The sequence below is a fragment of the Kitasatospora cystarginea genome, assembly GCF_039533515.1.
Lineage (GTDB): Bacteria > Actinomycetota > Actinomycetes > Streptomycetales > Streptomycetaceae > Kitasatospora > Kitasatospora cystarginea.
Genome location: NZ_BAAATR010000005.1, coordinates 114,172 through 171,842, shown reverse-complemented (window position 1 = coordinate 171,842; position 57,671 = coordinate 114,172). Strand labels below are relative to the sequence as shown.

Below are 57,671 nucleotides of genomic sequence, written 5' to 3'. Positions count from 1 at the left end.
CAGGATCAGCAGGATCTCGAACATCGAGTGGCTGATCCCGGCCTCGCGCTGGATCGCGGTGCCGAGCTGGTGCTCCAGCAGGGCGGACGCGCTCAGCAGGACCCCGACCGCCCGGATGCGGGGGTCGGCGGCGGCCTGCGCCCCGCTGCTGATCTGCTGCTCCGCCACCGCGAGCCCTCCCTGGTTGATCGAACTGGTGCCCGGACCAATCGTCCCGGGCGGCCGCACCGGCCGTCCAATCGCGTAGGACCGACCAGCGATGCGGCCGGCACAACGACGCCGCGGGCCCTGTCGCCGGTCGGTCCAAGTACCGACGGACCGGGCGGGGCCGGCCTCAGGGCCGCATCGCGGCAAGCACCTCCGCGGTGTCCACGAACTGCTCGAACCGGACGATCAGACCGCCCCGGACCACGAAGTGGTGCGCGACCCGGACGTCGAGCGGCTTGCCGGCGGTGGAGAGTACGGCGGTCGCGGTCGAGTCCACGGTCAGCCCCACGCCATCTCGCCCTTGGCGACCTTCGGGCCGATCTGGGCCGCGATCAGCATGCCCGCGCCCGGGTAGCGCTCGACCAGTTCCTCGGTGACGGTGGCGCCGTCGGCGGCCGCGGGGAGCATCGCCTCGAAGGTCAGCAGGTAGTCGCGGGTCCAGGCGACGGCGCTGGGGTCGGCCGGCGAGCCGGGCAGCCGGTGACCGGGGACGACCAGGCGCGGGTCCAGCTCCTCGATCTCGTTCAGCTGCTCGATCCAGGCGGTGCGCTGCTCCGCCCGAGGCGTGTCCGCCGTCCAGACGTGCTCCCGCTGGAAGACCAGGACGCCGCCGAGCACCGCGCGGTGCTCCGCCTGCCAGAGGTAGTGGCGGTCGGGCAGCGCCGGGGCCCCGCCCATCAGCTGGAAGCGGTGCCCCTCCAGGTGGAGGTCGCCGGCCAGCGGCTCCAGGTCGACCAGCCGGGTCGGCCGGTTGGCGCCGACCGCCTCCCAGGCCTTCAGCTTGCCCTCGAACTTGGCCCGGATGTGGCTGATCACCGGTGCGGTGGCGACCAGCCGGGCGGTGGGGAAGGCGTCGGCGAGGACCTCGGCGCCCCAGTAGTAGTCGGGGTCGCCATGGCTGACGAAGACCGTCGTCAGCTCCTTGCCCGAGTCGAGTACCTCGGCCACCAGGCGGTGGCCGTCGGCCCGGGTGAAGCCGGTGTCGACCAGCAGCGCCTCGCTCTCGCCGGTGACCAGGGTGGCGGTCTTGTTCTTGCTGCCGACCGGGAAGTCCAGGTCGATGACCTTGAAGTCGAGGGTGCTCATCGGGATCTCCTGAGGATGGTGGTGGTCGACTCGTGGGCCGAAGCGGACGCTCAGAGCGCCGCGAGGCGGCGGTCCACCTCGGCGGCGGTGGCGTGGCCGACGGCCAGGACGGTGGCGCGGCGGCCGTCCACCGCGAGCAGGGTGGGGAAGCCTTCGACGCCGAGCCGCGCTGCCCGGCGGAAGTCGGCGGCGGCGTCGGCCGCGGCGGCGGGGGACTCGAAGTAGCGGACGACCGCGCCGGCGTCCAGGCCCGCGTCGGCGGCGACCTTCCGGTAGGTGTCCGGGTCGGAGAGGCTCAGGCCGTCCCGGTAGAAGGCCTGCTGCAGGTCGGCGGCAAGCTCGACGGCCCGGGCCGGTGCCGCCGAGCGCAGGGCGGCGAGAGCGCGCGCGGCGTCGTCGGAGTCCATCACGAACGAGCCGTCGGCGATCAGCCGTTCGTACGCCGGGCCGAACTCGACGCCGGTCAGCTCGGATATCCGGGCGTTCGCGCCCCGGACGTAGCCGAACTCCCGGATCGGCACCCGGCGGGCACCGGTGAACAGGCCGCCGGAGACCGCCTCGACCGGAAGCCCGGGGTGGCGGTCGGCGACGGTGGCCATGGTGCGGGCGAAGCCGTAGGACCAGCCGCAGTAGGCGTCGAGGACGTAGACGAGCTGCACGGGAAACCTGCCTCGAGAAGGGGGTGTGGGCGATTCACCTGACACAACAGTAACTGACTCGTCAGATATTTCCAGAGGGGAGAACTCGAAGTTCACCGCTGTCTACCGGCGGGCCCGCGAGCTCGGCCTGCGCGCGGTCGCGCACGCGGGCGAGGAGGGCCCCGCCGGCTACGTCGGGGAAGCGCTGGACCTGCTGGGGGTGGAACGGTTCGACCACGGGCTGCGGGCGATGGAGGGCCCGGAGTTGGTGGAGCGCCTGGTCCGGGAGCGGATTCCGCTGACCCTCCGCCCGTACGGCCCTCGCGGCAGTCGCCCGCCGCTCACGCCGCCCGCACCACGGCGGTGGCCGCGTGGAACTCCGTGTTCTCCTCGCGGTGGGGGCTGCCGAAGGAGGTGGCGAGGTCTCCGATCAGCCCGAGCACCAGGAACAGGGCGACCAGGAACCTGGCCGGGCCGCCCAGCAGCAGGGGGCGGGTGGCGGAGTGCGGGCCCGTCGGGGGAGCCTCGGGCGGCTCGTCGCCGAACAGCCGCTTGGGGTAGGCGGAGGTCAGCAGCAGGAAGTAGGCGTTCACCCGCATCTCGTAGCGCAGGGTCGCGGCGGTCGCCTCGAACAGCGGGCGCGGCATGCGCCCGAGGACCAGCACCAGCAGCCAGAAGAAGACCGCCAGGAGGTACCAGCCGGAGACGGCCAGGCTCGCCACGACGACCGCCGGGATGATCAACGGCAGTCGGAAGAACACGGCCAGGCGGTTGAGCCGCCCGGCCCGCAGCTCCAGCTGGACCGGGTAGTCCGGGGGCGCGTCCAGGGTGAACGGCGGGTACCGGTCGACCAGCAGCATGGTGGCGGCGTTCACCCGGGTGGCGTAGCCGAGGTACTCGGCCAGGAACCGGTGCACCGCCCTCGGCAGCCTGCCGAGGGCGAGGGCGGCGAACCAGCCGATCACCACCGTGACCAGGGCCGCGATCTTCAGCAGGAAGACCACGATGTACTGGGGGATCAGCAGCAGCAGTCGCAGCAGCACGGTGAGCCGGCGCTGCCGGTCGGGCCCGGAGATGTCGAGGGCGGGCAGCCACTCCACGGGGGCGCTGCTCGGCAGGGTCCATCCGGTGCTGGTCACGGCAGACCTCCTCCAGATCGCGTCCTGCGGCGCTGCCTCCATGATGTCGGCCCCGCGACCGGGCGGCATCCGTACGGCGCAGCGTGCCCGTCCCCCGTCGAGCTGCTAGAACAGCGCGTCCTGGGTGGTCGGCGCCTCGGGGCGGCGGCGCGGGCGGAGGCCCAGGCCGGGGCCCGCCGGGCGGTCGGTGGCGGAGAGCGTCCAGCCGGCCAGGCGGCGGGTGTCCAGCAGCAGGGGCACGCCGTCGGACTGGTCGAGGAAGAGGTGGCGGCCGATCGGGCGGCGCAGTGTCCCGGCCAGTACGGCACCGTCGGACAGGCCGGCGACCTCGCGGTACTCGGCGGGGGCGCCGTCCGTGAGTCCGAACAGCTCGACGTGGTCGGTGATCTCGCCGTCCGGGAAGCACTCGATGCGGTGGCCGGCCAGCAGCCGCAGCGCCTCGCCGCGCGCTTCGGCCAGGTCGCCGTGCCGCCGGGCGGGGCCGGGCAGATGCCACCAGCCCTCGGTCTTCGCCAGGCTGCGGTACCGCTCGCGTGCCAGACCCGCGCCGGAGAGCGTCAGTTCGGCGCGGCGGATGCCGGGCAGCGGGCCGCGGGCCAGGAAGGTGAAGGCGAGTGCGCCCTGTTCCAACAGGCGGCTGGTGCCGCGCTGTTCGGCGGTCAGACCGACCTTGAGCAGGCCGGTGCCGAGCCAGGCGAGGTAGAGCCGGTAGGTGCGGCCGTCGTCCAGGATCTGGTCGCGGGCGAGTGCGAGACCCCGGTCCGCGCTCTGGCAGGCCGGGCACTGGACGGCGGCGCCGTCCGGGTCGATGGTCGCGCCGTGCGGGCAGGGGCGGCGCTGCGGCTCGCCGGGGAGCCAGACGCCGGTGCAGCGGCGGGGGCCGGTGAGCAGCCAGCCGATCCGGTCGCCCGGAGCCACCGCGCGCTCGTGCTCCCGCTCGCCGTTGCGCGCGCTCAGATACGGGCGGCCACCGTGCCAGTGCAGCCCGTTGGCGGTCCAGCCTGCTCGCTCCCTCACCCTCACCACGCTACCCGCAGGCACCGACAGCCCCGGGGCGCGGGGCGGTCCCGGGAGGTGGGGCGGTGCCAGGGACTACCGGACGGCCCCAACTCACCCACGACGACATGGTGTTGATCCAGCGATGCGATGCCCGGCCCGGCGGCGCAAGGGCCCTCACAGGCGGCCGGCGGACGGGGAGTCGGAGGTGAGCCGCTGGGCCAGGTAGACCGGGACGACGGAGAGCAGGACCAGCACGGCGGCGACCACGTTCACCACGGGGGCCTGGTTGGGGCGGGCCAGGTTGGAGAAGATCCAGATCGGCAGGGTCCGCACCCCGGCGCCGGCGGTGAAGGTGGTCACCACGATCTCGTCGAAGGAGAGCGCGAAGGCCAGCAGGCCGCCCGCCACCAGGGCGCTGCGCACCAGCGGGAAGGTGACCAGCCGGAAGGTCTGGAAGCTGTCGGCGCCGAGGTCCATCGAGGCCTCCTCCAGCGAGCCCTGGCCGCGCCGCAGCCGGGCGACCACGTTGTTGAAGACCACCACGATGCAGAAGGTGGCATGCCCGATGATCACCGTCACCATACCGAGCCCGACCCCGAGCGGCCCGAGCACCGTACGGAAGGCCGTGTTGAGAGCGATGCCGGTGACGATGCCCGGCAGCGCGATGGGCAGCGCCACCAGGAAGGAGACCGCCTCCCGGCCGAAGAACCGGTGCCGGTGCACGGCGAACGCCGCCAGGGTGCCCAGCACCAGTGCGATCGCGGTGGCACCGAGCCCGGCCCGGACCGAGGTCCACAGCGCCTGCCGCGCACCGGAGTCGTCCCATGCATCGGCCCACCAGCGCAGCGTGAGACCGCTCGGCGGCCAGCCGAAGGTGCGGTCCGCGTTCACGGAGTCGACCAGGACCAGCAGCAGCGGTACGTAGATCACCACGAGCCCTGCGAACGCGGCCGTACGCACCGCGATCCGGGCGGCTCGGGACAGGTGCACGGTGGACTCCTCGGCGGTCAGAGGGAGTTGAGCGCGCCGCTGCGCCGGACGGCGAGCAGGTAGAGCACGATGACCAGCACCGGCACGGTGGCGAGCGCCGCCGCGAGGGGCAGGTTGAGGGTGATGTTCGCGTAGACCAGGTTGCCGATCAGCTGGGTCTTGCCGCCGACGATCTGCACGGCGATGTAGTCGCCCAGGCTGAGCGAGAAGGTGAACACCGAGCCCGCCGCCACCGAGGGCAGCACCAGCGGCAGCACCACCGAGCGGAGGGTCCGCCAGGGCCCGGCTCCGAGATCGGCGGAAGCGTCCAGCAGCGCGGGCGGCAGCCGCTCAAGACCCGTGTAGACCGGCAGGATCATGTACGGCAGCCACAGGTACGCCAGTACCGCGACGGTCGCGCCGAGCCCGAACCCGGGGGAGTGCAGGCCGAGCGGCCCGCCCGCCCAGTCCAGCAGCCCGCCCTCGGCCAGGATGCCGCGCCAGGCGTACGCCTTGACCAGGTAGCTCGCCCAGAGCGGGGTGAGCACGGCGACCACCAGCAGTGGACGTATCCGCGGCCGGGCGACGTGGGCCATGTAGAAGGCGATCGGGAAGGCGATCACCGCGTCCAGCACGGTGACGGCGACCGCCGTGCCGAGGCTGCGCAGGGCGACCTGCCGGTAGACGCCGGTGGTGAACAGCTGCTGGAAGTTGTCCAGGTTCCACACCCTGACCACGTCCGAGGTGAACGGGTCGGTGGTCCACAGCGCCGAGCAGAACAGCACCGCGAGCGAACCGAGGTACGCCACCAGCAGCCAGGCCGCCGGGGCGCCGAGCAGCAGGGTGAGCCGCAGCCAGGGCCGGCGGTGCAGACCGCCGGCCAGCCGCTGTGCGGAGGTCGGTGAGCTCACCGGTCAGCCCTTGATCGCCGTCCAGGCCTGCACCCACTGCGCGTACGGGACGCACGTGGTGTCGGTGCGGCCGTCCAGGCACTGCGGGACGGGGGTGGCCCAGAAGTGCACCCTGCTCCAGTACGCGGTGTCACCGGCGTGGTAGGTGGTGCAGAAGTTCTTGTCGGTGGTCTGTTGGCAGGCGAGCTGGTTGGCGGGGGCCTCGCCGAAGTACTCGGCGACCTGGGCGTTGACCTTGGGGGAGGTGATCCAGTTCAGCCACTGGTAGGCGCAGTTGGGGTGCTGGGCCTTGGCGTAGACCATCCAGGTGTCGGCCCAGCCGGTGGCGCCCTCGGTCGGGAGTGCGGTGGCCACCGGTGCGCCCTCGCCGACGGCGGTGTTCACCACCACCTGCCAGGAGCTGCCGATCACGGTGTTTCCGGACTTGAGCGCGGAGGCGGCCTTGAGGTAGTCGCTCCAGTACTCGCCGATGTTCCGGTTCTGCTGCTTCAGCAACGCCACGGCGGCGTCGAACTGCTTCTGGTCCAGTGCGTACGGGTCCTTGATGCCGAGCTCGGGCTTGGCGGACATCAGGTAGACGGCGGCATCGGCCAGGTAGATCGGCGAGTCGTACGCCGAGATGTGCTTGGCGTAGGGGGAGTCGACCGCGAAGACCGAACTCCACGAGGTGGGCGCGGGATTGACCTTGTCGGTGCGGTAGGCGAGCAGGTTGGCGCCGTAGCCGTGCGGGATGCCGTAGGCGACGCCGTTCACCGAGTTCCACTTCTGCATCTTCTGGGACGGCGAGATGTCCCGGTAGTTGGTCAGCAGCCCGGTGTTGACCGGCGCCGCGTCACCGGAGGCGATCAGCCGCAGGGAGGCGTCGCCGGAGGCGGAGACCGCGTCGTACTCGCCGGTCTTGATCAGGCTGACCATCTCGTCGGAGGTGCCGGCGGTCTTCGCGTTGACCTGGCAGCCGGTCTGCTTCTGGAAGGGGGTGACCCAGTCCACCTTGGGGTCGTTGGAGCCGTTCTCGGCGTAGCCGGCCCAGGCGATCAGGTTGAGTCTGCCCTCGCCAGGGCCGATGGCCTTCTGCGCCTCCAGCTTGGGCGGGTTGAACCCGCTACGGCTGCCGCTACCGCCGCCGGTCGAGCCGGAGCAGGCGACGGCGAGGGCCAGGGCGCCCAGGGCCGTGACTGTTCGGATGGTCCGCGTGATGCTCCGCATGGTCGGGTTCCGTTCGGTTCCGTGGGGTCAGTCGGACGGGGATACCTGGTAGTCGTGGGTGCGCTGCCAGAGCAGGGTGATCCGGGAGCCGGGTTCGGCGGGGGCGGCGTCCTGGGGCTGGAGGACGGTGAGCCGTCCGCCGCCGTCGAGGTCGACCAGCAGCCGGGTGCTGTGGCCGAGGTAGCCGCGTTCGGTGACGGTGCCCTCCACGGCGTGCTGGCCGGCGCCGGGCGTGGTGCCGGCGGGCGCGACGAGGATCCGCTCGGGGCGGATGCTGTGGGTGCCGCCGACCCCCAGCAGCCGCCGGGACTCCTGCTCGCCGAGCAGGTTGGAGGTGCCGACGAAGGAGGCGACGAAGGCGGTGGCGGGCCGCTCGTACACCTCGGCCGGGGAGGCGACCTGTTCGATCCTGCCCCGGTGGAACACCGCGATCCGGTCGCTGAGTGCCAGCGCCTCGCCCTGGTCGTGGGTGACCAGGACGAAGGTGATCCCCACCGACCGCTGGATCTGCCGCAGTTCGACCTGCATCTGCTCGCGCAGCTTGAGGTCGAGCGCGCCCAGCGGCTCGTCCAGCAGCAGCACCTTGGGCCGGACCACCAGCGCCCGCGCCAGCGCCACCCGCTGGCGCTGGCCGCCGGAGAGCTCGCTCGGACGGCGGTCCTGGTAGCCGTCCAAGCGGACCTGGTGCAGGGCCTGCCCGGCCCGATCGGCGCGCTCGGCCCGGGGCACTCGACGGACCCGCAGCCCGTACTCGATGTTCTGACGAACCGTCAGGTGCGGGAACAGCGCGTAGTCCTGGAAGACCGTGGTGACGTCGCGCTCGAACGGTGCGAGGCGGGTGACGTCGGTGCCGCCGAGGTGGACGGTGCCGGCGCTCGGGCTCTCGAAGCCCGCGATCAGCCGCAGCACGGTGGTCTTGCCGGAACCGGACGGGCCGAGCATCGAGAAGAACTCGCCGTCGGGGATCTCCAGATCGACTCCGGCCACCGCCTCCGTGTGACCGAAGGACTTCCGTAGGCCGGAGAGGCGGATGGCCGGAGCGGTGACAGCCTGCTGACTGCTCGTCATGCTCGGTTAACTTATGGAGTCACAGGTCAAATGGCAATGATCCGGAGGCACATGAGTCACCTGTGCCCCGGCCGAGTGAACCGATCCGGTCACGGGCCCGGCATTCTCGCCAACACCCTTGCCCGGTAGGTGCGGTGATCACCGCCCGTGCGCGCGGCGCGACGGCCGTCACCCGTGCTCGGGCGGTGCGGTGACCGTCACCTGGGCAGGGCGCAGCAGATGGCCGCCGACCCGGTAGCCCGGCCGGTGGACGGCGGTGCAGACGGGGGTGGCCGCCTGCGGGGAGTGGAGGTAGGTCAGGGCCTCGTGCCGGGTGGGGTCGAAGCGCTCGCCCACCTCGCCGAACGGGAGCAGGCCGAGTGCGGCGAGGTGCTCGGTCAGCTCGTCCGCGACGGCCTGGAACCCGCCGGTCACCTCGCCGAACTCGCGGGCCCGGTCGAGGGCGTCCAGCACCGGCAGCAGGCCGAGCAGGACGTTCGCCACCGCGATCTCCCGGACGGCCAGCCGGTCCCGCCGCACCCGCTTGCGGTAGTTCTCGAAGTCGGCCTGCACCCGCTGGAGATCGGCGGTCCGCTCGGCCAGCAGGGCCGTCAGCTCCTCGGGGGTCGTCGGCACCTCCTCATCGGCGCGAGACCGGACGGGCGTGAAGTCGGGCTCGGCACGGTGCCGGGCGCCGCAGAGCACCAGTTCGCCGGAGCGCTCGCCCTCGTGGGAGTCGTTCATGGGGACGTCCCCTTCGGCCGGTCCTCGTCGACGATCTCGGCGTCCACCACCTCGTCCTCCCTGGCCCCGCCGGCGCCGCCCTCGCCCGCCTGGCCGCCTGGAGCCTGAGCCTGGGACTGCGCGTACATCGCCGCGCCGATCCGCTGCGCCGCCGTGCTCGCCCGCTCCAGTGCGGTGCGGATCGCGGCGTCGTCGGTGCCCTTCAGGGCCTCCTTGAGCTCGGCCATGGGCTGCTCGACCTCGCTCTTCACATCCTGGGGGATCTTGTCCGGGTTCTCCCGGATCAGCTTCTCGGTGGTGTAGACCAGCTGCTCGCCCTGGTTGCGGGTCTCGGCCGCCTCGCGCCTGCGGCGGTCCTCCTCGGCGTGCTGCTCCGCGTCCCGCATCATCCGGTTGATGTCGTCCTTCGGCAGCGCGGACCCGCCGGTGACGGTCATCCGCTGCTCCTTGCCGGTGCCGAGGTCCTTCGCGGCCACGTGCATGATGCCGTTGGCGTCGATGTCGAAGGTGACCTCGATCTGCGGCAGGCCGCGCGGCGCGGGCGGCAGGCCGGTCAGCTCGAACATGCCGAGCTTCTTGTTGTAGGCCGCGATCTCGCGCTCGCCCTGGTAGACCTGGATCTGCACGGACGGCTGGTTGTCCTCGGCCGTGGTGAAGATCTCCGAGCGCTTGGTCGGGATCGTGGTGTTGCGCTCGATCAGCCTGGTCATGATGCCGCCCTTGGTCTCGATGCCGAGGGACAGCGGGGTGACGTCCAGCAGCAGGACGTCCTTGACCTCACCCTTGAGCACGCCCGCCTGCAGCGCGGCGCCGATCGCGACGACCTCGTCCGGGTTGACGCCCTTGTGCGGGTCGCGTCCGGTGAGCTCCTTCACCAGCTCGGTGACGGCCGGCATCCTGGTGGAGCCGCCCACCAGGATCACGTGGTCGATGTCCTTGACCGTGATCCGTGCGTCCTCGATCGCGTGGTGGAACGGCGTCTTGCAGCGTTCCAGCAGGTCGGCGGTGAGCTGCTGGAACTCCGCCCGGCTGAGCCGCTGTTCCAGGTGCAGCGGGCCCTCGGGCGAGGCGCTGATGTAGGGCAGGTTGATGGTGGTCTCGGTGGCCGAGGACAGTTCGATCTTGGCCTTCTCAGCGGCCTCGCGCAGGCGCTGCGAGGCCATCTTGTCCTTGGACAGGTCCACGCCGTAGCCGTTCTTGAACTCCTTGACCAGGTGGTCGACGATGCGCTGGTCCCAGTCGTCCCCGCCGAGGTGGGTGTCGCCGTTGGTGGACTTCACCTCCACCACACCCTCGCCGATCTCCAGCAGCGAGACGTCGAAGGTGCCACCACCGAGGTCGAATACCAGGATCGTCTGCTCGTTCTCCTTGTCCAGCCCGTACGCCAGCGCGGCCGCGGTCGGCTCGTTGACGATCCGCAGCACCCGCAGACCGGCGATCTCGCCCGCCTCCTTGGTGGCCGTCCGCTGGGCGTCGTTGAAGTAAGCCGGGACGGTGACCACGGCGTCGGTGACCTCCTCGCCGAGGTACGCGGAGGCGTCCCGCTTCAGCTTCTGCAGCACCCGGGCGGAGATCTCCTGCGCGGTGTACCGCTTGCCGTCGATGTCGCCGGACTCCGGGAAGTGCCAGTCGGGTTCGCCCATGTGGCGTTTGACCGAGCGGGCGGTGCGGTCCACGTTGGTGACCGCCTGGCGCTTGGCGACCTCGCCGACCAGCACCTCGCCGGTCTTGCTGAAGGCCACCACGGACGGTGTCGTCCTGGCACCCTCGGCGTTCGGGATCACCGAGGGCTCGCCGCCCTCCAGGATGCAGACGACGGAGTTGGTGGTACCGAGGTCGATACCGACTGAGCGGGCCATGTCCGCGCTCCCTCCCTGGGAGGTCACCTCACCCCATTCTCGCGCGCACCGCGGGTACGGTCACGCCGTGAGTGGCGAACGGGTCGGCGGGTTCCGGAGGAGGTACGGCCGGGCAGCGCGAGTTGTGGAACCCGGAAGAGTGGGGGAGGCCGTGTCCGGTGGGAGGTGACGACCTGGATCTGTTCCTGCACCGGCTGGGGGGCCCGCGGCCCTGACCGCCGCTGTGGAGGCCCGGACGGACGCACGGGGAGCCGCGCGGACCGGTCTGCGGCCTTGCGGCCGTCCTGTCCGCGCGGCTCCCCGTGCCCCGACGGTCTCCCCGGCCGCCGGGGCGTGGGGCTCAGGCCGCCGGTGGGCGGAGGAGGTCGTGCAGGATCCGGCGGCCCGCACCGACGACCGGGTGGGCACGGGTCGGGGTGGCGTTGGCCAGCACTGCGACGCCCGCCCCGGCGTCCGGGCTGACTGCGAGGTAGCCGGTGAAGCCGCCGGTGGCGCCGGCGTGCGAGAGGACGGTCCGGCCGCGGCGGGTGATCCGGTGGTTCCAGCCGAGGCAGACCGGTCCGGCACCGTCCGGCAGCGAGTGGCGGGGCCGCTGGGTGGCACGCAGTGCCTCGGCCAACGGAGTCTGCCCGGGGTGGAGTTGGGCGCGCAGGAAGGTGAGCAGGTCGGCCCCGCAGGAGTGCAGGGCGCCCGCCGGGGCGAGCGCCTGGAAGTGCCAGTCCGGCACCGTCCGGCCGCGGCGGTGGCCGCTCGCCCGGTTGGCCATGGTGGCGTCGAAGTCGCCGGTACCGGTGCCGGTGAGGCCGAGCGGCCGCAGGACCCGCTCGGCGAGCAGCTCGCCGTACTCGGCCTGGGCGGCCCGGGCGAGCAGCAGGCCCAGCAGCCCCATCCCGAAGGTGGAGTACCGGACGGCGGGCGGTGAGCGGCGGGGCCGCAGCCTGGCGGTGGCACGGTACAACTCAGCCTCCCCGTACCTTGCGTACGGGTCGGAGACGATCCGGGCCGCCGCGCTGCGGTAGAGCCCCCGGGGGAGCCGGGGGAGTCCGGAGGTGTGGGTGGCCAGGTCGAACAGGGTGATCGGCGGCTCGGATCGGCGGCGCGGGGCGGCCCCGACCGGGAGGTAGGTCTCGATCGGGTCGGCCTCGGCGACCTCGCCGCGGGCGACCAGTTCGGCGAACAGCAGGGTCGTGAACGCCTTGGTGAGCGAGCCGACCTGGAAGCGGGTGGCGGGGTCGGGGGTGGTGCTGCCGCCCAGGGTGAGGACGCCCGTGCAGTACACGGCGGCCGCGCCCGGGCGGATCGCCGAGATCACCACTGCCGGGACCAGGGGATCGGCGGTCACCACCGCGGCCTGTGCGGCGAGCAGTTCGCGCAGCTCGCCCTCGGAGGGGTTGCACGCCGGTGCCGGGCGCGGCGGGCCGGGCAGGGCGAACGAGTCGGCAGCGGTGGTGAGTTCGGCGCTTCGGGCCGCCTGACCGGCTGGTGGGAGGGGGTGTGTCCCGGGGCTTCGCTCGCTCAACTAGCCACCCCCGCCGCTCGGGGACTGCCGATCGCCCGGGAGAGCGCCAGGGTTCCGGCGACTGCAGCGGTGATCGTCGGGTGGTGGCTGCGGAAGGCCCGCTCGGGGCCGGAGGGCGGCCGGGTGGCGCCACCCGGCAGCATGCCGTCCGCCTGCTGCGCCTGGGCGAGGGCCGCCCACGCCTCGGCGTGGAACAGCGGCTGCTCCAGGCAGGCGCCGACGGCGAGGAGTTCGCCGAGCAGGTCCCAGCTGCGGGCCTCGGTGAAGGCCTGCAGCCAGGCCGGGAGCCACTGGTGCAGATAGCGCTGGAGGTGTGCGGGCAGGCCGGCCGGGTCGGCGCCCCGGTCGGTGAGGTGGAAGACGGTGCGGGTGACCCCGTGGGCGCCCCGGCCGTCCAGCATCCAGGGCTCGGGGACGCCGCCGAGCCAGGTGCGGCGGGTCAGCTCGGCCAGGTCGTGGTGGCCGGGCAGCCCGATCCGGCGGGCGGCGGCGGCCACGGCGAGTCGGCGGCCCGGTGAGTGCTCCGGCACCTGGGCGGCCCTGGTGGCGGACAGGTGGGCGAGCAGCCGGTCCAGGGCGCGGTGGCGGTAGCCGAGTGCGGCGAGCGGCGAGTAGATCTCCATCGGGTAAGTGGCCGCGGGCGTCTGCCGCTGGAGCTCGTACAGCAGCTCGCCCTCGTGGAACTGTCGCCAGCTGAAGGCCAGCAGCCGGTCGGCGGTCCGGGCGGTCTCCGGGCTGCCCACCGACTCCCGCCGGACCGTCGCGGCGGCCAGCGCCAGTTCGGCCAGCGCCCCGAGGGAGGGCTCGTCGATCTCGTACCAGGGCACGGCCGGGTCCAGCGCGAGGGAGCCGTGGCAGCGGTCCAGCCACTCAAGGGCGCGGGCGCCCACCTGGCGGGGCAGGTGCAGGTCGAGCGGGTCCATCAGCGCGCCCCCATCCAGTACCGGTCGGTGTCGGCGGTCCGGCGGGCCAGGGTGGTCTCCAGCAGCGTCCTGGGCTGGTCGGCGGCGAGCACCTCGATGTGGGCCAGTGCGGTGCTCAGCAGCGGTTCGGGACGGGTGGCGCTGTCCAGGGCGAGCCAGCGGGCCAGCCGGGCGGCGCGCAGCAGGTCGCGGCGGAGCAGCGCGTGGGTGAGGCCCCGGCCGAGGTCCAGCCGGCGGCGCCTGGCCTGGTCACGCTGCGGGCAGTGCAGTCCGGGCAGGGCCAGCGAGGACAGCTGGGCCAGGCCGGCCGTCCAGGTGGGCCACGGCTCGTCGGCGAGCCGGGGCTCGATCCGTTGGACCGGATCGACGGGCGCGGGTGCGGGTGCGGCGAGGCCGTACCGGTGGATGTCGGCGAGCCCGTCCCAGCCGTCCGGGTCGACGCCGAGGGCGGTCAGGGTGCGGCACAGGGCCCAGTCGCGCAGGCCCCAGAGCCGGTCGGTGACGGGGTCGAGCGGCCGTGGGGCGGGGACGGCGCGGACGGCCTCGGTGAGCAGGGCGACGTCGCCGGGGCCCAGGGTGTGCGGGCCGACGACGAAGGGGGCCAGCGCGTCGGCTCCGAGCGCCCGTACGGCACCGAGGTGGGCGGCCTCGGCGCCCTGCGGGTGCTGCTCCAGCCGGAACGCGGCGTCGCCCGCACCCCTCAGGGCGCAGGCGACGTCACTCGCGAGCCTGAGGGTGGCCGTCTCGACCGTCTCGGGCTTCGAAGGGTGTGGGGTGGGCAAGGCCGGGACGCCCTCAGTCGCCGGTGCGGCGGGAGTCGGCGGGCCGGATCCCGGCTGCGCGGTCCTGGACGGTGACAGGCTCATGCGGGGACATGCGGATCACCTCGCGGATAAATAGGGACATAAGGGTCCCAAACATAACCATTCGTTCTCAAGTGGCCGCTCCGGCACACGTGGACTGATCGGGTGGTGGGGCATCCTGACGGTCGGTCAGCGCGCGGCGCCCGGGCGGCGGACGGGGCCCGGGCGGCCGTGCCTTGCAGGCGGCGGGGGCGGGGCGCACGCTTGGGGTAGCGACGGCAGCAGGGGGTTTGGGAGGTCGCCATGCAGAACCAGTGGGATGTGCAGCTGAGCTTCTCCGAGGACGGGGTGCACACCGTCTGCGAGGCGTCCCTGGTCGGACCCCGGGCACCGGGGCTGCGCGGGCACGGCGAGGCGACCCGCAGCGTGGAGGACCGCCCGCTGGCGCGGATCGGGGAGGAACTGGCGGCCTCACGCGCGCTGGAGGACCTGTCGCACCGGCTGAAGGCCCAGGCGAACGGCGAGATCGCCGACGAGGGGCACCGGCCGGGCTACCTGATCTACTGAGCTGCGGCGGCAGCGGCTTCCGGGGGACGGCGGCAGCGGCTACCGGGCTACGGCAGCAGCGCGGGGGAGAAGCCGCCGTGCAGCAGCAGGGCGGGGCTGCCGGTGCCGTCGGCCGGTACGGTCCACAGGTCGGAGCCGGTGCCGCCGGCGGCCGGGAGGGCGTAGGCGAGGGTGGTGTCGTCGAGCCAGGCGGCCTGGTCGTCGACGCTGCGCGTCTCGGCGAGTTCGGTCTCCCTGCCGCTCGCCAGGTCCAGCACGTACAGCCGCCAGGGGCGGACCGGATCGCTGGAGACGCGCTTCTTGAAGCCGATCCTGGTGTTGTCGGGGGAGAGCGAGGGGCACTCGACGTTCTCCCGCAGCACGGTCATCCGGCGTGCCGCCAGGTCTCCCCTGACCAGGTACGTCTTCCCGGTGCTCACCGGGGACATGGTGGCGTAGAAGGTGTTGTCGTCCGAGGTGAAGGTGACGCCCCAGAAGTTGCGGTCCGCCGGCAGGTAGGACTCGCCGTCCTTGCTGACGGAGAAGTCCTCCAGGGTGGCGGTCAGGGCTCCGGTGCGCACGTCCAGGACGGAGGTGCGGGTGGAGAAGGAGTTGGCGGCGTAGGAGTCGCCGGAGGTGAAGACCGTCCAGGAGGCCATCCGGCCGGAGGCGGAGATCCGGGCGCGGTTGGGGGCGCCCGCGCCGAGGTCGATCCGGCGCCGCTCGCGCAGGGCGGCGTCCAGGATCCTGACGTGGTGGCTGGGGATCGCGCCGTACTCGGTGGTGAGGCAGACGACCGTGCCGGCAGCGGAGTAGGCGCGCTCGCAGGCGGTGTGGCCGACGGTGCGCGGGCCGGTGGGGTCGGCGCGGTCGACGGTGGCCAGCAGGCCGAAGCCGGGGCCCGGTTCGGTGTCGCGGAACAGCAGCTCGCCGTGTGCGCCGGTGAGGTCGAGCTCCCCGGCGGCGGGGGCCGTGCCGGACCCCTGGTGCATGCCGCGGTCGGCGCGGTGAGCGGCGTGCAGGCCGTAGCCGATGCCGAGGCCGGCTAGCAGCACCAGGGCCACGGCGAAGACGGCGAGGCGACCCCTGGTGAACAGCGGCCCGTCCTGGTCGGCCTCGGACGGGACTCGGCGGGTCAAGGTCACTTCGCCTCTTTCGCGGTCGGCGCGTTCACGGGGCGGGGCAGGACGGCGCGGACCAGTACGGCCGACGCCACCAGGCAGAGCAGCAGGCCGAGGCCGAAGGCGTACAGGGTCGGATGCGGCCCCAGGTAGCGGTACGCCAGGCCGAACAGCAGCGAGGAGGCGAACATCCCCAGCGCCTGGAGGCTCTGCAGCACTGCGAAGCCCGAGGTGCGGGAGTGCGCGGGCAGCAGGGCGGCGGCATGGGCCATCAGCGGGGCGTCGGTGGCCGCGTAGAAGACGCCGTGCAGCACGAGCACTGCGACCAGCACCACCGGCCCGCCCCGGGAGGAGGCGAGCAGCGCGAGGACGGTGAGGAAGCAGACGTGTCCGGCGAGGAAGAGCCGCCAGGGCCCGAGCCGGTCGGACAGCGAACCGAGCGGCAGCGAGAGCAGCAGGTACGGCGCGGCGGTGCCGAGGGCCAGCAGCGGGAACCAGCGGGCGGCCAGGTCGTCCTGGCGCTGGAGGGACAGGTAGACGAAGGCGTCGCTGATGGTCGCGGTCTCCAGCAGCATCACGCACAGGCAGGTGCGGCCGAAGGCCCCCTCGCGCAGCAGGCCGAAGGCGGCGCCGAGGGTGACCGGCCGGCGTTCGGGGCGGGGGCCGCACCGCTCGCGGACGAAGAGCAGCAGCACCAGGACGCCCACGGCGGCCACGCAGAAGCTCGCCATGAACACCGCGTCGTAGGCGGTGGCCACGGCCGAGAGGACTGCGAAGGCGATCAGCGGACCGCCGAAGGCGCCCGCGGTGTCCAGGGTGCGGTGCACACCGAAGGCCCGGCCCTGTGCCCCGGGGGTGCTGGAGAGCGAGATCAGTGCGTCGCGCGGGGCGGTGCGCAGGCCCTTGCCGCTGCGGTCCACGGCCAGCACGGTGCTGATGCCCGGGAGCGAGGCGCCCGCCGCCGGCAGGCCGAGCTTGCACACGGCGGAGAGCGCGTAACCGGCCACCGCGACCGGCTTGCGGGCGTGGAACCGGTCGGCGAGGTGGGCGCCGGCCAGTCGCAGGAAGACCGATGCCCCGTTGAACAGCCCGTCCAGGAAGCCGGTTTGGAGCATCGTCAGACCGAGCACCGAGGTGTAGTACAGCGGCAGCACCGAGCTGACCATCTCGGAGGAGACGTCGGTGAGGAAGCTGACCACCCCGAGCACCAGCACATTGGCTGCGACCCGGCGCCCGGCGCGGGAGCGGGGAGATCCGGTGCCGGTCCCGGCCGCGGAGTCGGCGGCCCGACTGGAGGAGAGGTACACCGGTCAGACCAGGTTGTCCGCGGTCGGCCGGGTGCGCAGCCTGGCGGGACTGAGCAGGGCCGCGGCGGCCCGCCGGCTGCGCTCCTGGCCGAGCAGTGCCCGGGAGCCCTCGCGCAGCAGCATCGCCGCCCAGAACACGGCGCTGGCCGCGGCGGAGTTGCGGCGGTGGAACAGCCGGACCTTGTTGAGGGTGAGCAGAGTCCACAGCCGGGGCGAGACCTCGGAGTCGCCCTCCAGGTGCACGGCGTGGGCGTCGGGGGCGAGCCGGGTGCGGTGGCCGAGGTCACGGGCGCGCAGCGCGTACTCGGTCTCCTCGGAGTAGAGGAAGAACGATTCGTCCCAGGGGCCGCAGTCCCGCAGACAGTCCCAGGAGATCAGCAGGGCCGCACCGGTGGCCCAGTCGACGGTGGTGGCGGCGCGGTAGGCGGCCCCGGCGGTGATGGTCTCGCCGAGCAGCGACCAGCGCCCGGCCCGGCGGTTGCCCAGCACGGCCTCGCCGATCGCCCGCAGCACGGCGGGTTCGCGGCGCAGCGAGTGGGTGAGGGCGCCGCTCTCGCCGTGCAGCCGGGGCACCACGATGCCGGTGCCGGGGCGGTCGAGGTGCGGCAGCATGGCGGCGACGCAGCCGGGGGAGAGGCGGATGTCCGGGTTGAGCACCAGGACGGCGGTGCGGGGTTCGAGACCGGCGAGTGCGGCGTTGATCGCCGCCGCGTACCCGGCGTTGTAGCCGGTCCGGACGATCCTGGCCCCGGGTATCCGCTCCTGGAGGAGCGTCAGAGTTCCGTCCGCCGAGGCGTTGTCGGCCACCGTCAGCCGCCACTGGACTCCCTGGAGCCCCTGTTCCAGGGAGTCCAGCAGTCCGGGCAGGACCTCGGCACTGTTCCAGGTGACCACGATCACCTCGACCGTCGCAGGCTTCATCATTCCCCTCCAGCTGGCGCGAGCCCAGTATGCGACGGATTGCGGACCTCGGTCAGGGATTCGCCTCAACATCATCTCCACGGTACGGCTACATAGTTGAAGAGATTGTTTGCGGTTTGTCCTCGCGGGAGGTGATCGGGCCGCTACCTTGCTCGGTGGGGATCGCATGGTGCTACGCGAGCGACACGGCCTTCGGTGGGGGATGTCGGTGTCCGGCGCTCGTATTCGCAGTTCGGGGCAACCTTTGTCGGACGCACCAGGGGGGAAGTATGGCCGTCGAGTCGGCCGCACGTTCGGAGAGTATTCGTGATGTCATCACACCCCGGGAGCCGCAACGGCGGTGGGAGTACGACCATCTTGTGAAGCTCGTCGCCCTCGACCTGGGGGCCGCGGCCGCCACCGCCGTGGCCGCCCAGTTCTGCGGTGCGCGGCGGGAGGTCGTCCTGCTGCTGCCGCTGCTGTGGCCGCTCGCGCTGCTGGCCGTCCGTGCCTACGGGCAGCGGCAGTTGACCGGGGGGCTGGAGGAGTACCGCCGAATAACCAGGGCCGCCCTGGTGCTCGGCGCCATCGCCGTCCTGGGCTCCGGACTCGCCCTCGGCCGCGACGAACTGGTCTACGACGCGGTGCTCGCGCTGGCCGGCGCGGCCGCCCTGACCCTGGCGCTGCGCCGGGTCCTGCAGTGGCGGCTGGCGGCCGCCTGGTCGGCCGGACGCAACCTGCGCCGGGTGCTGGTGCTCGGCCACCCCGGCGGGGTGGCCGAGCTGGCCGGGTCTCTGGCGAGGCAGTCGCCGCACGGCCTGCGGCTGGTCGGCGCCTGCCTCACCGCGGCACCCGCGCCGGACCGGCGGCCCGACCCGCAACTGCCCGTACTGGGCGGCCGGGAGAACGTGGTCTCGGTGGTCCGCCGCACCGGCTGCGAGATGGTCATCGTGCTGCCGGACGCGGCCCTGGACCAGATGGCGCTGCGCCGGCTCGGCTGGGACCTGGCCGCTGAGGGCGTCCAGCTGCTGATCAGCCCGCAGTTGGCCGATGTCGCCGCAGCCCGGCTCAGCGTCCGCAGCATCGGCGGCCTGCCGCTGCTGCACCTGCGGGCCCCCGTCGGCTCGGCCCTGGCCCGGCTGCCGAAGGAGATCCTCGACCGGCTGATCGCCGCCGTCGGACTGTTACTGCTCACCCCGCTGCTGCTGGTGGTCGCGGCCGCCGTGCGCAGCACCAGCCCCGGGCCCGCGCTGTTCCAGCAGCGCCGGGCGGGCCTGGGCGGCGAGCAGTTCACCATGCTCAAGTTCCGCACCATGGTGCAGAACGCCGAGGAGCTCAGGGACGAGCTCGCGGAGCTCAACGTCAACAGCGACGGTCCGCTGTTCAAGCTGCCAGGGGACCCGAGGACCACCGGCGTCGGCCGGTTCCTGCGCCGCTACTCGCTGGACGAACTCCCGCAGCTGATCAACGTGTTGGCCGGGCACATGTCCCTGGTCGGGCCCAGGCCCCCACTGCCCGAGGAGACCCTCGACTACGACGAGGTCACCCGCCGCCGGCTGCTGGTCAAGCCGGGACTGACCGGGCTCTGGCAGGTCAGCGGACGTTCCGACCTGCCCTGGAAGGAAGCCGTCCGGCTCGACCTCAGCTACGTCGACAACTGGTCCCACGCGCTGGACGCGCGGATCCTGCTGCGCACCACGGGCGCCGTGGCCCGCGGCAAGGGCGCCTACTGACACACCTGCCGGATGGGCGGGAATGATTGACGACGCGTCAGATCACTTCGAAAGGAACCGTCACGTGACAGCCACTGCGCCGACCGCCCGGACGCAAGCCCCTCCGCTGGGCCTGGCCGTGGTCGGGGCCGGCTACTGGGGCCCGAACCTGGTGCGCAACTTCCAGGCCTCACCGGAGTTCCGGCTGCGCTGGCTCTGCGACCTGGACCTTCTCCGGGCGCGGCGGGTGCTGGGCGAGTACTCGACGGTGGCCGCCACCGACGACTACGCCGAGGTTCTCGCCGACCCCGGGGTGGCGGCCGTCGCCGTCGCCACCCCGGCCGGCACCCACCTGGAGGTGGCGCTGGCCGCGCTGCGCGCGGGCAAGCACGTGCTGGTGGAGAAGCCGCTCGCGGCCACCGGCGAGGAGGGCCGGCTGCTGGTCGCCGAGGCCGAGCGGCGCGGCCTGGTGCTGATGTGCGACCACACCTACTGCTACACACCGGCGGTCGGCCGGATCCGTGAGCTGGTCGGCTCCGGGGAGCTCGGCGACATCCAGTACGTGGACTCGGTCCGGATCAACCTCGGCCTGGTCCAGAAGGACGTGGACGTGCTCTGGGACCTCGCCCCGCACGACCTGTCGATCCTGGACGCGGTACTGCCCGAGGCCGACCGACCGGTCGCGGTGGCCGCGCAGGGCGCCGACCCGCTCGGCGTCGGCCGGGCCTGCGTGGCGTACCTGACGCTGCAGCTGGCCTCCGGGGCGATCGCCCACGTGCACGTCAACTGGCTCTCCCCGACCAAGGTGCGCACCACCATGGTCGGCGGCTCCAAGCGCACCGTGATCTGGGACGACCTCAACCCGCAGCAGCGGATCGCCCTGTTCGACCGGGGCGTCGACCTCGCCACCCCCGAGCAGCTCGGCGACGGGGAGCGCCGGGAGCGGCAGGTCAACTACCGCTCCGGCGACATGGTCGCGCCCGCGCTCGGTGAGAAGGAGGCGCTGCGCGGGGTGGTGGAGGAGTTCGCCGCCGCCATCCGACAGGGTCGCGCCCCGCTCACCGACGGCCGGTCGGGGCTGCGGGTGCTGGAGATCCTGGAGGCGGCCGAGCTGAGCCTGGAGCGCGACGGCGCGCTGGTGCCGCTCGCCTCGGCTGAAGGGCGCGCCGACGCCGAGAGCGACGAACGGCAAGTGAGCGGACCGGGCGTAGGAGCTGGGGGCACCTCCCAGCCGCCAAGGCTGGGGGCGAGCGTCGGCGTCGACCCCGCCGATCAGCGGCTCCGCCGCGGGGAGCGCCCGGAGGCGAGCGGGCGAGTAGCGGCCCGAGCGGGGGAGGCCGCGTGCTGAGGCGGGACCTGGTGATCGTCGGCGCCGGGGGCTTCGGCCGGGAGGCCGCCGAGGCGGCCCGGGCGGCCGGCGACAGCTGGCGGCTGCGCGGCTTCCTGGACGACAACGAGGCACTGCACGGCAGCGAGGTGGACGGTGTCCCGGTGCTCGGCCCGGCCGAGGCGGTGCACGACCTGCCCGACGCGCAGGTGGTGCTGTGCACGGTCAACCCCCGGGTGTACAACAGCCGTTCGGATCTGCTGGAGCGGCTGAAGCTGCCCGAGGACCGGTACGCCACCCTGGTGCACCCGAGCGCACAGATCGCCCACGCCGCCGAACTCGGGCCGGGCAGCGTGCTGCTGGCGAACGTGGTGATCACCGCCCGGGCGACGGTGGGCGCGCACGTCGCCGTGATGCCGCAGACGGTACTCACCCATGACACCGAGGTCGCCGACCTGGTCACGCTGGCCACCGGGGTCCGCCTCGGCGGCGGGGTGCGGCTGGAGCGCGGCTGCTACCTCGGCGCGGGCGCGATGGTCCGCGAGTACACCACGGTCGGCCGGTGGTCACTGGTCGGCATGGGGTCGGTGGTACTGCACGACGTGCCTCCGCACCAGGTCTGGGCCGGCAGTCCGGCCCGGTTCCTGCGCGCGGCGGCTGGGGCACCCGAAGGGGCGAATCCCCCGCCGGTGCCCGGGAGTTCATAGGCACATCAGGGGAGCAACGGCAATGAAGAACGGCAGCACGATGAACATATCCCCACCCCGTCCGGCCATCCGGCGCGGCGGACACGGCACGGCGGGGTTCCTGCGAGCCCTGCTGGCCGCCGTGCTGCTGCTCGCGGCCACCGGCCTCGCGGCGGCGCCGGCGGCGCACGCGGCGGGCGACCCGTGTGCCCCGCCCGTCACCAACAAGGTCGCCTGCGAGAACACCAAGCCCGGTGACCCGATGTCGGACTGGTACTCCCCGAACGCCTGGGGCGCCATCCAGGGCTTCACCACCCACGAGAGCGTCAAGGCCGGCGACACCCTCCAGTTCAAGGTGAACTCGCCCACCCCGTACACCATCGACATCTACCGGCTGGGCTGGTACCAGGGCAACCGGGCCCGGCGGATGCCGACCTCGCCCACCGCGACCTTCCCGGCCAAGAGCCAGCCCAACTGCCTCTCCGACAGCTCCACCGGGCTGGTCGACTGCGGCAACTGGAGCGTCACCGCCAGCTGGACGGTCCCCGGCGACGCGGTCTCCGGCCTGTACATCGCCAACATCTCGCAGGCGGACGGCACCGGGCTGATGCCCTACCCGTTCGTGGTCCGGGACGAGGGGAGCCACAGCGACCTCGTGGTGCAGACCAGCGACGAGACCTGGCAGGCGTACAACACCTGGGGCGGTCAGAACCTCTACCTCGGCTCCGGCCCGGCGCCCGACGGCCGCGCCTACAAGGTGAGTTACAACCGCCCCCTGGACATCGGCGCCGACAACGGCGTCTACGGCTCCGAGTACGCGATGATCGGCTGGCTGGAGCGCAACGGGTACGACGTCAGCTACCTCTCCGGCATCGACGTCACCACCAAGGGGCTGCTGCTGCAGAACCACAAGGTCTTCATGTCCAACGGCCATGACGAGTACTGGAACCAGGCCCAGCGCGACAACGTGACCGCCGCCCGGGCCGCCGGCGTCAACCTGGCCTTCTTCTCCGCCAACGAGATGTTCTGGCGCACCCGGTTCGAGAACTCCATCGACGGCACGGCCACCCCGTACCGGACCATGGTCAGCTACAAGGAGACCAAGCTCCAGATCCCCGGAGTGGACGGCGTGCCCGACCCCAGCGGCCAGTGGACCGGCACCTGGATGGACCCGGTCGGCGCCGGACGCGGCGGCGGCAAACCGCAGAACGCGGTGACCGGCCAGCTGTTCCGGGTCAACGGCTACCGCAACGACGCGATGACCGTCCCCGCCGCCTACGGCAAGCTGCGGATCTGGCGCAACACCTCGATCGCCGACCTGCAGCCCGGACAGGTCGCCACCTTCCCGACCGGCACCCTCGGCTACGAGTGGGACGTGGACGAGGACAACGGCTTCCGGCCGCCGGGCGCCGTCGACCTCTCCTCCACCACCGTCAGCATCACCGACGGCACCTACCTGCTGGACAACGGCAACACCTACGGCAACGGCGTCGCCACCCACAGCCCGACCATCTACCGCGACCCGGTCTCCAAGGCACTGGTCTTCGGGTCCGGCACGGTCCAGTGGTCCTGGGGCCTGGACACCCTGCACGTGGGCAACGCCACCAACGAGGATCCCAGGATGCAGCAGGCGACCGTCAACCTGCTGGCCGACATGGGCGTCCAGCCGACCACCCTGCAGTCCGGCCTGGTCAGGGCCAGTGCCTCCACCGAACTCACCGGCCCCACCGTCACGGTGAACACCCCGGCCGCCGGCGTCACCGTCCCCGTGCTCAAGCCCGTCACCGTCAGCGGCACCGCCGCCGACCTCGGCGGAGGCCAGGTCGCCCGGGTCGAGGTCTCGGTCGACGGCGGCACCACCTGGAAGGGTGCCACCGGCCTGGCCAACTGGAGCTACACCTGGACCCCGCTCACCCAGGGCGCGGCCTCGATCCAAGTCCGCGGCGTCAACGACTCCGTCAACACCGGGCCGGTCGCAACCGTCAACCTGACCGTCGGCCCGCAGCAGTGCCCCTGCACCATCTGGCCCAGTTCCGCCGTGCCGGCCCACACCGACTCCGGTGACGCCGGGGCGATCGAGCTCGGTACCAAGTTCCGCACCACCGTCAACGGCGCCGTCACCGGCATCCGCTTCTACAAGTCCGCGCTGAACACCGGCACCCACACCGGCAGCCTGTGGAGCACCGACGGCACCCGCCTGGCGACCGGCACCTTCACCGGCGAGAGCGCCAGCGGCTGGCAGCAGCTGACCTTCGCCACGCCCGTCCCGGTCAAGGCCAACACCACCTACATCGCCTCCTACTACGCCCCCAACGGCCACTACTCCTACGACGACGGCTACTTCACCAGCCAGGGCGCCGGAATCGACCCGATCAAGGCCCTGATGGCCGGAGCCGACGGAGACAACGCCCTCTACCGCTACAACACCGGCGGCGGGTTCCCGAACTCCAGCTACCACAGCTCCAACTACTGGGTGGACGCCGTCCTCGACACCTCGGTGGACACCATCACCCCGCCCGCCGTCACCGGGACCACACCCGCCACCGGCAGCACAGGCGTCGCCATCACCGCGACCCCGACCGCCACCTTCAACCACACCATCGACACCGGCACCCTCAAGTTCACCCTGACCGGCCCCGGCGGCACCCCGGTCACCGCGAGCACGAGCTACGACTCGGCGACCGCCACCGCCACGCTGCGCCCCAACGGGCAGCTGGCGCTGAACACCGCCTACACCGCCACCGTCCAGGCCGCCGACCCGTGGGGCAACCCGATGGGCGGCTCCAGGAGCTGGACCTTCACCACCAGCGCCACCCCGCCCGCGGTCAACTGCCCCTGCTCGCTGTGGGACTCCACCGCCGCACCGGCCAGCATCGACTCGGGCGACGCCGGCGCGGTCGAGCTGGGCACCCGGTTCACCTCCACCCTGGACGGCTGGATCACCGGCGTGCGGTTCTACAAGTCGGTCGCCAACACCGGCACCCACACCGCCACGCTGTGGAGCAACACCGGCACCCAGCTGGCGAGTGGCACCTTCACGGGCGAGAGCGCCAGCGGCTGGCAGCAGCTCAACTTCACCACCCCGGTGGCGATCACCGCGGGCACCAGCTACGTCGTCTCCTACCACGCGCCGAACGGGCACTACTCCGCCAGCAACGGCTACCTCGCCGCGGGCTACTCGGCGTACCCGCTGCGGGCCGTCGCCGACGGCGCGGGCAGCGCCAACGGCGTCTACAAGTACGGCGCCGGCGGCTTCCCGACCAGCACCTTCAACTCCACCAACTACTGGGTCGACCCGGTCTTCACCAACGTCCGGCCGGCCGCCGCGGCACAGCCCGCCGTGCTGAACCTCGCCGCTCCGCTGAAGCCGCTGACGGACGTCCTCGGCGGAGTGCTGAACGGCCTGCTGGGCAAGGCCAAGGGGCCGCAGACGGCCGTCCCGGGCCGGGAACCGGCGCCGCTCGCCCCACCGAGTGGGTCGGCCACCCCGGCGGCCCGCCGCACGGGGTGACACCTCCCCTGCTCCGGCCCGGTCCCGCCGCGCGGCGGGACCGGACCTCTTTCCCCACCCGATCCGAGAGGACGAGAGCCAAGTTGAGCACCGTGAGCGTGGTCATCCCGTGCTACAGGTACGGGCACTATCTCGCCGACTGCGTGAGCAGCGTGCTGGACGAACAACCCGGCGTGGACGTCCGGGTACTGATCATCGACGACGCCTCGCCGGACGACTCCGCCGAGGTCGCCCGGAAGCTGGCCGCCACCGACTCCCGGATCGAGGTCCGGGTGCACGAGACCAACAAGGGCCACATCGCCACCTACAACGAGGGCCTGTTGGAGTGGGCCGACGGCGACTACACCGTGCTGCTCTCCGCCGACGACCGGCTCACCCCCGGCGCACTCACCCGCGCCGCCGCCCTGCTGGACGCCAGTCCCCGCGTCGGCTTCGTCTACGGCCACCCCATCCACTTCCAGCACGGCAAGCCGCTGCCGCCCGCCCGAACCCGGCTGCGCGGCACCACCGTCTACCCGGGCGGGTGGTGGCTGGAGCGCCGCTTCAAGGAGGCGCACGGCTGCATCACCTCGCCCGAGGTGGTGGTCCGCACCTCGCTGCAGCGGGAAGTCGGCGGCTACGACCCCGAGTTGCCGCATGCCGGGGACGTGGAGATGTGGATGCGGCTCGCCGCGCGCGCCGACGTCGGCTACCTCAGGGGCGTCGACCAGGCGTACTACCGGCGGCACGGCGAGAACATGTCCGCCACCGAGTTCGGCGGGCAGATGGACGACCTGCGGCAGAACAAGACCGCCTACGACTCGGTGATCGCCAAGTGCGGCGACCGGATCCCCCGGGCGTGCCCTCTCGCCGACACCGTCAACCGGAAGCTCGCCCGGCTCGCGCTGCGGCGGGCCGTCCGCGCCTACGACCGGGGCCGCACGGACGTCGTCCCCGAGGCCGAACTCGTGGCCTTCGCCGCCGAGTGCTGGCCGGCCTACCGCACGCTGCCCGAGTACCGGGGCCTGCGGCTGCGGCGGCGGATCGGGGCGCGGGCGATGCCGTACCTGCAGCCGCTGGTGCTCACGGCCGTGGTGGCCAAGGGGCGGGAGTGGCTGTGGTGGAAGTCCTGGCGGTTGCGGGGGATCTAGCAGGACCGCCAAGCGATGCTCGGCACGCCTGGGAACGGTGAAACTTCTGCGAGGGGAAAGGGAGTCCGTGTTCAACAACCTGGTGAACCGCCATGACGTCTACCGTGTCGGGCGGAAGCTGCGGCGGGGGCAGCTCGACCGACTGGTGTCCAAGGTGCGGATCCGTGGTACGGAGCGGGTGGTCGCCCACTGGTCCGCCGTGGATCCGTCGCTGCAGGAGTGGTGGGCGATACCGGCCGTGGTCCGGCGGTGGAACACCTTCGCCAGCGGCGATCCCGAGATCGGGTTCCCCGAGTACGTCGCCGACCGGTGGCTGGCCGGCCGCAGCGGCCTGCGCGCCCTGTCGCTGGGCTGCGGCACCGGCGGCAACGAGGTGATCTGGGCCCGCCTCGGCGCCTTCGAGCACATCACCGGCATCGACATCTCCCCGGACCGGATCGCCTACGCCACCGGCCGGGCCAAGGAGCTCGGCCTGGACGACGTACTGGGCTTCCGGACCGCCGACGTCCGCGAACTGCTGCAGGCGGGCGAGAAGTACGACATCGTGCTCGGTCTGCAGTCGCTGCACCACTTCGACCGGCTGGACCGGACCATGGACCGGATCGCCGGGTTGCTGAACCCCGGCGGACTCCTGATCGTGGACGAGTTCGTCGGGCCGACCAAGTTCCAGTGGACCAGTGGCCAGCTGCGCGCGGTCGACCGGTTGCTGGCGGGGCTCCCGCCCGAGCGGCGCAGACTGGCGGACGGGAGGATCAAGCGCCGTGCGGTGCGGCCGAGTCTGCTGTCGATGCGGCTGGACGATCCCTCGGAGGCCGTGGACGCGGCCCGGCTGCTGCCCGCGATCCGCAACCGCTACCGGGTGCTGGAGGAACGCCCTTACGGCGGAACGGTGTTGCATGTCGCCTTCTCCGGTATCGCGCAGAACTTCCGCGACGGCGGCGAGGAGGAGGCGAGGCTGATCGAGCGCTGCTTCGCCGCCGAGGACGCCGTACTGCCCTCGCTCGGGCACGACTTCGTCTTCATGGTGTGCGAGCCGAAGCCGGCCTGAACGCGGAGGTCGCCGGCCGCGTGAGGGCGGCCGGCGACGGGCGGGCGGGAGCGTCAGTTCGCCGGTCGAACTCAGCGCTCGGACCAGCTGGACCAGTAGCTGTCCGGGTTGACCAGATAGCGCACGGTTGGTACGGGCAGGTGTTCGACCCGGTGGGTCCGGCTGTAGCGGAACACCAACTCCCAGTCCTCGCGCGGGATCACCTCCGGCGGCCGCCGCAGCCGACTGAACCGCAGCGCGCGGGTACGCCGGGCCACCACCGCGTTGGTGTCCAGGAAGCCCTCCTCGGCCGCGTGCCGCCGGTCGAAGGGAACGGACAGGACGTCCATCTCGCTGCCGTCCGGGTGCAGCCGCCGCAGCGCCGTGTAGACGGCGTCCGGACCACCGGGAGCGCTGAGCGCCTGGACGGCGCGCTCCAGATGGTCGGGCTCCCACTCGTTGTCGTCGTCCAGGAAGGCGACGTACCGGGACGAGGTGAGCCGGATCCCGACATTGCGCACCACGCCGGCCACCGCCGTGTTCCGGGCCAGGCTGACCGCGAACAGCCGTGGATCATCCGGGAGTTCGGGAAGCCCGGCGCCGTCGTCCACCACGATCACCACCTGCTCCCGCAGGGTCTGCGCCAGCGCGCTGGCCACCGCGCGCCGCAGCCCCTCGGGGCGCCGGTAGGTCGGGATCACCGTCGCCACCAGCGCCGACGGGCGCCGGCCGAGCTCGGCCGCGAGCCGGCGGACCTCGGCGTCCTCCTGTCGGCGCAGCCCGACGGCCGTCCAGGCCAGCACTGCCTTGTTCCGGGTCTCCATCAGGCGCAGAAAGCCGAAGGTGCCGCGCAGCACCTGCTTCGCCTGCCGTACGAGCACTGCCACTACCGTTCACCCTCCGCCGCCAGAACCCGTTCCTCGTGCGGCACCGGAGCCTTCGACCCGCCGCCGCGCAGCTGCCGGCGCATCGGCAGCACCACCGGTACGTACGCCGCCAGCGCCGCCGTGCCCGCCGCGAACATCCCCCAACGGGTCTCGCCGCACCAGTGGTAGACGGGAAGCGAGACGGCCGCCATAAGCAGTCCGCCGCCGAACGGCCGGGCACAGGCCCGCAGCACCACCGCGCCACCCACCCCGGCCCGGCGCATCGCCCACCAGAAGGCCGGGGCCACCAGCAGTGCCGCCACCACCAGATGGCCGGCGCCGACGCCGCCGATGCCCCAGCGGTGGGCGCCGAGCAGCAGCGCCGGGACCAGCGCCGCCAGCCACCAGCCCTGGACCGCGATCAGCGAGCTGCGCCGGCCGGCCGCGGCCAGGCAGTCGTACGCCAACTCGTAGGCGATCCGCAGCAGTCCGAGCAGCGCCAGCCACCGCAGCGCACCGGCGGCGGGGGCCCAGCGTTCGCCGTAGATGGTTGCCACGACCGGTTCGGCGAGGACCGCGAGCAGGACGCACGGCGGTACGGCGGCCACCATCAGGACGGCGAGCCCGCGGCCGAAGGCGTCCGCCAGAGCCTCCCGGGAGTCGGCGACCCGGGAGAAGCCTGCGAAGGAGATCCGGCGGGCAGCCTCGGAGATGCTGCGGACCGGCCAGCTGGAGACGTTGAAGGCCAGTTGGTAGAAGCCCAGGGCGACCGGGCCGAGCAGGGCGCCGGTCACCACCGAGTCCACGTTGAGCATGGCGAGCACCAGCAGGCTGGCCCCGGCCAGCGGCAGACCGAAGGAGATCAGCGCGCGGGCCTCGGCGGCCTTCCAGCCCGGGCGCAGCACCCCGGGCACCACGACGGCGCAGCCGGCCAGGGCGCACAGATTGCCGGCGAGCGCACCCCAGGCGAAGCTCAGCGCACCGGTGCCGGAGTAGGCCAGGGCGAGCGTGGTGCCGGTGGTGACCAGGAAGTTGAGCAGGTCGAGGACCATCCGGGCGCCCTGCCGGAACTCACGGGCGATCACCTGGTTGGGCACGCAGGCGAGGCCGTCGATCACCACGGAGAAGCAGAGCACCCGCAGCATGGTTGTCGCGTCCGGTGAGCCGAGCGCCCGCGCGGTGGCCGGGGCCGCGACGAACAGCATCCCGTACAGCACGGTACTGGAGAGCACCGAGAGGGTGAGGACGGTCGGGGCGAACTCACCCATGTCCCGGTCCCAGCGGACGATCGCCAGACTGACGCCCATCTCGTTGGCCGAGAGCAGCACCCCGAGCGCGACCATGCCGGTGGCGTACAGACCCCACTCGCGCGGACCGAGCAGGGTGCGGGCCAGCACCACACCGGCCGCGAAGTTGCCGATCCGGATGACCACCGTGTTCAGCAGACTGATCCGGGCACCGGCCCGGACCTTGGCGCCGAGGCTCACCTGGCCGCTCCGGCCGCCGAGCGGAGGCTGCCGAGCAGGCTGCCGCCCATGCCCAGCAGCAGGAAGAACATGCCCGCGAACATGGGGAACCCCAGCGAGTCGAAGGTGGCGCTGATGACCAGCGCCACGGCGGAGGCCGCGACGAAGCACTGGGCGAGCTCGCGGGTGGCGTCGTCCTCGGCCAGGCGCCGGGCGGCGCCGCCGCAGTGCAGTCCGGTGAGGAAGAGCAGCAGGAGGGCGAGGAGGCCGAAGACGCCCATCTCGGCGGCGGTCAGCAGGTACATGTTGTCGGTGAAGAAGTACAGCTCCGGGATGAAGGTGCCCATGCCGTGGCCGATCCACGGCGAGGTCTGCATGTAGTCCCAGATCTTGGCGTAGTCGCCGGTGCGGGCCTGGGTGCTGTCGTCGGTGTTGCTGAAGAAGGAGCTGAACAGGCCGGTCAGGGTGGACAGCAGGCCGGGTATCGCCACCCCGAGACCGAGCACGCCCACACCGAGCGTGCCCAGGACGGCCGTGCGCCGCCGCGGCCGCCAGGCCGGGAGCATGGCCAGCAGGGCGACGCCGACGCCGATGATGCCGGTACGGGAGACCGACAGCGGCAGCGCGCCGGCGATCAGGAACACCGGCAGCCAGCGGCGCAGCACCCCGCGGTGGTGGCGGGCCGGATCGAAGGCCTGCTGCACGGCGAACGGCAGCATGATCGAAAGCATTCCGCTGAACTCCAGCGGCTGGGCGGTCGTCCCGCGCGGCCGGGTGAAGCCGCCCCGGCTCATCGTCTCCAGCCCGGGGGCGCTCGACTGCAGGCCGGGGATGTGCAGCGAGGCGGCGATGTTGGTGTCGGTGAGGAAGTCGTACCAGCCGAGCAGCGCCACGATGCTCGCGCACACCACCATCCGCCGCAGCAGTACCTCCAGCCTGGCCCGGTCGGTGATCCCGGCGGAGGACACCACCACCAGGCCCGTCCAGGCCAGTACGGCGATCAGCCCCCGGTCGGCGCCCTGCAGCTCCTTGGTCACGGCGGGCCGGCCGGCACAGGCGATGTACGCCAGCAGCACCGCCGCGCCGAACACCACCAAGGCTATACGCGGGGCGTGGGTGCCCCTGGCCGGGACGATCCGGTCGGTCAGCCAGGCGGCGAGGTACCAGAGCAGCGCGAGCAGGGCGACGACGTTCGCCGGGGTGCCGACCCCACCCATGCCCGGCAGCACCAGGTTGGACGGGATGAACATCGCCAGCAGGACGTAGCCGGTGAGCACCGCCACCGCGTCCATCCCGTAGGCGCCCCCGGCCGCCGGGTCGGCCGCGCCCGCGGACGGGACCGGGCGCGACGGGACCTCGACCGTGGCCTGACGATCCGCCATCCGGGCGCTACCTCCCTGCGGCCAGCGACGGCTCGGCCGCCTGGTCCGCCGCCGTGGCACCGGCGGCAGCCGCACCGGAGCCCGCCCGGCGCCGCTGCAGCACGCCCGCCAGGTTCTCGGCGACGAACGCGGACAGGAAGGCGACCGCCAGGCCGGCCAGCCCGATCAGCGCGACGGACTGCAGCTTCTGCTTCAGCTGCGCCTGCGGCTCCTGCGGGGGGATGATCACCGTCGAGGTGATCTGCGCACCGGCCGGCGCCTTCTGCTCGGTCTGGATCGCCTTCAACTGGTCGGCGGCATAGGTGTTGAGCACCACGGTCGACTTCTTCACCTGCGCCGGGTCCGAGCCGGTCACCGTCAGGGTGAGGAAGGGCCCCATCGCGTTGTCCGCCAGCTTCACCCCGTACTCGCCGGTGAGTCCACGGGCCTTGAGATCCTTGGCGGACTCGTCCGAGCTGAGCCTGCGCCCGAGGAAGTCGGCGGTCACGGTGAGCGCCTGGCTGAAGCTCAGGAACGGATTGCCGTTGTTCGGCGCCTCGGCGGCGACATCCGGAGAGTTCAACAGCGAGATGGAGCACTGCGACTGATAGGTCGTCGGAAGCACCGAGTTGGCCACCGCGGACAGCGCGACCGTGATCAGCACGATCGGCAGCGTGACGTACCAGCGTTTGCGGATCACTCGAAGGACCTCGCGCATGTCCAACACATTCTCCCCCTGGGGCCGTAGCTGACCCCAGTGTCGCAGTCGCCCCGGCCGATGCCGAGCTGGCTGTCAAGACACCCCCGTACGAGCCTAGTTGGAACGGGCATGCGGGCGGAGAACAATCCGCGAACTGCCGCAACCGCGCTCCGGGAGGTGGCAGGATGGCCGACGGGGTGGGGTGACGATGTCCTTTCGCGGAGTGGTGCGCGCGCTGCTGCGGCGCTGGTACGTGCTTGCCCTGGCGGCGGTGCTGACACTGGCCGGTGCGGTGGTGGTGGCGAAGCCACCGGTGGTGTACCGGTCCGCCGCCGTGGTGCGGATCAAACCGCCCGAGACACCGCAGGACCCGAGCGGGATGACGGACTTCCGGCCGTCGTTGGCGATCATCGGGGCGGCGGTGGTCACCGTCCTGAAGAGCCCGTCGGGGACGGGCGAGCTCCGGCAGGCCGGGGTGAGCGGCGACTTCGACCTGGCGCCGCGGAACACCGGCACCACCAAGACCGAGGCGTACGTCGTCCCCACCGTGGAGATCAGCGTCAAGGGCGCCGACCCGAAGCGGGCCGACCTCGAAGTCGACGTGATCGTCCAGTACTTCGGCACCGAGCTGCGCAGGCTGCAGGACGGCAAGAACATCCCCGAGCAGCGGTACATCACCAGTGACCAACTGGTTCCGGCGACCGCGCTGCCGGTGCTCGGAGTCAAGAGCCGGGGGCTGGTGGGGGTGGCCGCGCTCGGGATGCTGGGCGGGGTGGCGTGCACCCTCTGGACGGACGAGTACCTGCGCTCCCGCGCCAGGCGCCGAACGGTGTTGCGGGCAGCGTGAGGCACCAACGGCGGTGCGGGGCGTCAACGGCGGTGCGGCCGGCGGCGAGGTGGCGCCTCAGCGGGAGGGACGGAGCCGGAGGGCGGCCATCCGGGAACAGAAGACGGGTATGCCGATCACATAGCGGCCGAACAGCCGGCGGGGTTCGACGGCCAGGCGGAACAGCCACTCCAGGCCGGCCCTGCGCATGGCGAGCGGGGCCCGCGGCACCTTCCCGCCGAGGTGGTCCAGCACGGCACCCCCGTTCACGATCAGGACGGGGTGCGAGAGGGCCGCGCGCAGCTCCATGCTGACCGCCTCCTGCTTCGGCATGCCCATCGCCAGCAGCACGAGGTCGGGCTCGGCCGCGAGGGCCTGCCCGACGTACTCCTCCGGCGGGTCGAAGCCCTCCCGGGTCGCGACCACGGTCAGTCCCCAAGACTCCAGCGTGCGGCGGGCGTTGTCCAGCCACGGCGAGCGGGTGCCGAACAGCGCCACCCGCCTGCCCCGGTAGGCGCGGCAGACGGCGGGGATGAAGTCCGTACCGTTCATGTTCCGCCCGTACGGCCGTCCGAAGACCCGCATGCCCAGCTTCATCCCGATGCCGTCGCGCAGCAGCAGGTCCGAGCGGAACAGCCCGTCCAGCATCTCGGGTCGGCGCCACCCCAGGTTCACCGCATGGGCGTTGACGAAGGAGAGGACGAACGGGCGCTTGAGCAGGGTGAGTTCGTCGAGCAGTGCCTGCTCGGCAGGCTCGTCTCCGACGATGCGGATCCGGTCCATCAGGGTCTTGAAGTCGCGGGCCTGAACGGTCTTCGCGGCCTGTCGGTGCTCCATGCTTCAACTCCCGTCGAGGGTGTAGGCGTGCGGCTGGTAGGCGTCGAAGCGGTCGGTGAAGGTGCCGTCGGTGGCGGTGAGGGTGCGGCCGTCGTCCGTGCGGATCTTCCCGCTCCAGCGGTCGGGCAGGGTGAAGGTGGCCGTTGCCGGGCCGCCCCGGGGCAGTTCGGGCGAGTCGGTGGCGACCGCGAGGACGGCGGTGCGGCCGCCGGCCTTCCGGAGGGTGGCCGTCACGGGCGCACCCTGGGTTGCGACGCCGACCAGGAGCGGCGGTGCGTTCCAGTACCCGGCGTACGCCTGCGCGTCCGCGTTCACCTTCCTGATGGTGGCCGCCGAGCCGGCGTCCCGCAGGCAGGCGTCCACCTGCTGGGACTGGGCGGCGAAGGAGTGGCAGAACCAGCTCAGCCCGGTCGCGCCGTTGACCAGCGCCGCCCAGGCGGCCGCCCGGACCTGGGCGGGCGAGGCGGCCTTCGCACCCGACGGGGTGGCGGAGCCGCCCAGCATCTGCACCGGTGTCTCCAGGAAGACCCACACCGGTTTGCCGGGTGCCAGCGCCCGGGCACGGGCCGCCGTGGCCGCGTACGTGTGGACGCCCTTGGTGCGGGCGGGGGAGGACGGGTCGGTGATGCCGTAGAAGTCGACCGAGACGATGTCCGCGGCGGCGGTGTAGCCGCTGAAGTCGGTCGGGCAGCCGGGACTGCGGGCACCGCCCGCGACCCCGCTGCCGAAGTTGACCAGCACCGGCCGGGTCCGGTCCTGCTGCCGCAGGCTCCTGGCGAAGCCGGCCAGCTTCTCCGGCGGCATGCAGCCGGCCCCCGTCGGGGTGCCGTTGGGGACGTTCATGTCGGGCTCGTCCGCGAGCTGGTACCCGGCCAGGGCGGCCCCGCCGAGTTTCGCCGCCTGCGCGGCCAGCGGCAGGTCCGCGGTGTCGCAGGCCCATGCGGCGGCCCCGGTGGCGCCCGGCGCCGGGGCGCAGGCCCCGCCCCCGGCGATCACGGCCAGCCCGGCGGCGGTCGCGGCCCGGATCTGGCCGTGCTCCTCCTCGGGCCAGTCCCACAGCCCCACCAGGGTGTTGACCCCGAGCGCGGCGAAGGCGTGGGCCTCGTCAAAGCCGTCGAAGGGCGTCGTCGGATCCTGCATCCAGACGCCGATCGGGAGCTTCGAAGAGTCCTTCCAGCGCTCGGTCGCGGGCCACTTGGACCAGTACGCGGTGGTGAAGGCGTCCGGGACGTGCGAGGCGGACTCGGTCGGGGCGAAGGCCACGTCGACGTAGTAGTCGGTGTTCTCGTGCGACTGGGCGGGGAAGGCCAGCGTGCCGCCCTGGGCGAAGCCGCCGCCGACCGCCGTCAGCGGGCCGGAGCCGAGGGTGACGGGGCCGCCGTCGAAGGCGTTCGGTGCGGCTGCGTAGTGCCCGGACGGCGCCAGGTACCCGGCGGTGTACGTGGCACCCGGCGCGATCCGCACCGGCTCGGCGAACTTCGCCTGCTGCCAGCCGGTCTGGGACTCGTCGGCGAAGGCGGCCAGGGCCAGCTGCCTGCCGTGGGCGTCCCAGAGCGCTCCCAGATGGCTGCCGGTGTTACCGGGACCCTTGTAGAAGCGGACGCCGGTCACCAGACCGGGCAGCGTCGAGGTGAAGCGGACGCCCAGTGTGGTGGCGGCGGGATCGGCGAACGCCGGGGTGGCGGGCTCGGCGGAGCCGAACATCGTGGTGGTCGGCCCGACCGCGCCGCCGGGCGACGGCGGAGCCGGTCTGGGGCTGCTTCCGGTGCAGGCGGGGAGCGTCGCCAGGGTCAGGCCCAGCAGCGCGGCGAGCGCGGAACGAGAGCGGCTGTGCACGCTGGTCTCCTTGTTGCGTGTCCGGTTCGCGCGGTGCCCCTCAGCCCGCCGCCGGCCCTTCGATCAGCTCGCGCAGCTCGGCCGCGCGCCGCTCCCAGGAGTCCTGTTCCACCGAGGCCCGGCGGCGGTGCACCGCCCCTTCGTCCTCGCTCCCGGCGGCCGCCAGGAGCGCGCCGACCGCATCGCTGAACTCCCCGGCCGTGCGGGCGATGGTCAACTGGTCCGCGTAGCGCCGTACTTCGGGGAAGTCGGTGGTCACCACCCGAAGGCCCAGAGCCAGGTACTCCTTGAGCTTGATCGGATTGCAGTGCCGGACCCAGTCGTTGTCCAGCCACGGCATCAGCGCCACGTCGAACCCCCGGCCGTAGGCGGGTATCTCGGCGTGCGGGCGGAAGCCGAGGTGGTGGACGTTCGGCAGGGCGGTGAGCGCGCCCAGGTCATGGGTGGTGTCGCCGATCAGCACCAGCTCGGCGTCCGGATGGTCCTTGGCCACCCGGGTCAGCAGGTCGAAGTCGACGATGAAGTCGTCCAGCGCGCCGAAGAAGCCGATCCTCGGGTGCGGGATCGCGGCCAGATCGGCCGGCTCCGCCGCGCCCTCGGGGGTGAAGTGCTCCAGGTCCACGCCGTGGTCCAGGAACACCGCGCGGTCACGGGTGAGTTCGTGCTCGGCCGCCATCAACTCGGTGCTGACGTACAGCACACGGTCGGCGGTGGCCATCAGCCGCCGCTCCAGCACCTCGATGAAGGCGGTGTCGGCCTCGGGGAAGGCGGAGTGCCGGTCCGAGCGGTTGTAGACCAGGGTGCGGTGCGGCAGGTGCTCCACCACATCGGCCGCGGTCGGCATCGTCACCACGCAGACGTCCGTGGACATCCGCAGACTGCGGGCCGCCAGTCTGACCTGCAGCGCGATCAGTCGGGCGTTGAGCGCGCGGGCGAGCCGGCTGCCGTAGAACGGCAGCAGCACCGGAGTCATCACCGCGAAGCCGGGCAGCTCCGGCACGGGCCGCTGCACCTTGCGCGCCATGCTCCGTGCCTTGCGCAGGATCCGCCGCAGCGGCTGCGAACTCCGACCGGGCATCGGCATCCGCATCGCGATGCTGTTCACGAACAGGACCGGCCGCTGCTCCGCCAGCTTCAGCATCAGCTGCACGTCGGAGTGCGCCCGGTTGTGGTACCACCAGTCCTGCCCCGCGAAGCACACGTAACCGGCACGTCCCGCAGACGCCACGTCCCCAACCCCCACGATCGGACCACGACTTCGAACCCCCGCGCCAGGCTAGCGGAACCGGTCGGCCGTGGAGGGCCGGACCGGATTTCCGGTCAGCTGATTGCGTTTTGTCGGTTCATCAGATCAACGTCGATTCTTTTTGCGGGGCCGAGCCGGGGCCGTGACCCGGACCCGGCCGCACGTTGCCCGTCCACCGGTTCCGTGCCACCGGAACGCACACGCACCCGGCACGCCGAGCAGACGCCATGCCCCCAATCCGCACGATCGGAACCCCGGCTTCCCACCCCCCGCGCCTGGCAGTCGGAACCGGTCGCAGTCAGGAGGTTGGAGCGGTTTTCCGCTGTCTGGTCCGTATTTGCCGTTCCGTCAGTCGGTCCAACCGGGTAAAAGTCGTCAGAAAATTTTTACGGCGGCTCAAGCGGTCTCGACACGCCGGTTCCGAACTGCGGACTTGACCGGTCCTTGGGCATTTCCGCAGCGCGTTCACCTGCTCGTCCGCCCTCGATCCCTCTTGTCCCGGGGTCGGTTCATGCGCTGGAATGCGGGCCTGTCGGGACGGGTGTTCCAGGATAGTGCATGCGTCCGACCCTCGTTCGTGTGCTCGGACACAGGCTCCTGACATCGAATCAGATGAAGGGATGTTAATGATCCGTCGGCATAAACCGCGGCTGGCAGCGGTCACCCTTGCCGCCGCCGCTTCCATGGTGCTGGCCAGTGGGGCCACCGCCTGGAGCGCGCCACTGCCCGCCGTGTCGGGGTCCGCCACAGCTGCCGACAGCGGCGCGCCGGCCCCGGTCATCGTGATCCTCAAGGACCAGCTGTCGAGTGCCCCGGCCGACTCCGGGCACCTGACCGAGCGCAAGCAGCAGGCCGCCTCCGCTCAGGCGCCGCTGCTCGCCAAGGTCAGGGCCGAGGGCGGTACCAACATCAAGAGCTTCGTGGTCGGCAACGCCTTCTCGGCGACCGTGAGCCCGGCGCTGCGGGCCGCGCTCGCCGCGAACCCGGCGGTCGCCTCGGTGGTCCCCGACCAGACGGTCACGGTGACCCCGACGAGCCCGGCCACCCCCGCCGAGAGCAAGGGCGGCAAGGGCGCCAAGACCGCGAAGGCCTCGGTCGCCCCGGACGCCGCCGCCTCCGCCAAGGCCGCGGACGGCGGTCCGTACGGCGGCGCGATCTGCCCGAGCGACCCGGACAAGCCGTTGCTGGAGCCGGAGGCGCTGTACACCACGCACGTGCAGGGCACCAAGGGCTCGCCCGGTGCGAACGAGATCGCGGACGGCAAGGGCGTCAAGGTCGCCTACATCGCGGACGGCCTGGACCCCGACCACCCCGACTTCATCCGGCCGGACGGCTCGCACGCCGTCATCGACTACAAGGACTTCTCCGGCGACGGCTGGGACGCGCCCAGCGGCGCGGCCGAGGCCTTCGGTGACGCCTCCGCGATGATCGCCCAGGGGCGGCAGAGCTACGACCTGTCGAAGTTCGTCAACCCGAGCCACCCGCTGCCGGCCGGCTGCAACATCCGGGTCCAGGGCATGTCGCCGGGCGCCTCGCTGGTCGCGCTGAAGGCCGGCGGTGAGACCTTCCCCAACTCCGCGATCCTGCAGTCGATCGACTACGCGGTCTCGGTGGCGCACGTCGACGTGCTGAACGAGTCCTTCGGCAGCAACGTGACCCCGGACAGCAGTGCGCACGACACCATCTCGCTCTTCAACGACCAGGCCGTCGCGGCCGGTGTGACCGTCACGGTGTCCAGCGGTGACGCGGGCATCAACGGCACCATCGGCACCCCGTCGACCGACCCCAAGGTGATCTCGGTCGGTGCCTCCACCGACAACCAGTCCTACCTGCAGACCGGTTACGCCGCCGCCCAGTTCTCCAACGGCACCTGGTCGAACAGCCGGATCTCCGCGCTCTCCTCGGGCGGCATCACCCAGGGCGGGAAGACCGTCGACCTGGTGGCCCCGGGCGAGGCCGACTGGTCGCTGTGCGGCCCGGACACCAGTAAGTACACCGAGTGCACCGACTACAAGGGCGAGGGCAGCTCGATCCAGCCCTTCGGCGGGACCAGCCAGTCCGCGCCGCTGACCGCCGGTGCCGCCGCCGACGTGATCCAGGCGTACCGGGACAGCCACAAGGGCGCCTCCCCGTCGCCGGCCCTGGTCAAGGCCTTCCTGACCGGTACCGCCGCCGACCTCGGCCTGCCGGCCCAGGAGCAGGGTGCCGGTCTGCTGAACGTCCGTGCCGCCGTCGAGGCCGCCCGCGGCTACCACAGCCCGGACGGCGCCAAGGACAGCTCCACGGTCGCCGTCACCACCGGCCAGATCGACCTCACCGGCCACCCGGGGCAGACCCACACCGCCGACGTCAACGTGGTCAACACCGGCAGCAGCCCGCAGACCGTCAGCGCGGCCACCCGCACCTTCGCCCCGCTGAGCTCGTCCCACCAGGACGTGCAGCTGAACTCGGCCACCGACCCGACCTTCAACTACGCCACCAACGGCGCCACCTGGGTGCACCACGACGTGACCTTCACCGTCCCGTCCGGCGCCGACCGGCTGGCGGCGTCGATAGCGTGGCCGGGTGTCGCCCAGAAGTCCGGCAGCAACACGGTCACCCCGGTGGTCCGGATGACCCTGCTGGACCCGTCCGGACGGCTGGAGACCAACACCCGCCCGCAGGGTGGCCCGGTCTCGGCCAACTTCGGCATCGTGGACGTCCCGCACCCGGTCGCCGGGGAGTGGAAGGCGATCCTCTACACCCCCGCCGGCAGCAACGGCTTCACCGGCAAGGTCCAGCTGGACACCTCGTTCCAGCGGGCGGTTCCGGCCGGTGCGGTGAGCCCGCAGGTCACCACGCTGGCGCCGGGTCAGAGCAAGACCCTGCACGTCCAGTTGACCACGCCCACCACCAGCGGTGACAGCGACCAGTCGATCACCGTCGCCGGCTCCAACGGCCGTACCACCAGCGTGCCGGTCATACTGCGCAGCCTGGTCGACCTGAACGGCACCGGCGGCAGGTTCACCGGCACCATCACCGGTGGAAACGCCCGCAGCTACTCGCCCGCGCAGAGCTTCACCTACGCGTTCGACGTGCCGAAGGGCCACCGCGACCTGCGGGTCGGCCTGGCCCTCGGCGGCGACCCGAACGTGCTCCTGCAGGGCGTTCTGATCAGTCCGAACGGCACCCCCGTCGATGTCGAGAGCAACGCGCTGTTCGACGCCGGCGGGAGCCTGTCCGGCAAGGCCGCGAGCCTGTCCGTGACCACGATCAACCCGGCGCCCGGCCGCTGGCGGTTCGCCCTGGTGGTCGTCAACCCGGTCAGCGGCACCGAGCTCAGCCAGCCGTTCACCGGCACCATCGGGCTCGACCAGAACAAGGCCGCCGCCAACCTGCCGGGCAGTGCCAGGGCGAAGCTGGCCGCGGGCAAGGCCACCACGGTCACGGTCACCTACACCAACAACACCGGCGCCACCCAGGTCGTCCAGGCCGACGGCCGGCTGAACCGGAAGGTCGACCTGCCGCTGGTGCCGCAGGGCACCTCCGGGACGGTCGCACTGCCGCTCGGCCCGAGCTCCCAGACCCCCGGCTTCCTGATCCCGCCGGGCACCGACCGGCTCACCGCGGTGGCGGCCTCGACCACCCCCGCACAGCTGGAGCTCGGCGGCACCACCGGTTCGCCGGACCTGTTCGGCGACCTGAAGAAGGCCCAGAACGGTTCGACCATCTCGGTCGCCCAGTCCGTCGGCTCGGCCGCCCAGCCGATCGTCCCGGGCTTCTGGAACACCTCGGTCCAGCAGATCGGTCCGTTCCCGAACTCGGGTGCGCCGGCCGGCAGCTCCACCATCACCGCGACCGCGCACACCCTGGCGTTCGACCCGGCGATCACCTCCAGCACCGGTGACCCGTACACCCTCGCGGTGAACGCCGGCGCCAAGGCGACCACCCCGGTCACCGTCAAGCCGGGTGCGACCGGCACCATCCAGGTCACGGTCACCCCGACCGCCCCCAAGGGCACCACCGTCTCGGGCGTCCTGTACCTGGTCACCGCCCCGAACGGCGTGGTCGCCGCCAACAACCAGATCGGCATGACCGGTTCGGTGCTGGCGGCGCTCCCGTACAGCTACACCGTCAACTGACGTACGTCAGACGGCAAGTACGCCGAGGCTGTCCCCGATCCCGGGGGCAGCCTCGGCTGCTTTCCGGCCCTTCCCGGCGGAGTGCCGGTCAGACCGAGGCCGCCGCGAGGGCCGTCTGCCTGGCCGCCGCGTCGACGGTCTGGTCGATCAGTACGGCGATGGTCATCGGCCCGACCCCGCCCGGCACCGGCGTGACCAGCCGGGCGCGGCCCATCGCCCCGTCGAAGTCGACGTCGCCCACGTTGCCGGGGTTGTACCCCGCGTCGATCACGACCGCACCGGGCTTGAGCTGCTCACCCTTGATGAACTCCGGCCTGCCGACCGCCGCCACCACGATGTCCGCGGTGGCGAGGACGGCGGGCAGGTCGACGGTCCTGGAGTGGCAGTAGGTGACGGTCGCGTCCCGGGCCAGCAGCAGCATGCCCATCGGCTTGCCGAGGATCGGACTGCGCCCGACCACCACCGCGTGCTGCCCGACCGGGTCGACCCCGTACGCGTCCAGCAGCCGCATGATCCCGCCCGGGGTGCAGGAGGCGAAGCCGTCGTGGCCGAAGGCCATGTTCGCGAAGGACGCCATGGTCACACCGTCGACGTCCTTGGCCGGGTCGATCGCCTCGAACGCGGCCCGCTCGTCGATGTGGGCCGGCACCGGGTGCTGCAGCAGGATGCCGTGCACGGTGGGGTCCTCGGACAACTCCCGGATGACGGCGACCAGTTCCTCCGTGGTGGTGGCGGCCGGCAGCGGTACGTGCCGCGACTCGACACCCGCCCTGGCGCAGCGGTTGCGCTTCATCGCGACGTAGGTGACCGAGGCCGGGTCCTCGCCGACCAGCACCGTAGCCAGACACGGGCGCACCCCGGTCTCCGCCTCCAGGTGCCGTGCGCGCTCGGCGGCGCGCTCGAGGGTCTCACGGGCCAGGTCGGTACCGGTCATCAGCTGTGCGGTCATGGGCAGTCCAAGGGGTCTAGCGGACGGGATGCCCAGGCGCGCGGCTCAGACCGAGCGGCAACGGGGCCCGCGGCGTCGCGGGTCGATCATCGCCGGTCGGTCTTGGAACTGAAGGCGGATCGCTCCCCGGTGGTGCCCCACCCAAGCGCCAGTCACGGCCCGCGCGGTCATCCTAGCCGCTGCCCGGCCGTGCCGAGGCGGCGGGAGGCGGCGGGCCGGTGAACCCGGGCGGGTGCCGGGTGTGCGGATCCGGCGGTGCCGGAGAGATCAGCGGCGCCAGCGGTAGACGGCGTCCCACTCCTCGGTGATCCAGGTGCCGTCGCCGATCAGCATCACGGTGTCGACCTCCGGCATCGGGTACTCGATCCGGCCGTGCAGGGCGCCCGTGGCGGGGTCGGCCAGCCAGTGACTGTGCTCCCGCCAGTTCTCCCTGCCGAACATGTACACCGCGGCCTCGTCGTACGGGTTGTACAGCGTCACCATCGCCGTCTCGTCGTCCACGAAGCCGCTCCAGGTGGAGAACTGCGGGTCGTTGTGCACCGCGCAGTCACCGGTACCGGGGACCGGCAGGTCGCTCAGGCCGAGCGTGGCGGTGACCTCGTACGTGGGGAGGCGGTGCCAGGTGATGTCCCGTCGGCGCCGGTCGACGGTCATGCAGCGGGTGCTCGTGGAGTCCATGCCCAAGTAATCGCGCTCCTGGAGGAGCCGGTCGTCCGAGCCGTTCCTCAACTGCCCGCCCAGTACGATGGCACCGGCCTCCCACCGGGCCTCGTAGTGCGTGGAGGGCACTCCCGCACCCGACACGGTCACGCCCGCGACCTCGTCGTTCTCGTCCCAGAGCAGGCTGACGGACCGCTCGTAGCCGCCGCACGGGAGCATGCTCCGGGCCAGGACCGTGCCCTCGGCGTCCAGGGTGAGGATCAGGGTGCTGTCGGGCAGGCCCGAGGGGAGCCGCAGCCACATCCGGAGCTCCCCATCGGTGCCGCCGGTCGAGGAGCGGCCGGCCGCCGGGCGGGCGGAGGACCTGACCGTCGAGAAGTCGAGGTAGCCCCAGCGGCCGACCTCCCAGCCGCCGTACGGCTGTTCCCACAGCCTGGTGCCGTCCTGGGTGACGGCGACGTACCCGGTGGTGGTGCCGAAGACGGTGAACGACAGGTCGGGTGCCACCCACTCCCGCGGCCACCAGCCGGAGGAGGGGGCCGGGAACTCGGCCGTCAGCTCGGCCTGGTCCTTCAGTTCGTAGATCCGCAGCGACCTGGTGTTCCGGACCTCCAGGCGGGGAACGGGGCCGGTGCCGTCGACGAAGACCTGGGCGCCGTCCCGGTCCGGGATCAGGTACTTGGCCACCAGCCGGGGAGTGATCGTCATGCCGCCATCCTCTCGTGGCGGACCGACAAGAGCGTTCCCCGCCCGGACCCTGAGGACGAGAGGGCCGGCCCGTCCCGCGGCGGGGAGCAGGACCGGCCGGCCCGGTGGCGGGTCAGCCGACCGAGGCGTTGTAGCTGTCGAGGGCGGGCTGGAGGTCCTTGGCGGCGTCGCCGAGGGCCTGCTGCGCGGTCTTGGCGCCGCTGATGGTCTGCTCGATGGCCGTCTCGACGCCCTTGCGGGCCTGGGGCATCACACCGAGCAGGCAGCCCGCGGTGGCAGGGGTGGGCTTGGTGGCGTGGAGTTCGTCGATGGCGGTCTGGAACTGGGGGTACTTGGCCAGCCACTCCTTGTCCTTGGGGTCGTCCAGGGCCTTGCGGTTGACCGGGAAGTAGCCGGTGCCGGTGTGCCAGACGGCCTGCTGGGCGGGCTCGGTGAGGAACTTGGCGAACTCCCAGGAGGCGCGCTGCTCGGCCGCCGAGTGCCCGGGGCCGTCGATCCACAGCGAGGCGCCGCCGATCACCGGTCCGCCCTGGTCGTCGGCGGTGAGCCGGGGGTAGGGGGCGGTGGCGACGGTGAACTTGGCGGCCTCGGTGTAGCCGCGCAGCACGCCGGTGGACTCCAGGTGCATCGCGACCTTCCCGGCCTTGAAGGCGGCCTGGGCGTCGGCGGTGACCCGGCCGGTGTTGGCCGCGTACCCGCCCTTGACCAGGTCGGCCCACCACTGGACGGTCTGCGCGCCCTGCACGGAGTCGAAGAGCACCTTGTCGGCCTTCTCGGCGCGGCCGTTGTCCTGGTCGCAGTACAGGGTGCCGGACTCGGCGATCAGCTCCTCCACGAACCAGCCGTAGACGGACGCACCGAAGCCGTACCGCACCGTCTGCCCGTTCGCGTCCTTCTTGGTCAGCTTCTTGGCCGCCTCGCCGAGTTCGGCGAGCGTCCGGGGCGGCTTCGCCGGGTCCAGGCCCGCCTCCTTGAAGGCGTCCGCATCGAGGTAGAGCAGCGGCATCGAGGAGTTGAACGGCATCGCGGCCAGCTTGCCGCCGACGGTGTAGTAGTTGCGGATGCCCGGTTCGATGTCGTCCAGCTTGTACCCGTCCTTGTCCGCGAACGCCTGGGCCGGGACGGTCTGCCTGGAGTCGATCATGAACCGGGTGCCGATGTCGTAGACCTGCACCAGCGAGGGCGTGCCCTTCTGCTGCACCGAGGCCTTGTACTTGGCGATCACGTCGTCGTACGTGCCCTGGAAGAGCGGCTTCACCTCGATCTTGCCCCGGTGGGCGGCGTTGAACTCGTTCACCAGTGAGGTCAGCACGGTGGCGTTCTGACCGGTCATCGCGTGCCAGAACGTGACGGTGGTGACGCCCTGGGTCTGGTCGAGCGCGTCCGCACCGGGCGCGGAGCCGCCGGAGGAGGAGTCACCGGACGAGGAGTCGCCGGACGAGGAGGAACTGCAGGCGGTCAGGGCGAGGGCGGCCGCCGCCAGGCCGGCGGCCAGTCTGAGACTCCACTTGCTCATGGGTAACTGCCTCTCGGGTGAAGGAGGTTCAGCGGACGGCACCGGCGGTCAGCCCGCGGACGACGAAGCGCTGGCCGAACACCACCAGCACGAGGGTCGGCAGCAGCGAGAGCACCACCCCGGCGAGGATCAGCCCGGGGTCGGCCCGTTCGGCGTCCCGCAGACTGGCCAGCCCGATCTGCAGGGTCTGCATCTGAGCGGTACGGGTGATGATCAGCGGCCAGAAGTACTGGTTCCAGGCGGAGAGGAAGACGTAGATCGCGATCGCCGCGAGCGAGGGCTTGTTCAGCGGCACCAGGATCCGCCACAGGAAGCGCCAGTGCCCCGCCCCGTCGATCCGCGCCGCGTCCCGCAGTTCGGCCGGGAACTGTCGGAACGACTGCCGCAGCATGAAGGTCCCGAAGCCCGAGGCCAGGAACGGCAGCACCAGCCCGAAGTACGTGTTGCCCAGCCCCCACCCCGACAGCATCAGGTAGTTGGGGATGATCACGGCCTCCCACGGCACCATCAGCGTCGCCAGGAACACCCCGAAGACAGCCGCCCGCCAGCGCAGCGGCAGGAAGACGAAGGCGTACGCGGCCAGGATCGAGGTGAGCAGCTGCGCCAGCGTGATCAACCCCGCCGTGACGGCCGAGTTGAGGTACTGCCGTCCGAGCGGGATCACCTCGACCGCGCCGGCGAAGTTCCGTCCGGTGACCGAGTGGGGCAGCAACGCCGGCGGGTAGGAGGAGAGTTCGGACGGTCCCATGACGGCCCCGGCGAACGCGTAGTACACGGGGAAGGCGACGGTCACCACCGCTGCGCCCAGCAGCGTGTAGACGGCTGCCCGGCCTGCCGACTCCCGTATCCGCGCGGTGCCTTCGCGGGCGGCACGGGCCCTTGCCGGAAGGCGTTCGGTCGTGGTCACGCGTAGTGCACCTTCCGCTCCAGAAGCCCGAACTGGACGCCCGCGCAGGCGAGTACGACCACCAGCAGCACCACCGCCTGGGCGCTCGCGGTGCCGAAGTCGCTGGACCCGTAGGCGAAGGCCTTCTCGTAGACCGAGTAGACGAGCGTGCGGGTCGCGCCGTCCGGGCCGCCGAGGGTCAGGATGTGGATCTGTCCGAAGCTCTGCAGGGAGTTGATGGTGGACACCACGATCAGGAAGAACAGGTGCGGCCCCAGCAGCGGCACGGTGATGCTCCGGGCCAGCCGCCAGCCCGTCGCGCCGTCCAGCCGGGCCGCCTCGACGGTCTCCTGCGGGATCGAGCCGATTCCGGCGGAGAGCACCAGCACGTTGTAGCCGAGGTTCATCCACACCGTCGCGGCGCTGACCGAGAGCAATGCGTACCGCTGGTCGGTGAGCCAGCCGACGGGACCGGTGCCGAACTGCGACAGCAGCCCGTTCAGCACCCCGATCGCCGGGTTGAAGAAGACCGAGAACACCACCGAGGCGCTGGCCACCGAGAAGGCGAACGGCAGCGCGAACGCCGACCGCAACCAGCGCACCCCGCGAACCCGGCTCTCCAGCAGCAGCACCAGGCCGAGTGCGCCGAACACGCCGGGAAGTACGGTCAGCAGGACGAACAGCAGGGTGGTGACCAGCGTCTTGTGGAACTCGGCGGAGGCCAGCAGGTCGGTGTAGTGCCGCATTCCGACATACCGGGACGGCGCACCGAACAGGTCGTTCCCATGGGTGCTCAGATACAGGGTGCGGCCCAGCGGATAGCCGATGAAGAGCGCGAAGACCACCAGCGAGGGCAGCAGGAAGGCCCAGGCCAGCGTGCGTTCACCCCAGTCGGGCCGGCCGGGCCCGCGCTTCGGGGCCGCCGCGGTCGCTCCGGCCCGCCCGGCCGCCGCGGCCGCTCCGGCCCGCCCGGCCGCCGCGGCCGCTCCGCTTGATCGGGGCATAGGGCGTCCACCTCTCCTCGCAGTGCGCTCGGCCGAAACCGTGTCGCGTTCGGGCGGCGCGGCGACCACCACCGGGTAGCCGCCGGGTGGCGCCCGATTTACGTGTTCGCATCAGACCTCGTCGATCCCGATCCCTACCCCGGAGACAGCTCTCCAGCCCTCCGTTTCAGCCCGCCTGACTCGCCGTGATGAACGGCCATTTCGGAACGGGGAAGGCCGTTGCCCCCGGGAGCGAGGGAGCCGGGAGCGCGGAAAGGCCGTCCCCGCCAGTGGCGGAGACGGCCTTCGAACCGTGAGGCGCGGTTCGGGACGGTGAGACTCGAACGGTGGGCCCTCGACCACCGGCGTGCCGCCGCCGGGGACGGCCCGGCCGCCCCGCTGCTCCTCGGGCAGTAGGGCCGGGAGCGAACGGACTCAGCCCTCGATGTCCAGCGCGGTGCCGTACAGCCGGCTGACCTTCAGCCGGATGACCACCCGGCGCTCGGCCACCTGCTGCGCCAGAAACGCCTCCTCGTCCTTGGGCGTCCCCAAGTCGGGGATCATCGAGAGCAGTTCCCGCCCGGTGGCGTCGCCCGGCACCGTGGTCACCTCGGAGACCTCCGCGTCGCCCTCGGCCACGGCGAACGACCACACGTCGCCACCCGGCACGTGCAGCGCCGCACGCGAATCGTTCCGCAGGTGCTTCACCTTCGTCCGGTCCGCGGTGGTGGAGAAGCGCACCACACGGGCGTCAGGATCCCAGTGGTAGAGCATGGTGGTCAGATGCGGATGGCCGCTGCGCCTGACCGTGGCGAGGGTGCCGAACCGCTGGCTGCCCAGCAGCTCGGAGAGGGCCTGATCGGACAGCGCGCGGGGTGCGGGGCCTTGAGTCATGCCGTGATCAACTTCCGTGCCCGCCCGGATATTCCAGGACCAGCCCCGGCCGGCGCGCGGAGAGGCCGGGCAGCCGGTCCGGGCCCGGCGGGACGGCCGGTCGAAGCCTGAACGGGCCGACGGATGACCGACCGAGCGGCGGTCGCGGCCGGTGGCTCCCAGGGCACTGTCAGGGACATAGCGCATCATCTACCCATGACTACCGCTCAGCCCGCACCATGGACCACCGAACTGACCGCCGCCGCCAGGCGGCACCTCCCGGCCGAGAGCGCCGGGAGGTGGGCGGCCCTGCTGCGGCCGTGCGTCCGCCTCTCGACCGCGCCCGCCGGGGTGGTCGGCCCGGTGGTCGGCCGACTCGGCGGTGAGCCCGAGCTGCCGCCCGGCACCGAGTGGCCGGTCTGGGAGGGCAACGGGCCGCTGTCCTTCGTCGCGTCGATCGACTGCGCGGCGCTGCCCACGGGCGAGTTGGACATCCCAGTGCCCTCGGACGGGACGCTGCTCTTCTTCTACTTCGACGGCCAGCTGGACGACGGCGACGCCCTGGTCCTGGTCGACGACCGCGACAGCTGGGCCGGCGCCCGAGTCGTCTACGTCCCGGCCGGTGCCGAGACCATCAGTCACCCCACCCCCGAAGACCTGGAGCCCTACCGCGAGGTACGGCTCACGGCCCGGCTCACCGCCTCCGAACCCGGCCGCTGGCACCCCACCACCACCGATGCGTTCGGCCCGGAGACCGACGAAGACCTGCGGGACAACTTCACCGACGCCGTGCGCCTGTCCTGGGGCGGCCGCCAGCACCGCATAGGCGGCCACCCGATGCCCATCCAGAACCCGGTCGAGTACGAGGTCGCCCACGCCGTCCTTAACGGCCAGGCCGGCTGGCACAGCCCCGAACTCCAGGCCGAGGCCGAGCGCTGGGTCCTGCTCGCCCAGATCGACAGCGACCCCACCGCCGACATGATCTGGGGTGACATGGGCTCGCTGTACTGGCTGATCCGCCCCGCCGACCTGGCCGCGAAGCGCTTCGACCGGGCGGTCTTCAACTGGCAGTGCGGCTGACGGGCCTTGCTGTCGCCCGGCTCTCCCAGTCAACAGCCACAGGAACCGGGGAAACCAGAAGACCCCGGTAGAGCTTCTGAATGCCTTACCGGGGTCTGATCTGTGCCCCGGGGCCTTGAACTCCCGCCTCTGACACCAGCTTTCTACGTTTCTGACCTGCTAAAACGTTGGTGGCGAGTGGTCGGGCCGACAGCTTCGGCTGCCTGCGCGTCCGGCCTGTTCCGGAGTGCTGCTGACCGCTGTGGGGCATGTGTGGGTCACGTGACTCCGTCCCGGCGGCCAGTGGCCTACGCCACGTCTTCCCGGAGTCGTTGGCCGGTCAACAACTCATTCGCGCACCTGGCGGCCGAACGAATCACTGCCACGAACGGCGCCCTCCGGCCACAGCGCCCGGACGGGCACGCCGGTGCGCTGGGCGTATGCCACGACATCGGCGGTGCCGCCGTAGCCACGTGCGTGCGGGGAGGCCGTCCCAGACCGCGATGCTGGTCCTTGCCCCGCCCGCAGGCATGGCACAGGATCCGTTCGGGTGAGGTGTGGGCGTCCGGTCGCAGCCAGCAGCCAGCAGCCAGCAGCCAGCAGCCAGCAGCCAGCAGCCAGGGCCGGCCGCTACGGGCCGCGTCGGCACCCGGGCCTGGCGAGGCGTCGTCGAGCTCGCAGGCTCACGCGTTCCCTCACCTGCCTGCGCGGGGCACCGAGACAGCGAATGCACGGACGTCGGGTGATGTAACGGAGCCGTTGTAGTGGTATGCCGGCTCCGGCCGTCAGGCGGTGCCCGAGCCGGATGGACGAGGATCTTCGCGGTCCGGGTGTTCGCGCAGGCGTACGGCGAGGGCCGCGATGTCGTCGTTGAGTCCGCCATCGCTGTGGTCGATCAGGTCCTGGTGAAGCCGGTCGAGTAGCTGGCGGGGCGCGGTTGGGCTCTGCCGCCGCATCCAGTCCGGTAGCGGGAAGAACTCGCCGCTGCGGTCGCGGGTCTCGACCACGCCGTCCGTGTAGAGCAGCAGCAGGTCACCAGGGGTGAACGGGACGGAATCGACGATGTAGTGGTCGCCGATCAGCTCCGCGAGGTTGAGGAGCGGCGAGGGAGCCGTGGGCTGCAGCACGCCGAGCTGCCCGGCGTGCACGAGCAGCGGCGGGGGATGCCCGCAGTTGAGGAGTCTGATGCAGCCGCCGTCTTGCGGGATCTCGGCGAGGATGGCGGTGGCGAAGCGCTCCGGCGAGTCCTGGGTGGCGTACACGTCGCTGTGGCGGGTACTACTGGTCTCCAGGCGGCGGGCGACGCCGCGCAGATCCGGTTCGTCGTAGGCGGCCTCCCTGAAGGAGTTGACCACTGCCGCGGCCGACCCCACCGCGGACAGGCCCTTGCCCCGCACATCGCCGATGAGCAGCCGAACTCCGTACGGTGTGTCGACGGCTTCGTAGAAGTCGCCGCCGATGCGGGCCTGCGCCGCTGCCGCGAGATACAGCGACTCGATCTCGATGCAACCGACGAAGCGTGGCAGAGGACGCATGACCACTTCCTGCGCTGCGTCGGCGACGAGTCGGACGTGCAGAAGGGTCGTCTCCCGCTGGAGCCGGATATGGCTCGCGTACGCGGCCGCAACCGTGACCGCGACGATCGCCCCCACCGTGTACCACGTCCCCAGGTCCGGATAGACGAGGCTGAGGCCGATCATGATCAGAAGGCAGAGCATCCCCAGCAGGACGGTGGGAAGCACGGGCCACATGCACGCGGCGAGGGCCGGTGCGGCGGTCAGGATGCGGCTGAAGGCGACCTCCCTGGGCGTCGCGAACGCCAGGCTGGCGACGACGACGGTCAGGATCACCGGCGCCAGCAGAACAGGTTCTGACCGCGCGCCGGAAGGACGGCGACGCCGTAGCCGATCACTAATGATCACAAAAACTATCCTATCGACACAAACCGCTATCAAAGCCTGCTACGCGGCGCATCGGGTGGCGATGCGGAGAACGCGGTAGTTGCGGTTGGACGCGCAGACGGAGCAGTCGCGCGCTGGGATCAGGGCGCCGGCCACGATCCACGACCTGTCCGCTCCCGCTCCGGACGGGGGCGTCGGCTCCGGCGCCGGGAACGGGCCCGGCTCCCGCGCGACGTCACACCGTCGACGACGAGCCGCCGAACGGCGGCGTCAGCTGGTGCGTCGTCGGATTTTCTCCGGTAGCAGCAACGGCGCTGGCATCGTTGCGGGTGGTTCATGTCGGCACGGGCGACGCGGATCCCAATTGCGGCAGGGCTTTGCAGCCCAAGGTCGGGAGCTGCTCGCACCGAGTGGTGATCGCAATGGCCCGGCAAGTACCAGAAACGCAAAAACCGCTGGTCACAGTCGTGACCAGCGGTTCGCTGGTGTCCGAGGGGGGACTTGAACCCCCACGCCCGATAAAGGGCACTAGCACCTCAAGCTAGCGCGTCTGCCATTCCGCCACCCGGACTAGGTGTCTGTCGTTGCGGTTTTCGTTTCCGTGCCGCGCTGACATGGATAACTGTAGCAAGATCGGCTTGAGGATCCAAAATCGTCCGTCGCGAGCCCTGGCGGGCTTCGATCTGTGGGATTGCCCTTGGGGCGGGGCGGTTGCTGGGGGAGGATGGCGGGAGCGTGCCCGCAGGGCCGCGGCCGTGGGGCCGGGGATGGCGTGGAGATGCGCCGGGCGGGCTTGAGACGAGGAGTGACCGTGACCTTGAGCGAGTCGAAGGCGGAGCGGGTGGCTGTCCCGGGCGTGACGGCTGAGTCGGAGGTCGCCGAGATCTGCCGTGACCTGATCAGGATCGACACCAGTAACTACGGTGACGGCTCGGGGCCGGGGGAGCGGGCCGCGGCGGAGTACGTCGCGGAGCAGCTGGCCGAGTTCGGCCTGGAGCCGCAGATCTTCGAGTCGGCCAAGGGCCGGGCCTCGACCGTGGTCCGGATCGAGGGCGAGGACCGCTCCCGTCCCGGCCTGCTGATCCACGGCCACACCGATGTGGTGCCGGCCAATGCCGCGGACTGGACGTACGACCCGTTCGCCGGCGAGATCGCGGACGGCTGCGTCTGGGGACGCGGTGCGGTGGACATGAAGGACATGGACGCGATGACCCTGGCGGTCATCCGTGACCGGCTGCGGACCGGCCGCAAGCCTCCGCGCGACATCGTGCTGGCCTTCCTCGCGGACGAGGAGGCGGGTGGCACCTACGGTGCCCGTTTCCTGGTGGACAAGCACCCGGAGCTGTTCGAGGGCGTCACCGAGGCGATCGGCGAGGTCGGCGGCTTCTCGTTCACGGTCAACAACGATGTCCGGCTCTACCTGATCGAGACGGCCGAGAAGGGCATGCACTGGATGCGGCTCACGGTCGAGGGCCGGGCCGGCCACGGCTCGATGGAGAACGACGACAACGCCATCACCGAGCTGTGCGAGGCGGTGGCCCGGCTCGGGCGGCACCAGTTCCCACTGCGGATCACCAAGTCCGTGCGGGCGTTCCTGAACGAGCTGTCGGACGCGCTCGGGGTCGAGCTCGACCCGGAGAACATGGACGAGACGCTCCGGGTGCTCGGCGGTATCGCCAAGATGATCGGCACCACGCTGCGCAACACGGCGCAGCCGACCATGCTGGGTGCCGGCTACAAGGTGAACGTCATTCCCGGCCAGGCCACCGCGCACGTGGACGGGCGCTTCCTGCCCGGCTACGAGGAGGAGTTCCTGGCCGAGCTGGACCGCGTGCTCGGCCCGCGGGTGAAGCGCGAGAGCCTGCACTCGGACAAGGCGATCGAGACCGACTTCGACGGGCCGCTGGTCGCGGCGATGCAGTCCGCGTTGCGTGCCGAGGACCCGATCGCCCGCGCGGTGCCGTACTGCCTCTCCGGCGGCACGGACGCGAAGTCCTTCCAGGACCTGGGGATCCGCTGCTTCGGGTTCGCGCCGCTGCAGCTGCCGCCGGACCTGGACTTCGCCGGGATGTTCCACGGCGTGGACGAGCGGGTGCCGGTGGACGGGCTGAAGTTCGGCGCCCGGGTGCTGGACCGGTTCATCGACGCCTGCTGAGCGGACAGTACGAAGCCCGCGGACGTTGCGAGGACCGCGGACGTTGCGAGGTCCGCGGTCGGTACGAAGCCCGCAGACGTTGCGAGGTCCGCGGTCGGTACGGAGTCCGACGGATGGCCCGCCCCGGAACACGGGGCGGGCCATCCGCATGTCCGGAGCGTCCGTGCCGGCATCCTCCGCTGAGCGGGCCGAGGGCGCGCCCCACCATCGCCGCAGCATCGCCGGAGCGCGTTGCCGGCGCTGCTGCGCGCATTGTCGGAGCGAATGACTTGAAGCCTGCTGGAGGGGGCTAAGAAGAAACGATAAATCCCGGAACAGCAGATCGATTGCCTGTGCGAGATGTAACCGTTACGGGTGAATGGGTGATCGCCTCCGTACCCCGTTTGCCGCATCGTCGTTCACCCATATGGCAGCTCGGAGCCGGGCTGTGGAATGACGAATCGACATCAGCCGCCCCGGAGATCTGCCGGGAACGGCCAGGAGGAACCATGAAGGTCAAGAAGATCGTTGCCGTTGTCGCCGCCGCCGGTGGTCTGGCGCTCGCGGGTGCCGGTGTCGCCTCCGCTCACGACGGCGCGCCGGCCCAGGGTGCGGCGGTCAACTCCCCGGGCGTGCTGTCGGGCAACAATGTCCAGGTCCCGGTGCACGTGCCGATCAACCTGTGCGGCAACACCATCTCCGTGATCGGCCTGCTGAACCCGGCCTTCGGCAACAACTGCCAGAACTTCTGAGCAGCCCGCCGCAGCCCGCTGCGGCAGCTCTCGCAGGACGGTCCGACGGCTCGCGTGGTAATGGCTGAGCCGGGCGGCTGATTCACGCGCCCCCGGGCGGCGGATGGCTCCGCCCGGGGGCGTTCTCCTGCCTACCCGGCGTGCGAGTCAGTATGCAGTCACCTCGCAACTCGATTGGGTGAACGTCTCCCGTTCGGCTCAACTTCTGCGGTGGGCTCTCGTTAATCCGTGGACGGGCAGCAGCTTCGTCAGGAATTCCGACAATCACAAGTCAGGGGAGTACATGCGACAGGTCGCCAAGAGAGGAATCCTCACTGCCATCGCCACCGGCAGTGTGCTGGCCTCCACCGCGGGCTACGCGTACGCAAGTGCCGAAGCCCACGGCGGTGCGGCCAACTCGCCCGGAGTGGGCTCCGGAAACAGCGTGCAGGTCCCCGTGGACGTCCCAGTCAACGCCTGCGGAAACACGGTCAACGTGGTCGGCGTGCTCAACCCGGCGATGGGGAACAACTGCGGGAACGTGTCACACGGCGGTCAGGGCGGCGGGCAGGTAAACACGGGTTCCGGGGCCTCCTCCGTGGGAGGCGCGCAGAACTCCCCCGGAGTCGTCTCCGGCAACAGTGCCCAGGTTCCGGTCAGTGTCCCGGTGGACGCCTGCGGGAACTCCGTCAACGTGGTCGGCGTCGGAAACCCGGCCTTCGGCAACGACTGCGGCAACCAGGGCGGGACCCACGTCACTCCGCCTGGGGGTACGACCGTGACTCCGCCTGGGGGTACGACCGTCACTCCGCCTGGGGGTACGACCGTGACCCCGCCTGGGGGTACGACCGTCACTCCGCCTGGGGGTACGACCGTGACCCCGCCTGGGGGTACGACCGTGACCCCGCCTGGGGGTACGACCGTGACCCCGCCTGGGGGTACGACCGTGACCCCGCCTGGGGGTACGACCGTCACTCCGCCTGGGGGTACGACCGTGACCCCGCCTGGGGGTACGACCGTCACTCCGCCTGGGGGTACGACCGTGACCCCGCCTGGGGGTACGACCGACACCCCGCCTGTCACGTCGGTGTCGCTGCCGCCCCAGGGCACGCCCCACCAGCCACCCGTGGCCAGCACCGGCCCTGACCACCTGGCCTCCACCGGTGCGGCCGGGCTGGAGCTGATCGCCCCGACCGGAGTAGCGCTGCTGCTCGGCGGTGGCGTGCTCTACCGCCGCTCCCGTGCCGGAGCCCGCTGAACCCCGTCCCGAGGACGGCGGAGCTCCGTAGGGCCCCGCACGAGTCCCGTTCCGCCCCCGGGTGACTCCTGTCCCGGGCGCGGGCGACCGGCCGGGGCCCACCCGAGCGCCCGCAGTCGTGCGGTTCACGGCTGCGGGCGCTCGCCCGTCCGGTGCGGGCGGAGGAGGCCCGGCCGCCGGGGCGCGGGACGGCGGCAGCCGACCGGCCGGCACGGGGTGGTCAAGGGCCCGGGCGTCGTCGGCCCGAGTGGTCATACGCACGATCGGCGACCCGCCCGGCGGCCGGAGTCCGCAGGTCGAACCGGAGCCGTCGCCCCGACGTCCTGTCGCCCCGCACCCGCCGCTACCAGCTCCTGACCTGCCGGATGATCCGGCGGCGCAGCAGTGCCGTGCGGCTGCCGTCCGGGAACAGCCGCAGCCGGTCCAACTCCCAGTTCCCGTACTCGGCGTGGTCGGTGAGCAGCTGCCGGGCCGCGCTTCGGGTGGTGCCGCGCGGCATGCGCAGCGACTGGTACTCGTACTCGGGCTGCCGGACCAGCTTGGGTGGGGTCAAAACTCTCCTCCTGCGGAACGTCTGGAGGCCAGGGTACGACCTGCCTGTGACAACCGGACCGGTCCTGCGAGCCGGGCCGGGGAGCCGCTGCCTGCGAGGCTGACGCGGGCGTGGCTGACAGTCAATCAGGTTCCTTGCAGCGGGAGGGATACCCAGGCCGGGCCGCCGCGATGCGCAGGTCGGGGGCGAGTGATCGTGCACGGTGCGGCCGTCGGCGGGCGGTGGTCGGGCCTCGGCGGATCCGCCGGTGTTCCGGAAGGGGGTGGTCCGGAAGGGGTGGACCGTGCGGTCACAGAACCGCCCGGACCGGACATCCGGGGGTAAGTTGCCGGGAATTCACGGGTGTAGGCGATATCCCCTGTGCGTGTCGTCCCCCTGGGGAGATAGCGTCAGCACCATGTCTGATGCCGCGCAGCTCACCATCGCCGAGGTACGCGCCGCCGCCGAGGCGGTCAAGGCAGCCATCGACCGCCATCTGCAAGCGGTCTCCGCCCCCGCAGCAGCGGACGATCCCGCTGTCGCCGCCGCCTACGAGGAGCTTGCAGCGGCGGCCATCGCCTACGACCAGATCCTCTACGAGGTCTACGACGAGGTCACGCCCTTCGAGGTCCCCGGGGACGAGAGTGCCGGCGGTTACGTCGGCCCGGACCAGCCCGAGGCGATCAGTGTGCTGATCCGCCGCGACTATCTGATCACCGACGCCAAGCGGCTGCGGGCCCAGGCCGAGCGGGTGGACAGCACGCTGACTCCCGGCGGCGGCAAGGACGGCGGGGTCAATGCGGCGATCGGCGTGCTCTTCGGGGAGTACGAACCGGACGAGATCGCCGCCCGCTGCGAGGAGTTCGGCCTGGAGGAGGGGGACTCGACGCTCTGGGTCGCCGCGTCAGAGCCGTCCGAGCCGGGGGAGTGGCTGCCGGAGCCCTTCGACGGTGCTGATCCGCAGCTGCTGATCTGCCGCTTCGACGTCAGCGAGGTCTACGACGACGACCTCGACCGCTTCGAGGGCGAGGCCTGACCGGCACGGACCACGGTGAGCGGCGCCGGATGCGGAGTATCCGGCGCCGCCCGGGCAGTCAGGGGCGGGCGGCCGGGGCGGGCGGTGCCACCCCCGGCCGGCCCGCCCGCCGGGGTTACATCTGGCCGGTCTGCTCCGCCAGGATCGACCGGAGTCGGGTGGTGCGAGGCTGGGCCGGCCGCTCGGCGACGGCCTTCGGGAGTGCTTGGCCTGCGGCGTGGACGACGGACAGGTGCCGCTCCGCGCGGCCGAACGCGGTGTAGATCCACTGCCTGGTCAGCCCGGCGGCCGCGTCGTCCGGCAGGACCGCGACCACGCCCGGCCAGCGCCGGCCGACGGCCTGATGGACCGTCAGTGCCCAGCCGTGCCGCAGCTTCGCAGCCTGCGCCGGGGTGACCGTCAGCCGGGTACCGTCGGAGAGTTCGAGGTGCAGCCCCGACGCGTCGCCGTCCAGGACCCGGCCCGGGCGGGTGATGCCGGGGACGGGCGAGTACACCACCCGGTCACCCGGGTCGAAGCCGCCGAACCGGCCGGGGCCGGGGTTGAGCCGGGCCTTGGCAGCGGCGTTCAGCACCCGGGTGCCCGCGCTGCCGCCGTGGCCCGGGGTCAGCAGGACCACCTGCTCGACCGGGATGCCCAGGGCACGCGGGATCGAGTCGGTGAGCAACTGGATCGCGCGGTGCACGGCCTCGGCGCCGTCCTTGGCGGTGACGATCACCACCTCCTTCTCCGGCGCCTCGACGTTCTGCAGTTCGCCGATGCCGATCCCCGAGACCAGTTCGCCGATCGGACCGAAGTCCGGGGTCCGGGAGGCCACCGCGGGGCAGACCTTCGCGGCGAGCAGATCGGCGAAGAACCGTCCGGGCCCGGCCGACCAGAGCTGGCCCGGGTCGCCGCTGAGCACCAGCCGGGTGCCGTCGGCCAGGGCCTCCAGCAGGGTGGCCGCCAGCTCGACGTCGAGCAGCGGGGCGTCCAGGACGACCAGGACGTCCAGCGCGAGCGAACCGTCCTCGGCGCGGCCGGGACCGGCCGCCCCGGAGAGCAGGTCGGTGAGCGTGGCCACCCGGGTGCGGGCCGCGTCGCCGGGCACCTCGCCGGGCCGTCCACCGGGCCCTTCACCGCGCTCTGCGTCGGCCCCTTCGGTGCGCCCGGCGCCGGGCAGGAGTGCGGCGAGGCTGTCGCGCCCCTGATCGGTCCAGGTCACGGCCCAGACGCGCAGGCCGAGGCCGTGCGCCGCGTGCAGCAGTGCGGCGGGTTCGGCGCGGGCCGCCTCACCGCCCGTGTGGAGGACCAGCGAGTTGGCGGCCACCGCCCTGATCAGCGCGGTGGCCGAGGAGTTGGGAGCGGCCGTGGCGGCGGCGTCCCAGGCGGACGGTCCGGCGGTGCGCGGAGCCGTCCGTACCTCCTGCACCTCCGGTGGCCGGACCTCGCCGGCGTCGCCGTCGTCCGCCGTGGAAACCTTCGCCGTGGAAACGTCGGCCGAGGGCTCCTCGGCGTCGGTCGCGGCTTCGTCCGCCTCCTCGTCGCCGTCCTCTCCCGGGACGAAGGTGGACATGATCCTGACGAGGCCGTCGGCGAGGCTCTCCTCGGCCAGCGCGAGGCGCTCGAGGGCCAGCAGAGTGCGGGTCGGGGGCTCGTCCTCGTCCGAGGCGGCGGACTGGTGGCTGTCCGGGATCTCGTCCTGGAAGGCCATCACCCGGCCGTCCACCACGACCTCCTGGAGTGCGGCGGCCGCGTCGGGCAGGCCGGCCCGCTCCAGCCCCGCGACCACCTCACCGATCTCGAACGCCGAGTGGCCGCGCAGCACCGCCTGCTCCAGCAACCAGGGCACCAGTGCCCGCGCACGGCGTCGGTCACCGGGACCGGCCG

The 57,671-nt window shown here is 71.9% G+C and carries 48 protein-coding genes, 1 tRNA gene and 2 pseudogenes (2 of these 51 only partly in view); 16 read left to right on the top strand and 35 right to left on the bottom strand.

Translation table 11 applies throughout. The features are described from left to right. The 4 genes from ABD369_RS08115 to ABD369_RS08100 all read right to left on the bottom strand — a co-directional run. On the bottom strand, positions 1–168 hold the 5' end (the start) of the coding sequence (locus tag ABD369_RS08115; RefSeq protein WP_344635559.1) for a MarR family winged helix-turn-helix transcriptional regulator. Its footprint begins 321 nt before the window's first position; 168 of the gene's 489 nt are visible here — the first part of the coding sequence; it begins with the start codon at positions 166–168; the stop codon falls past the left edge of the window. Between the two features lie 166 nt (positions 169–334). After that, positions 335–496, bottom strand: a complete 162-nt coding sequence (locus ABD369_RS08110) for a nuclear transport factor 2 family protein (RefSeq protein WP_425557556.1) — start codon at positions 494–496, stop codon at positions 335–337. Beyond that, positions 487–1,293 carry an MBL fold metallo-hydrolase gene (locus tag ABD369_RS08105; protein WP_344635558.1) on the bottom strand — a complete coding sequence of 269 codons (807 nt, stop codon included), beginning with the start codon at positions 1,291–1,293 and terminating at the stop codon, positions 487–489. The genes ABD369_RS08110 and ABD369_RS08105 overlap by 10 nt, the downstream gene beginning before the upstream one ends. Before the next feature lie 50 nt (positions 1,294–1,343). After that, entirely contained in the window at positions 1,344–1,952 is a 609-nt protein-coding gene (locus tag ABD369_RS08100; RefSeq protein WP_344635557.1) for a DsbA family protein, read from the bottom strand. 88 nt (positions 1,953–2,040) lie between these two features. Here ABD369_RS08100 and ABD369_RS08095 point away from each other — a divergent pair. Then, positions 2,041–2,244: pseudogene (locus tag ABD369_RS08095) on the top strand (adenosine deaminase); the annotation flags it as partial. Between the two features lie 28 nt (positions 2,245–2,272). Here the strand turns inward: ABD369_RS08095 and ABD369_RS08090 are convergent. From ABD369_RS08090 to ABD369_RS08040, 11 genes are all read right to left on the bottom strand, one after another. Beyond that, positions 2,273–3,070, bottom strand: coding sequence for a DUF4389 domain-containing protein (locus tag ABD369_RS08090; protein WP_344635556.1), 798 nt, complete (start codon positions 3,068–3,070; stop codon positions 2,273–2,275). 105 nt (positions 3,071–3,175) lie between these two features. After that, complete coding sequence (locus ABD369_RS08085) at positions 3,176–4,087, bottom strand: DUF2797 domain-containing protein (protein ID WP_344635555.1); 912 nt, start codon at positions 4,085–4,087, stop codon at positions 3,176–3,178. A 156-nt stretch (positions 4,088–4,243) separates the two neighbouring features. Next, entirely contained in the window at positions 4,244–5,059 is an 816-nt protein-coding gene (locus tag ABD369_RS08080) for an ABC transporter permease (protein ID WP_344635554.1), read from the bottom strand. A 17-nt stretch (positions 5,060–5,076) separates the two neighbouring features. Next, on the bottom strand, positions 5,077–5,949 hold the full coding sequence (locus ABD369_RS08075) for an ABC transporter permease (protein ID WP_344635553.1): 873 nt from the start codon (positions 5,947–5,949) through the stop codon (positions 5,077–5,079). A gap of 3 nt (positions 5,950–5,952) precedes the next feature. Further along, a complete protein-coding gene (locus tag ABD369_RS08070) occupies positions 5,953–7,155 on the bottom strand; it encodes an ABC transporter substrate-binding protein (RefSeq protein ID WP_344635552.1) in 1,203 nt (400 codons plus the stop codon). A gap of 27 nt (positions 7,156–7,182) precedes the next feature. Beyond that, positions 7,183–8,223, bottom strand: a complete 1,041-nt coding sequence (locus ABD369_RS08065; RefSeq protein ID WP_344635551.1) for an ABC transporter ATP-binding protein — start codon at positions 8,221–8,223, stop codon at positions 7,183–7,185. A 168-nt stretch (positions 8,224–8,391) separates the two neighbouring features. Beyond that, the gene (gene grpE / locus ABD369_RS08060; protein ID WP_344635550.1) at positions 8,392–8,946 is read right to left on the bottom strand and encodes a nucleotide exchange factor GrpE; all 555 of its coding nucleotides are present in this window, start codon (positions 8,944–8,946) and stop codon (positions 8,392–8,394) included. Next, positions 8,943–10,805: a molecular chaperone DnaK gene (dnaK, locus tag ABD369_RS08055; RefSeq protein ID WP_344635549.1), complete on the bottom strand. Its 1,863-nt coding sequence runs from the start codon at positions 10,803–10,805 to the stop codon at positions 8,943–8,945. Before dnaK ends, grpE begins: the two co-directional genes overlap by 4 nt. Before the next feature lie 340 nt (positions 10,806–11,145). Beyond that, on the bottom strand, positions 11,146–12,324 hold the full coding sequence (locus ABD369_RS08050) for a serine hydrolase domain-containing protein (protein WP_344635548.1): 1,179 nt from the start codon (positions 12,322–12,324) through the stop codon (positions 11,146–11,148). Further along, the gene (locus ABD369_RS08045) at positions 12,321–13,247 is read right to left on the bottom strand and encodes a DUF6895 family protein (protein ID WP_344635547.1); all 927 of its coding nucleotides are present in this window, start codon (positions 13,245–13,247) and stop codon (positions 12,321–12,323) included. Before ABD369_RS08045 ends, ABD369_RS08050 begins: the two co-directional genes overlap by 4 nt. Further along, positions 13,247–14,029 carry a hypothetical protein gene (locus ABD369_RS08040; protein ID WP_344635546.1) on the bottom strand — a complete coding sequence of 261 codons (783 nt, stop codon included), beginning with the start codon at positions 14,027–14,029 and terminating at the stop codon, positions 13,247–13,249. The genes ABD369_RS08045 and ABD369_RS08040 overlap by 1 nt, the downstream gene beginning before the upstream one ends. A gap of 324 nt (positions 14,030–14,353) precedes the next feature. On the opposite strand from ABD369_RS08040, the gene ABD369_RS08035 reads away from it, so the two are divergent. Continuing rightward, a complete protein-coding gene (locus ABD369_RS08035; RefSeq protein WP_344635545.1) occupies positions 14,354–14,617 on the top strand; it encodes a dsRBD fold-containing protein in 264 nt (87 codons plus the stop codon). 47 nt (positions 14,618–14,664) lie between these two features. On the opposite strand, the gene ABD369_RS08030 is transcribed toward ABD369_RS08035, so the two are convergent. The 3 genes from ABD369_RS08030 to ABD369_RS08020 are packed head-to-tail and all read right to left on the bottom strand — an operon-like array spanning position 14,665 to position 17,945. Then, positions 14,665–15,741, bottom strand: coding sequence for a TolB family protein (locus ABD369_RS08030; RefSeq protein WP_344635544.1), 1,077 nt, complete (start codon positions 15,739–15,741; stop codon positions 14,665–14,667). After that, a complete protein-coding gene (locus tag ABD369_RS08025; protein ID WP_344635543.1) occupies positions 15,738–17,024 on the bottom strand; it encodes an MFS transporter in 1,287 nt (428 codons plus the stop codon). Before ABD369_RS08025 ends, ABD369_RS08030 begins: the two co-directional genes overlap by 4 nt. A 3-nt stretch (positions 17,025–17,027) precedes the next feature. Continuing rightward, entirely contained in the window at positions 17,028–17,945 is a 918-nt protein-coding gene (locus ABD369_RS08020; protein ID WP_344635542.1) for a glycosyltransferase, read from the bottom strand. 359 nt (positions 17,946–18,304) lie between these two features. On the opposite strand from ABD369_RS08020, the gene ABD369_RS08015 reads away from it, so the two are divergent. The 6 genes from ABD369_RS08015 to ABD369_RS07990 all read left to right on the top strand — a co-directional run bounded on the left by ABD369_RS08015 (position 18,305) and on the right by ABD369_RS07990 (position 27,338). Continuing rightward, complete coding sequence (locus tag ABD369_RS08015; protein WP_344635541.1) at positions 18,305–19,657, top strand: sugar transferase; 1,353 nt, start codon at positions 18,305–18,307, stop codon at positions 19,655–19,657. A 64-nt stretch (positions 19,658–19,721) separates the two neighbouring features. Then, complete coding sequence (locus ABD369_RS08010; RefSeq protein ID WP_344635540.1) at positions 19,722–20,984, top strand: Gfo/Idh/MocA family protein; 1,263 nt, start codon at positions 19,722–19,724, stop codon at positions 20,982–20,984. Beyond that, a complete protein-coding gene (locus tag ABD369_RS08005) occupies positions 20,978–21,670 on the top strand; it encodes an acetyltransferase (protein WP_344635539.1) in 693 nt (230 codons plus the stop codon). Before ABD369_RS08010 ends, ABD369_RS08005 begins: the two co-directional genes overlap by 7 nt. 22 nt (positions 21,671–21,692) lie before the next feature. Next, positions 21,693–25,160 (top strand): DUF4082 domain-containing protein, encoded by a 3,468-nt coding sequence (locus tag ABD369_RS08000; RefSeq protein ID WP_344635538.1) that lies wholly within the window; start codon positions 21,693–21,695, stop codon positions 25,158–25,160. 92 nt (positions 25,161–25,252) lie between these two features. After that, the gene (locus ABD369_RS07995; protein WP_344635717.1) at positions 25,253–26,290 is read left to right on the top strand and encodes a glycosyltransferase family 2 protein; all 1,038 of its coding nucleotides are present in this window, start codon (positions 25,253–25,255) and stop codon (positions 26,288–26,290) included. Between the two features lie 67 nt (positions 26,291–26,357). Further along, positions 26,358–27,338 carry a class I SAM-dependent methyltransferase gene (locus tag ABD369_RS07990; RefSeq protein WP_344635537.1) on the top strand — a complete coding sequence of 327 codons (981 nt, stop codon included), beginning with the start codon at positions 26,358–26,360 and terminating at the stop codon, positions 27,336–27,338. Between the two features lie 71 nt (positions 27,339–27,409). Here ABD369_RS07990 and ABD369_RS07985 read toward each other — a convergent pair whose 3' ends face one another. The 4 genes from ABD369_RS07985 to ABD369_RS07970 are packed head-to-tail and all read right to left on the bottom strand — an operon-like array spanning position 27,410 to position 31,728. Then, the gene (locus tag ABD369_RS07985) at positions 27,410–28,204 is read right to left on the bottom strand and encodes a glycosyltransferase family 2 protein (protein ID WP_344635536.1); all 795 of its coding nucleotides are present in this window, start codon (positions 28,202–28,204) and stop codon (positions 27,410–27,412) included. Further along, entirely contained in the window at positions 28,204–29,670 is a 1,467-nt protein-coding gene (locus ABD369_RS07980; RefSeq protein ID WP_344635535.1) for an oligosaccharide flippase family protein, read from the bottom strand. The genes ABD369_RS07985 and ABD369_RS07980 overlap by 1 nt, the downstream gene beginning before the upstream one ends. Continuing rightward, the gene (locus ABD369_RS07975; RefSeq protein WP_344635534.1) at positions 29,667–31,031 is read right to left on the bottom strand and encodes an O-antigen ligase family protein; all 1,365 of its coding nucleotides are present in this window, start codon (positions 31,029–31,031) and stop codon (positions 29,667–29,669) included. The genes ABD369_RS07980 and ABD369_RS07975 overlap by 4 nt, the downstream gene beginning before the upstream one ends. A 7-nt stretch (positions 31,032–31,038) precedes the next feature. Beyond that, positions 31,039–31,728 (bottom strand): YveK family protein, encoded by a 690-nt coding sequence (locus ABD369_RS07970; protein ID WP_344635533.1) that lies wholly within the window; start codon positions 31,726–31,728, stop codon positions 31,039–31,041. Between the two features lie 190 nt (positions 31,729–31,918). Here ABD369_RS07970 and ABD369_RS07965 point away from each other — a divergent pair, with 190 nt between their 5' ends. After that, the gene (locus ABD369_RS07965) at positions 31,919–32,557 is read left to right on the top strand and encodes a hypothetical protein (RefSeq protein WP_344635532.1); all 639 of its coding nucleotides are present in this window, start codon (positions 31,919–31,921) and stop codon (positions 32,555–32,557) included. A 57-nt stretch (positions 32,558–32,614) separates the two neighbouring features. Here ABD369_RS07965 and ABD369_RS07960 read toward each other — a convergent pair whose 3' ends face one another. The 3 genes from ABD369_RS07960 to ABD369_RS07950 are packed head-to-tail and all read right to left on the bottom strand — an operon-like array spanning position 32,615 to position 36,437. Further along, positions 32,615–33,373 (bottom strand): WecB/TagA/CpsF family glycosyltransferase, encoded by a 759-nt coding sequence (locus tag ABD369_RS07960; RefSeq protein ID WP_344635531.1) that lies wholly within the window; start codon positions 33,371–33,373, stop codon positions 32,615–32,617. Between the two features lie 3 nt (positions 33,374–33,376). Next, complete coding sequence (locus ABD369_RS07955; protein ID WP_344635530.1) at positions 33,377–35,209, bottom strand: DUF4082 domain-containing protein; 1,833 nt, start codon at positions 35,207–35,209, stop codon at positions 33,377–33,379. A 40-nt stretch (positions 35,210–35,249) separates the two neighbouring features. Continuing rightward, complete coding sequence (locus ABD369_RS07950; RefSeq protein WP_344635529.1) at positions 35,250–36,437, bottom strand: glycosyltransferase; 1,188 nt, start codon at positions 36,435–36,437, stop codon at positions 35,250–35,252. A 644-nt stretch (positions 36,438–37,081) separates the two neighbouring features. Here ABD369_RS07950 and ABD369_RS07945 point away from each other — a divergent pair. After that, positions 37,082–40,576: a S8 family serine peptidase gene (locus ABD369_RS07945; protein ID WP_344635528.1), complete on the top strand. Its 3,495-nt coding sequence runs from the start codon at positions 37,082–37,084 to the stop codon at positions 40,574–40,576. Between the two features lie 88 nt (positions 40,577–40,664). On the opposite strand, the gene ABD369_RS07940 is transcribed toward ABD369_RS07945, so the two are convergent. From ABD369_RS07940 to ABD369_RS07915, 6 genes are all read right to left on the bottom strand, one after another. Further along, positions 40,665–41,525 (bottom strand): bifunctional 5,10-methylenetetrahydrofolate dehydrogenase/5,10-methenyltetrahydrofolate cyclohydrolase, encoded by an 861-nt coding sequence (locus tag ABD369_RS07940; protein ID WP_344635527.1) that lies wholly within the window; start codon positions 41,523–41,525, stop codon positions 40,665–40,667. Between the two features lie 267 nt (positions 41,526–41,792). Next, positions 41,793–42,893 carry a hypothetical protein gene (locus tag ABD369_RS07935; RefSeq protein WP_344635526.1) on the bottom strand — a complete coding sequence of 367 codons (1,101 nt, stop codon included), beginning with the start codon at positions 42,891–42,893 and terminating at the stop codon, positions 41,793–41,795. A 112-nt stretch (positions 42,894–43,005) separates the two neighbouring features. Then, the gene (locus ABD369_RS07930; protein WP_344635525.1) at positions 43,006–44,409 is read right to left on the bottom strand and encodes an ABC transporter substrate-binding protein; all 1,404 of its coding nucleotides are present in this window, start codon (positions 44,407–44,409) and stop codon (positions 43,006–43,008) included. Positions 44,410–44,437: 28 nt separating this feature from the next. Then, the gene (locus ABD369_RS07925; RefSeq protein WP_344635524.1) at positions 44,438–45,316 is read right to left on the bottom strand and encodes a carbohydrate ABC transporter permease; all 879 of its coding nucleotides are present in this window, start codon (positions 45,314–45,316) and stop codon (positions 44,438–44,440) included. After that, positions 45,313–46,299 (bottom strand): carbohydrate ABC transporter permease, encoded by a 987-nt coding sequence (locus ABD369_RS07920; RefSeq protein ID WP_344635523.1) that lies wholly within the window; start codon positions 46,297–46,299, stop codon positions 45,313–45,315. The genes ABD369_RS07925 and ABD369_RS07920 overlap by 4 nt, the downstream gene beginning before the upstream one ends. Positions 46,300–46,713: 414 nt before the next feature. Further along, positions 46,714–47,172, bottom strand: a complete 459-nt coding sequence (locus ABD369_RS07915) for a pyridoxamine 5'-phosphate oxidase family protein (RefSeq protein ID WP_344635522.1) — start codon at positions 47,170–47,172, stop codon at positions 46,714–46,716. 195 nt (positions 47,173–47,367) lie between these two features. Here ABD369_RS07915 and ABD369_RS07910 point away from each other — a divergent pair, with 195 nt between their 5' ends. Next, entirely contained in the window at positions 47,368–48,231 is an 864-nt protein-coding gene (locus ABD369_RS07910; RefSeq protein WP_344635521.1) for a YwqG family protein, read from the top strand. A 764-nt stretch (positions 48,232–48,995) separates the two neighbouring features. Here ABD369_RS07910 and ABD369_RS07905 read toward each other — a convergent pair. Together ABD369_RS07905 and ABD369_RS07900 are read right to left on the bottom strand one after the other, a co-directional pair. Beyond that, positions 48,996–50,060, bottom strand: coding sequence for a PP2C family protein-serine/threonine phosphatase (locus ABD369_RS07905; protein ID WP_344635520.1), 1,065 nt, complete (start codon positions 50,058–50,060; stop codon positions 48,996–48,998). A 534-nt stretch (positions 50,061–50,594) separates the two neighbouring features. After that, a tRNA-Leu gene (locus tag ABD369_RS07900) sits at positions 50,595–50,682 on the bottom strand. A gap of 246 nt (positions 50,683–50,928) precedes the next feature. On the opposite strand from ABD369_RS07900, the gene ABD369_RS07895 reads away from it, so the two are divergent. The 4 genes and pseudogenes from ABD369_RS07895 (at position 50,929) to ABD369_RS07880 (ending at position 54,234) form a co-directional block, all read left to right on the top strand. After that, entirely contained in the window at positions 50,929–52,266 is a 1,338-nt protein-coding gene (locus tag ABD369_RS07895; RefSeq protein WP_344635716.1) for a M20/M25/M40 family metallo-hydrolase, read from the top strand. Between the two features lie 488 nt (positions 52,267–52,754). Further along, positions 52,755–52,997: a chaplin gene (locus tag ABD369_RS07890; protein WP_344635519.1), complete on the top strand. Its 243-nt coding sequence runs from the start codon at positions 52,755–52,757 to the stop codon at positions 52,995–52,997. 103 nt (positions 52,998–53,100) lie between these two features. Further along, positions 53,101–53,703 (top strand): annotated as a pseudogene (locus ABD369_RS07885) (chaplin); the annotation flags it as partial. Between the two features lie 399 nt (positions 53,704–54,102). Then, the gene (locus ABD369_RS07880; protein WP_344635726.1) at positions 54,103–54,234 is read left to right on the top strand and encodes an LPXTG cell wall anchor domain-containing protein; all 132 of its coding nucleotides are present in this window, start codon (positions 54,103–54,105) and stop codon (positions 54,232–54,234) included. A 343-nt stretch (positions 54,235–54,577) separates the two neighbouring features. On the opposite strand, the gene ABD369_RS07875 is transcribed toward ABD369_RS07880, so the two are convergent. Continuing rightward, positions 54,578–54,787 (bottom strand): DUF5703 family protein, encoded by a 210-nt coding sequence (locus ABD369_RS07875; protein ID WP_425557555.1) that lies wholly within the window; start codon positions 54,785–54,787, stop codon positions 54,578–54,580. A 397-nt stretch (positions 54,788–55,184) separates the two neighbouring features. Here ABD369_RS07875 and ABD369_RS07870 point away from each other — a divergent pair, with 397 nt between their 5' ends. Beyond that, the gene (locus ABD369_RS07870) at positions 55,185–55,802 is read left to right on the top strand and encodes a hypothetical protein (protein ID WP_344635518.1); all 618 of its coding nucleotides are present in this window, start codon (positions 55,185–55,187) and stop codon (positions 55,800–55,802) included. A gap of 115 nt (positions 55,803–55,917) precedes the next feature. On the opposite strand, the gene ABD369_RS07865 is transcribed toward ABD369_RS07870, so the two are convergent. Beyond that, positions 55,918–57,671, bottom strand: the 3' portion of a protein-coding gene (locus ABD369_RS07865) for an ATP-binding domain-containing protein (protein ID WP_344635517.1). The gene runs 454 nt beyond the window's last position; only the last 1,754 of its 2,208 coding nucleotides appear in the window; its start codon lies beyond the right edge, outside the window; its stop codon occupies positions 55,918–55,920.

What these genes read in the sequence shown, in the direction of transcription:
- ABD369_RS08105 (WP_344635558.1), bottom strand. Translation starts at nt 1,293, where the DNA reads ATGAGCACCCTCGACTTCAAGGTCATCGACCTGGACTTCCCGGTCGGC.
- ABD369_RS08070 (WP_344635552.1), bottom strand. Translation starts at nt 7,155, where the DNA reads ATGCGGAGCATCACGCGGACCATCCGAACAGTCACGGCCCTGGGCGCC.
- ABD369_RS08065 (WP_344635551.1), bottom strand. Translation starts at nt 8,223, where the DNA reads ATGACGAGCAGTCAGCAGGCTGTCACCGCTCCGGCCATCCGCCTCTCC.
- grpE (WP_344635550.1), bottom strand. Translation starts at nt 8,946, where the DNA reads ATGAACGACTCCCACGAGGGCGAGCGCTCCGGCGAACTGGTGCTCTGC.
- dnaK (WP_344635549.1), bottom strand. Translation starts at nt 10,805, where the DNA reads ATGGCCCGCTCAGTCGGTATCGACCTCGGTACCACCAACTCCGTCGTC.
- ABD369_RS08045 (WP_344635547.1), bottom strand. Translation starts at nt 13,247, where the DNA reads ATGGACCCGCTCGACCTGCACCTGCCCCGCCAGGTGGGCGCCCGCGCC.
- ABD369_RS08035 (WP_344635545.1), top strand. Translation starts at nt 14,354, where the DNA reads ATGCAGAACCAGTGGGATGTGCAGCTGAGCTTCTCCGAGGACGGGGTG.
- ABD369_RS08020 (WP_344635542.1), bottom strand. Translation starts at nt 17,945, where the DNA reads ATGAAGCCTGCGACGGTCGAGGTGATCGTGGTCACCTGGAACAGTGCC.
- ABD369_RS08000 (WP_344635538.1), top strand. Translation starts at nt 21,693, where the DNA reads ATGAAGAACGGCAGCACGATGAACATATCCCCACCCCGTCCGGCCATC.
- ABD369_RS07975 (WP_344635534.1), bottom strand. Translation starts at nt 31,031, where the DNA reads ATGGCGGATCGTCAGGCCACGGTCGAGGTCCCGTCGCGCCCGGTCCCG.
- ABD369_RS07970 (WP_344635533.1), bottom strand. Translation starts at nt 31,728, where the DNA reads ATGCGCGAGGTCCTTCGAGTGATCCGCAAACGCTGGTACGTCACGCTG.
- ABD369_RS07965 (WP_344635532.1), top strand. Translation starts at nt 31,919, where the DNA reads ATGTCCTTTCGCGGAGTGGTGCGCGCGCTGCTGCGGCGCTGGTACGTG.
- ABD369_RS07960 (WP_344635531.1), bottom strand. Translation starts at nt 33,373, where the DNA reads ATGGAGCACCGACAGGCCGCGAAGACCGTTCAGGCCCGCGACTTCAAG.
- ABD369_RS07945 (WP_344635528.1), top strand. Translation starts at nt 37,082, where the DNA reads ATGATCCGTCGGCATAAACCGCGGCTGGCAGCGGTCACCCTTGCCGCC.
- ABD369_RS07940 (WP_344635527.1), bottom strand. Translation starts at nt 41,525, where the DNA reads ATGACCGCACAGCTGATGACCGGTACCGACCTGGCCCGTGAGACCCTC.
- ABD369_RS07935 (WP_344635526.1), bottom strand. Translation starts at nt 42,893, where the DNA reads ATGACGATCACTCCCCGGCTGGTGGCCAAGTACCTGATCCCGGACCGG.
- ABD369_RS07930 (WP_344635525.1), bottom strand. Translation starts at nt 44,409, where the DNA reads ATGAGCAAGTGGAGTCTCAGACTGGCCGCCGGCCTGGCGGCGGCCGCC.
- ABD369_RS07920 (WP_344635523.1), bottom strand. Translation starts at nt 46,299, where the DNA reads ATGCCCCGATCAAGCGGAGCGGCCGCGGCGGCCGGGCGGGCCGGAGCG.
- ABD369_RS07915 (WP_344635522.1), bottom strand. Translation starts at nt 47,172, where the DNA reads ATGACTCAAGGCCCCGCACCCCGCGCGCTGTCCGATCAGGCCCTCTCC.
- ABD369_RS07910 (WP_344635521.1), top strand. Translation starts at nt 47,368, where the DNA reads ATGACTACCGCTCAGCCCGCACCATGGACCACCGAACTGACCGCCGCC.
- ABD369_RS07890 (WP_344635519.1), top strand. Translation starts at nt 52,755, where the DNA reads ATGAAGGTCAAGAAGATCGTTGCCGTTGTCGCCGCCGCCGGTGGTCTG.
- ABD369_RS07870 (WP_344635518.1), top strand. Translation starts at nt 55,185, where the DNA reads ATGTCTGATGCCGCGCAGCTCACCATCGCCGAGGTACGCGCCGCCGCC.